This is a genomic window from Pseudoflavitalea sp. G-6-1-2, from assembly GCF_012927185.1.
Lineage (GTDB): Bacteria > Bacteroidota > Bacteroidia > Chitinophagales > Chitinophagaceae > Pseudobacter.
In genome coordinates, this window is record NZ_JABBGB010000003.1 from 1556168 (window position 1) to 1613838 (window position 57671).

The window sequence follows — 57671 nt, forward strand, 5'->3', positions numbered from 1 at the left end:
TTCTCCCAATGCCTGGTCATTTGTTCAATACGGAAAAGTGCCGATTTCTGGTTTTACAGGAATGCCATCGATCGCAATTCCATTGCATAATCTCAATTATAAAGATCAGGATGTTGGTACTTCATTAACCTATAATGCAGCTGGCTTCAGACCCGATATGCATGCCAGCTGGGTTGGAACCGGATGGAATCTCACTGCAGGTGGAGTGATCACCCGGCAAGTGAACGGATTGCCAGATGATTTTCAGTATACCCTGGAAAATATTTGTGATTGTAATCCACAGATCAGCAACGATGCATCCCAAACATTCAAACTCGGCTTCATAAGGGATTATCAAAGTACTGAATATTCACTTCAAAATTTGTTGGATGCAACTTCTTATTTCGTAAATACCAATTCGGGCGGTACACCCAGTTGGGCCAAATACCCCAATCCATTGCCTTATAGAGCGGAATACTGGGGACCCAGTTGTTATGCTGTACAACGAATCTACAAAGGCTCAACCACGGAAATGTACTATGGAACAAAAGACCTGCAATCCGATGAATATAGCTTTAACGTAATGGGGTATTCCGGTAAGTTTTATTTTACCGATCCATTTAATATTACTGTTGTTTCTGATAAGCATTTTAAGGTATCACGCCTCACTTTTCAGGATATTCCGGACGAATTATGGAAGCCAATCAGTGGACCCAATGCCGGAGCAACCTGCAATCACTGGATGATGGAGTATTCTCCCTGGAAGGCCTATAACAAATACCCACAGGCATTGAGAGGATTTATGCTTGTAGCTGAAGATAATACAACATTCACTTTCGGAAATGATGAATACTGGAAGGATGCTGTAGAGTATTCAATTTCTGAAGCAAGCGCGCCTGGTCAGGCTGTTACTGGGCGTCAGGCGGAACAAGATTACTGGGTTGCCAATTCATGGTATTTATCGTCGATCAGGTTTCCTGATGGGAGAGTGATCGATTACGAGTATCAGCGTGGAGAAAATATCCGTACACTTTTTACCAGTGAGTTTTATTTCGGGATAAAACAAAACAATCCGGGCTGTTTGGCTGCAGATGCCTCTTACACTGTGAATAGTAATACCACCTCCAGTAAAATCACTTCACCTGTTTACCTGAAACGGATCAGCGGAGAGTTGCTCGAAGCAAATTTCAGTTGGTCGAACACCGATGAAGAGAATGCTTTGAACCATGATGCAGGTGCTGCCTTTCGATGGAAGAAATTAGATGAGATCAGCGTAAAAGACTATCAGGGACAACAATACAAATGGCGGTTCTCCTATTATCCGTTAAGCAAATGGAGCCAGCGCCTTTTTCTGCAAAGTGCCGAGAAGCTTACCTGGAATAACATATCTGTTGGTGAGAAATACAGCATGCTCTACGATAGCGCCCTAACCTTGCCCAATTACAATGCTAATCAGAATGACCATTGGGGATTCTGGAATGGAGTACCATCAGGTACTGCGGTTGGTTATACCAATGAACAACTGGATGTAAAGCGAAGTGCTGTACTGGCTAACACCAGGGCTGGCATATTGAAACGGCTTACATTTCCAACAGGCGGATATAATGAGTTTATCTTTGAACAAAATACATACGGCAAACGCGTAAAACTTCAGCGGGATCAGGGCGTGGAGCTAACAGGCACAAATAAGAATGCAGGAGGGCTTCGCATAAGGAGCGTTTTAGCCTATGAGCCTACAGCTGATAAAAGCACGACTACAGAATATTTTTATGTAGACGGATATACGCCAACACTTACACCAGCTCAGATAGCTCAACTTCCATCCAGCGGTGTGCTGAATCAGTATTCATATATCTATCAGTGGGACCAGATAACCACTAATATGTATACTTACCCAACCTGCACGCAAAATGTAAAAATCAATATAACCTCCAATCAACCAATGAACCCTGCTATGGATGATGCTCATCTGGGGTATTCAACGGTTATAGAAAAATATGGTGATGGCTCATACAAAAAGATGGTGTTTACCAATCATGACAATGGCCATCCTGATGATCCTCCACTTGGTGGCATCAATACATTTCAATCGCCATATAATAAGTTTTCGAGTCGTTCTATTGAACGGGGCAAATTGCAAAGTGAAGAAATTTACTCCAATACCAATAAGTTGTTAAGCAGTACTGAAACTGAATATACTGCAATTCCGATGTACGGATCCACTGATCAGAAATCTTATATACCCCGTTTTACATTGAATTTGCTGGATGCTACTGCACAGGCAAGCGGAACTGTACCTTACACGGTAATTCCGGTGAGCTATATTTTATCCAATCAATTTAAAGAGTATACCTATTTCTATAAGCCTGCTAAAGTTGTAACCAAAATATTTGATCAGGCCACCAATAATTACCTGCTTAATACCCAAACCATTCAGTACTCACAATACTGGCCATCCGTAATTACGCAAACAAATAGTGAAGGGAAAGTGGTGAAGCAGATCAATAAATATTCCTGGGATATCGGAGGCAACACTTTTATGATGAGCCGGCTTAGCAATGATTATCCGGCTACTGTTGTGGAGAAGATCAATACAATAAAAGAAAATAGTACTGCGGAGGAAATGATTACTTCGGCTTTTTTGGACGAGTACTATAAGAATCCCAATAGTGATTATGCGAAGCCTTTGATAGAGCGAAAATACTCACTGGCATTAACCAATCCGGTTCCATTGGCAAGTCTCTCTCCGTCTGTTGCCAATGATCTTCCTTTCTGGACTCCAGGGCCCTGGCAAAAAGACAATCGGTACGTTAAAGAAATAGAACTGCCTAAATATGACAAATATTTCAATCCGGTTGTCACATATTCCCGTGATGGACTCATTAATAACATAATCAAAGGTTACAGGGATCTGCGTGTTATTGCCGGCATAAACATGAATGGTACGGCATCTGATCTGTTAGCTGTTACCAGTTTCGAACATCAGGATATAATCAATGTAACGGAGGGTATTGGAGAAACTCAACGTATTCCAGATGCTGATCAATGGATATTGGAGGGTTCTCTGATATCAACCGAAGCATTTACGGGAGCAGTATCATTCAGTGGAAGGGTACGCTGCAAAAATTCATTTAGAGATGGAACATTATATGTCACAGCCAGGAGCAATGGTGCGGCTCCTTCTTTAGAAAAGTATGATGCAGCAACTTTTAGCTACCTGCCATCCAATATTTCTCCAATAATTGTGTCGGAATATGCGGGATGGAAAAAATACCAGTTTGATATTTCTACAACTCAGTCCTTCATCTGGGCTGTGAATTCGAATGGAAATATCATGGATGATGTGATTGCAGGGCCAAGATACGTAGCCCCACATTATTATACGATGTACGGATATAAAGATGGACTTCTAACTCATATTACTGACGGAAAACTCAGAAGAACCTTCTATGAATACGATGCAATAGGTCGTCTGAAACTCATACGTGATAAAGACAGCAATGTAGTAAAGGTGTTTGATTATCAGTTTCAGGCCCCAGGCCATGGAAACGCAATCTGGAATAGCACCAATGTCAAACGTTGCAAACCATGCTCACTGAATCCAACCTATATCACCGCTATAGAACAGCGAAAGGATATTGACGTCAACCCTCAAAGTTCAACTTATCAACAGGTTCGTTGGGTGGATATAGGTGCAAATAGTAGTTGCGCGGATATTTCTGCCTGGCAGAATACGGCTACCCCCCTGCGTTGCAGAAGAATTTATGGCAACAAGAATACTGGCGAACAGGAACAGGAGCAAATTGATGTAAATCCCTGCAGTTCTACTTATAATCAATTACGTTGGATAGTAGTTGGAGTGAATCCTGCTGCCTGCCCTTGTAACTATTGCACCGGGCCGGATCAGAAATGCATAGATGGTGTGTGCAGTGAGGGAGTGAAAGTATATACTGGAACATTCGGTTATGATCCCAGAACCCATATGTATAATTGTTACTATGTCTACCAATTTGGTGATGGATCTGTATCAGCAGTTCAATCTGAATGGCAATATCAAATTTGCTCTATAGAATAAAAAGCAAGTTGAATTCAAAAATAGTCTGAGTATGAAAATATTATTAACCATCGGTATTGTTTTTTTAACACTGTCAGTTTGTGCACAATCTCCGGGAGAACAAGTGGCTGCAAAAATTGCAAAGAAGATGAAAGATTCACTCGCATTGACAGAAGAGCAAAGGGTAGCGATCTATGATATCAATATGCAGATGCATAATAAGAAAATGCCTTTGTTCATCAAGTATAAAGGCACAGACTCCCTTCGGATTCTTTTGCAGCGGATAGAAAACAGCAGAGATACTTTGTACAGCGCAGTGCTGCCCCCTGAAAAGTATTTATTGTATAAACAAAAGAAAACTGTGCTGGTATATGATAAATAGCCATTTGTTGTTTCCAATTTCAAACCTCTTGAATGTCCGCTAAAGTAAAACATATGAAAGGGAAAGTTCTGGTCTTGTGTCTCATGGTTCAATGCCTTGCTTCCACTGCACAGCAAAAAGCACCAGCTGCTTATGATACCGCCGGCAAGATCAATTATATACGTACATGGTCAGCAACAGCTCCTGAAAACGATCCTTCGGTATTGGTAATAAAACCTTTGAAAGATGTAAAGCAGACAACGCAATTTGTGGATGGATTGGGCCGTTCGCTGCAAACCGTTATTAAACAAGGTTCGCTGATATCAGGTTCAACTGCTGTTGATCTTGTTAACCCGGTAGTATATGATTCATATGGCAGAGAAGTGTATAAATACCTGCCTTTTGCTGCCAATAACACCGGTGGCAATACTGCTATCAATAATGGAGCATTTAAACTCAATCCCTTTCAGCAGGATTCTGTTTTCAATAAAGGACAATTCCCTGGCGAAACTTTCTACTACAGCAAAACCAATTATGAAGCTTCTCCGCTCAACAGGGTAACAGATGCTTATGCAACCGGCAACAGTTGGGCGGGGAGCGAAACCAATACAGACGCCAATACCCGTCGGAGCATCAGTCAGCAATACCTGATCAATGCTGTTGCGGATTCTGTAAGAATCTGGAAAACGGACGAAGCGACGGTTTCAACTTCTGCATCCTATGCAGCGAATACCCTGTATAAGAATGTAACCATCGATGAACAGAAACAAAAGGTCGTTGAATACAAAGACAGTGAAGGTAAAGTGATTCTAAAGAAAGTACAGATTGCTGCAACGCCCTCCACTGGCCATTCCGGGTGGTTATGCACTTATTATATTTATGACAACCTGAGCCGCCTCAGGCTGGTAGTTCAACCCAGCGGAGTAGAGCTATTGTTGAAAAACGCATGGACTTTAACAGCCGGGATATTGAACGAGTATTGCTTCCGTTATGAGTACGACGAGCGAGGGCGCATGATTGTGAAGAAAGTACCAGGTGCCGGTGAAGTGTGGATGGTATATGATCTGCGCGATCGAATGATACTGCTGCAGGATTCATTGAACAGAGGCAACAGTACAAAAAAATGGCTGTACACCCAATATGACAACCTGAACCGGCCTGTTATTACCGGATTGTGGAACAATGCCAATGACAAAGCTTATCACAAAGCACAGGCTGATAATCCTCCTTACAATGGCTATCCGGATTTATCAGGACAGACTTACGAAGAGTTAACAAATACTTACTATGATAATTACACCTGGGCTGCTACTCTTCCTGCGGCTCTCAAAGATTTTACTATCAGTGATGTTAATGTGTATTTGCTGTCCGCTTCCAACACTGTCTGGCCTTACCCTCAGGCGGTACAAAAAACTACCTCCACAACCGGACTGGTTACCGGAGGAAAAATGAAGGTGTTGGGCACTGGCAGTCAGTTGCTGGCCACTGTAAATTTTTATGATGATAAAGACCGACTGATCCAAACGCGGTCGCAGAATATCACCGGTGGTGTAGATGTAGTTACCACTCAATACAGTTGGAGTGGTCAACCATTGGTGGTGGTGCAAAAGCAGGAAAAGGCCGGAATCAATCCGCAAACGCATATCATCGTAACCAAAATGGAGTATGATGATCTCGGCCGTGTATTGAACATAAAGAAAACAATCAGCAGTACCATCAATGGCATCGTTTTAACCAAGCCTGAACAAGTAATTGTCAGCAACGAATACGACGCACTCGGTCAGCTGAGCAAAAAAATATTGGGGGGAGCAAATATCATAGACTCGTTGCGGTATGAATATAACATTCGGGGCTGGTTGTTAGGCACCAACAGGAGTTACGCGAAGGATGTTCACCCAAATAACTATTTTGGCTTTGACCTGGGTTATGATAAGGTCAACAATGGACTGATCGGCAATCAAACCTACACAGCAGCACAGTACAACGGCAATATTTCTGGTACAGTCTGGAAGAGCAGGGGTGATGGCGAAAAACGTAAATACGATTTTGGGTATGATGCTGCCAACAGACTGCTGAAAGCAAACTTCACCCAATACACCGGAACAACGTTCAATCTCACCGCTGGCCTTGACTTCACATCCAAAGACATGAGCTATGATGCCAATGGGAATGTTCTTTCGATGTCTCAACGTGGCTGGAAACTGGGTGGCAGCGCCACCATCGACAGCCTACTGTACACGTACAACAACAGCAACAAACTGCAGAACGTAATCGACCGCAGTAATGATGCGCAAACCAAACTGGGAGACTTCCGGAGTTCGTCCTTGTACATGACCGCCCTGAGCAACAACAAAACCACTGCTGCGATAGATTACGTGTATGATGGCAACGGCAACATGATCCGTGATCGTAACAAAGATATCGGCGATGCCGGTAATAACGGTATTGTGTTCAATCACCTGAACCTGCCTTCGGTGATCACCGTACGAACCACTGCGGGGGCTGTCAAAGGCACCATCACCTATACCTATGATGCGGCAGGCAACAAACTGAAGAAAACCGTTGCAGAAACAGGGCAGCCCACTAAAACAACCCTGTATCTCGGCGGAGCCGTGTATGAGAATGATACCTTACAGTTTTTGTCCCACGAAGAAGGCAGGCTGCGTTATTCTAAACAATACTATCAGAATGGCAGTAGTGCCTACAAATACTTCTACGATTACTTCCCGAAAGACCACCTCGGCAACGTAAGGATGGTATTAACGGAGCAGAAAGATACCGCCAACTATTTAGCCACAATGGAAGCTGCGTACCGGGCTAAAGAAACTGCTCTATTCTATAACATACCGGAGACGGCTTATCCGAAGGCTGCTGTACCGGGTGGTTATCCAGCCGATGCCACCACCAACCCCAATGACTCGCTGATCCGCGTTAATGGCAGTGGTCGCAAAGTAGGGCCTTCACTGGTACTGAAGGTGATGAGTGGCGATAAGATCGATCTTGGGGTAAAGTCCTTTTACCGGGGTAATGGAACTGCCGGTTCTACCAGTGATCCGCTGAATGATATCCTGAGCGTACTGGCAAGTGGCATTACCGGAGCAGCAGGAGAAACCAAAGGTGCTCTTGCACAACTTAATAACCTATCTACGAGCCCGCTGGTAGGAGCATTGAATAGTTTCCGAACCGGCAACAACAGTACACTTCCTTCCAAACCCAAAGCTTACCTGAACTGGATGTTGTTGGATGAACAACTCAAATACGTGAGCACCGGCAGTGGCGCGTTGCCGGTCGGCAATGCGGATGTGTTGACGGCTTTAGCTCCCCCTACTGTAACCATCCCTAAGAATGGATTTTTGTACATTTATGTAAGCAATGAAACGCAGAACTGGGATGTGTTCTTTGATAACCTGAGTGTGAGGCATTACACAGGGCCAATGACGGAGGAAACGCACTATTATCCGTTTGGATTGACGATGGCGGGGATTAGCTCCAAGGCGGCAGGCAGACTGGATAATAAGTATGAATACAATGGGAAGGAAAAACAGGAAAAAGAGTTCAGTGATGGCAGTGGCCTTGACTGGTATGACTTTGGAGCTAGAATCTATGATGCGCAGATTGGCAGGTGGCATCTTGTGGATCCTAAAGCAAGTGAGATGAGTTGGATATCTCCTTTTAACTTTGGATATAATAATCCATTTAGGTTCATTGATAAAGATGGAAGAGCACCAGAGGATATCGTGTACTTCAACACAAAAGGACAAGAAATTAGTAGAATAAAATCTGAAACAGAGTTTAGAGCAGTTGTTGTGTTTTCTGCAGGATTAATGCAGCCTCCAATGTATGTCGATGCTCCTTTGCCTAATGTAATCCAAAGAAGAGAAAATGAATCAGGTGGCTTTGAAGATGTGACAGGAGCACAATTTCAGCAAAATGATTACCAAATAGCAGCAAGTACTTTTTTAACTAATCTGGAATTGAAGTCTGGAAACATGGTAGTTGGGGATAAAGGAGGAGATATTATTCCTCAGGGAGAATTGGCTAAAGTTCCTGAAATATCTGTAAATACTGTCAAAGCGTGGAGTATGCAGGAGTCACATGCTGGAACAACCGGAGCTATATTGCAGGTTAATAAGAATGGAGATTTTACTCCAGACAAAACCTCAATCGGAATTAAAAAAGGTGAAAAATACTCAACTCATCAGGAAATAAATTTTGCAATCAGATACTTAATTGGAAAGGGGTTTAAGGCAACGGATGTAAAGTATACAAACGGTGGAAAAACTAAAGAAAAAAAATATGAGTGGCAAGGGTATGATACTGCCCTTGAAAATTATAATGGAGGGGGCGTAGACAACTATAAGGATAGGGTTAATACAATGAGAGATGAAAGTAAAAAACCGAATCCTAAAAATTATTAATCATGAAATCACTAATACTGCTTTTACAATTAAGCGTTTCTGTTAATTGTTTTTCACAGAGTCAAAGGCAATTCGAAGTAATAAGAACAAAGCTAAACTTGGAATTAATAAACAAAAAAATTACAAACAAAGACTCGTCAATTCTATTGGATAAGAATAGTAAACTTGTGTCAAATTATTTAGGTAATATAATCACAAGTAATAAGATCAAGTATCATGTTATAAAGACGTATTATGTTTATAATATGAAAGTTAGTCCTACAATCGAAAGCAAAATACTTCTCTATAATATAAAGAATAAAATAATTGGATACTATCCAGTTCCAACCCGTAATTATCTGCCTGAATCAATAATTCATAATTGTATGGTATTCAATTTAGTTGAAAAGGACTGTGACAAAAAAGTTCGTATAAGTTTTAAAGGAGGAATACCGAAAGCAATTAACTTAGGGTGTATTGCAAATAACTACATTGAATTCATACCCCAAAAATGATTCTCCGAATTCAATCTTTGAGATTGAAACTGAAAAAGTAAGAGAAAACTGAAACTTCTCTTGTTAGTACGCTCATTTTTAATCCAACAGTTTATTTTCCTTCAGGAAGTAGACCTTGTATTATAGATAAGCATCATTTGTCCAGATACTTCTATTATTACTTCCTCAAAGATCATCTCGGCAACGTAAGAGGGTATTAACGGAGCAGAAAGATACCGCCAACTATTTAGCCACGATGGAAGCAGCTTACCAGGCGCTAAAGAACCTGCACTATTCTACAACATACCTGAGACGGCTTATCCAAAGGTTGCTGTACCGGGTGGTTATCCGGCCGATGCTACCAAACCACATTCATGAAAAAAACAGATGCTTACATCAGAGCTACAGGAGCACCTCGATATTAAAAGTGAATTATGAAGAAAATAATCAATTTTATATTTCTATTACTTATCTGCTGGATTTGTCAATCTTGTAATTCGCAAGAAACAAGTAGTAATGAGAAGAATACAGCAATAAAAGTCGTAGCGACAGATAGTATTGATATCGATAACATTTATTTGAAATTATCAGATAATAGACCTCTTGGTTTTATTAAAATATCGGGGGAGTTTGTTTATGCAGAAAATGGTACAGATAGTACAAAATATGTTGCAAGATTTGTTTCAGATTCAATTATGAAAAATATTACCTATACAGGATATTCAAATAATAAAAATGATGTTCTGGAACTAGGAACAATTCCAATTAATTTGAGAAGAAAAATAAATCCCTTAGCAATTGAAATAAGCAGACTCCAGTTTGCAGGAAAAAAATACCTGGTTTTTGCAGGCAAAGCTCAATCCGCCTCAGGTTCAGGGACACAGATTACATACTTTGTTTTAGTGGAATTAAAGAGTAATGATAAATTAGTAAAGTTTTGGGAGTTTGAAAGCAGATTTGGTGACATTCATAGCATTATTGACTTCAATAAGGATGGAGAATTGGATTACATTAAGATTGTCAATGGGAAAAAGGCCGATGAATATAGTTTAACAGTTAATAATATTAAAAGTGGCAAACAGATTAACAATGGATTTATCTTGTTGAAACATACAGGAAATGATAGATTTGGAGTGCTGCAAGATTCACTTCTTAAAAAATACTAAGACAAATTTTGAGTTAGCTTATTAAGTGAAAATTTTTAGAATAGGTGGATAGTATCAACTGGGGTTGGAGAACCTGCTCTGGACTGAATTTTATGGAGCATTATATTGCTCCACTTTAGAAGATCGCCAGCTTTTAAATCCCCGCAAACATCAGATTAATAAACATATCCGCCAGCAAAAAAATATAGTTGAGCATTCTGCAAAAGGCATAATTAGAACTCCGGACCACTCACTACAACAGGCCAAAGAATGAGTTTTGAGGATTACATGAATTGGGCTCATCCTACTTATGTTCAAAATACGCCTTGAAATAATGAAATTGAAAAAGCTGCCCCTGAATGGGGCAGCTTCATTATAACGGGTCACATGAGAACTAATTTCGATGCTTATTGGTTCTTAGCATTCATACGACCCGGACAACGCGTCATCACTGCACGCATCCGCGCTATCTGATCGATAGTAATCGAGTTTCCTGCAGTCGGATACCGCGTATCATCCATGATATTATCCGCATAATATTTTTCATTATCGAGACCTACTCTCACAGGTGTGTTCAGTCCACTGTTGCGCGGATCGCGCACATCATAATCTCGGGTATCATAACAGAAATCATTGTACTGTCTGGTGGCATTGAAAGAAGGTGAGTACAGTCCATAGAACGGTCCGATGGCACTGAAGATCTCAATCTTTCTTTCAAAACCGGGGAAGAAAATGGTACGTGCGATACCGATTGTTGCATTTGCATAGTCGGTTACAAAATCATTCTCATCTGCTGCTGTTCCTGCAACACCGGGTATCGGTGTTTGTCCTGGTTGCGGCGCCAGCTGCTTCGTAGGGGCTGTATTGCCCATGGAGTTGTTCGATCCGAATGGCATCACATGCACATTCAGGAAGTTCTTAGGATTCCAGATGAGGCTTGCTTTGTTGTTATTGATAAACGTGATAAAATCATTCTGACTGAATATGGTCGCTGATGGATTTACTTTGATGTTATCGCTGTAGATCTGTCTGTCGAAACCAGGCTGGGTGAGCGTTGCACCGTTTTGATTCTTTGTCGCCAGTCTGAATACCACACCGGCTTCCGCGCCATTGGGAGACCTGCTCAGTTTGTTGCTGAGTATTTCGTTCAGGTAACGCACTGCCTCCTGCAACTGAGGATAAGTGATGGCCTGATAAGAACTGGGATCGTAAGTAGGGTGGGTGGTGTTGAGCTCCCACACATGGAACACTACATCGATATAAAGCACATCAGGTTTGGCTGGTTTCGCGCGAAGCGCTACCGGTTTAGTCGCTGATCTTTTGTTTCCGATCTCAGCATGGAATTTCACGGTATCAGTATTCATCACATTGGTAGAGTAGGTGGGGCCAACCTGTTGCCCTGATTTTTCTTCGATGATCTTCAACGAACCTGCGGGCAGTTGTTTGATGTCGATGATCATCATGGAGTCGCGGCCGGAGCTGAGATGTACTTTTCTGTATCCTTCCACAATAAATTGCAGGGTGGCTTGTCCATCAGCTACCATCATCTTATCGGTAGCTGAAAGATAGATGGAGTCTATGTCTCCGATGGTGGGTTTGTAGAGCTGATAATCGAACCCTGATTTCTTACAGCTGCTCATCAGCAGTAGGAGTAGTACAGCGCTGAATAATATCCTTTGCATAATTGCTGTTTCTGTATGTTGAACAATTGGGTTAGTATTCGATAGTGATCCATCCTTCGTTGGGGATCATGTTTTTGTTCTGCTGCAATTCTGCCAGCGGTATTGGCAATGCATAATGATAATCGTTGCTGCTTGCAGTGAGATCGTAATTCTTATTGAAGAAGCGCAGCTTTCGGTTGATATCTACTCCTCCGAATCGTTTCAGGTCGATCCAGCGTTTGTCGGAGTCGCCGAAGAATTCTTTTCTGCGTTCGTTGATGATCTCCTGCAACAGCGCATTGCCGCTCAATCCATCGGCTGTGCCTGCATTGCGGAACGATTTGAATTTGTTGAGTGTACTGATCGCTTCGCCTGTTGCACTGGTGCGGAACTGTGCTTCTGCGAGCATCAGATACGCTTCTTCGGGTTTGAACAGGCAGGTATTGCCGCGTTTCAGATTGCCATCATTGCTGTTGTCTGCAGGCCATCCCTGTGCAATGATCCTTCCTGTCGGACCAACCTTGCCGCCCGCACGCGAAGGATCCTGATTGAAGTAGATCTGGCTGCGGATATCGTCTGTAGAAAAGAGTGCGCAGAAATCTGCCTTCAATGGAACGTCGGCAGGGTTGATGCCGAGATACGCAAAACAACTTCCGTAGATAGCGCTGTTGGCACCCTGACTCAGTGTTTCCATATTCACGGCAGGATAGTTGGCGTTTCGTCCGGAATAAGCTTCCTTCATCGCCACTCCTGTGCGTGGCATGTTTGCTTCTACTCCATCAATTGCAATGGATGCATGTTTCTTCACCTGTTCGTAATCGCCGGATTCTTTCGCCGGTGATTCTGCCTTGAACCAATACACCTGTGCCATCAGGTGATGCAAAAAGCGCTGATTGTAGAGCACATTGAATCCGGTGAGCGGCTGTGTTCTGTTGAGCATGGTCTCTGCTTTGCCGAGATCGTCGAGAATGGTTTTGTATACTTCTGCATGCGGCCTGCGGCTCATGTCTACTCCAATAACAGCCTTTCCGGAATGCAGGTATACGGGAATGCCCAGCTCTGCTTTCTGATAGGGCGCAAAGTATTGGAGCAGCTTGAAGAAGTAGTAAGCTCTGTTGGTGTAGAGTTCGCCAAGCAGCTGATCGCGCTGTTCGTTGGTGGCATCTTTGATCTCTTCGTTCATCTGATCGATCAGTGCATTGAAGAATCCGATGAGTTCATAATGCTGCGTCCAGATGGCAGTGGGTGTAGCCACTTCATTCCACAGCAGCAGGTCTGCATAGCGCTTCTCCTGCGACATATGAATATTGTTGGGCTTCAGGTAACAGGCCGTGAGCGCGGTTTCCATATCAATATTGTCTGAATATGCTTCAAACATCAGGGTGGCTTCTATCGGAGCCAGCGGCATCAGACGGTCGTACTGATTTCTTACGCGCAGTTCGGCAATGGACCGGAGATAACCTGCCATCAGCGATTTCATATCGGTGGTGGTGGTTACCGTCCGCTGATTCTTTGGTGGAAGATCGAGGTATTGTTTGCAACCGGATGCAGCACCGATAGCCAATGCCAGCAATCCTATGATGAGCTTGTTCTTTTTCATTGCAGTCAGTTTTAGAATCCTACGGTTAATGATAATGCGAAGCTTCTGGTATTGGGATAACCAAATGGCAGTCGGCTCTCAGGATCTGTGCCGCTGTATTTGCTGATCACAAAGAGATTGTTCGCTACCAGTGTGGCTTTGAGTGTTTTCACGGCCGACTTTCCCAGTACTGTTTTAGGTGCTCTCCAGGATACCGACATCTCATTGCATTTGAGGTAATCGCCACTTTCGATATCGGTAGAGATCAGGTATTTCGTGTAGCTCGACACGCTGTTCCTGAATGCAGGGATATTTGTTACATCACCTGCCTGACGCCAGCGATAGAGATTCTCTTTGAGACGGTTGGTGCGGCTTGCATTGATATCGTCTGTAAATCCGCTGGGGCCCTGAGATCTGTCTCTGAAACTCTGGATCATATTGCCTCCCGCGTAAACGAAGCTGGCAGTGAATTCCATGGCTTTGTAAGTGAAACGTGTATTGAAACCGCCATACCAGCTGGCATCGTATCTGCCGAGATAGTAGGGGCGATAGCCTTTCAGATCGAGCTCACTGATCTTGCTCAGATTTATTTGCGCGTCTTCGAGAGTGGTTTTCACACTGCCGCCTTCTACTTTCGAATTCACTTTCTGTGCATATACGATCAGGTCGCCAGTTTCGGGATCAACGTGCGAATACTTATAGCCGAACCATCCGTTCACCGGATAATCCTGTATGTTGAGTGTTGTGGTATCAGGCACTTCCGGCATTTCTTTGCGGAATACGTTGGAGAGATTGTTGTTGATCTTAGTGAAGTTTCCGCCTACTTCCCAGAGCATGTCTTTGTTCTTAAGCACTTCCACACGTACATTGATCTCATATCCTTTGTTGGTGAGATTGCCTACGTTCACAGTGGCAGAAGAGCGGCCAACGGATGGTGGCACTTTTGTCTGATCGAGCAGATCGGATACTTCTTCATCGAAGTAGCGAAGCTCCGTATTCACTCTGCCTTTGTAAAGCGAGAGTTCCAGTCCGAGGTTGGTTTCGCGTTTCTGCTCCCATTTGATCACGGGATTGCCGTATTTGAAATTGGTTCCTACAGGCACTCCTCCGTACACATTGGTACCAACTTCGTACGTATGAAATGGCAATACCGAACGGTTGATGCTGCCGCGATATCCATAGCCGAAACTCAGTACCAGTCTGCTTAATACGCTTTCGTAATCTTTGAGGAAAGCTTCGTTGTGCGCATTCCATTTAACACCGGCAGACCAGAGCGGAGAGAACTGATTGTCCGATCCGATGATGTCTACACCATCATAACGCACGTTGGCATTCAGCACGTACCTGTTGTCGTATGCATAAGCTGCCGACCCGATAAAGCTGGCGCTTCTGTTTTCACGGGTAGATGTTCCGCCGAGACGCTGCAGATTGATATTCATGTAGCGCGTGTCTGGAACCAGGTCCCAGTTTGGATATCCGGCGATCGCATACTTCTGCAGATAGATCGGATTGAAATGCCTGAACTGATCGTTCTTCACTGCTCCGAATTCATTGGCGAAGAAGCCCTGTACAAAGTGTTTGCCTGCAAAGGTATTATTGTATTCGATGGTGTTGCGAACAGTGTAATCGAACGATCTTCCGCTGCTCTCTCCAAGAAAACCTCTGTTGTATTCCGGAAGGATATTGAAGTTGGTTGCACTGGTGTTGAGCCAGTTATTGGCCCATGAACGATAAGTGCCTGCATAGCTCTCATCTTTATCCTGCACGGATGTGTAAGACGCAGCCACATTGCCGGTGTACTTGAAGTTGCGGAGGAAACTGTATTCCAATGCAATTTGTCCACGTACATTTCCATACGTATTGGTGAGCTTGTTCTCTTTCAGCTCACGTATCATATTGAAGTTGGAATAAATGAGTGAAGAAGCAGTACCTACGGTATAGGGAATGGCGCGGTATGTATTGTCCGAAGCATAGGATCCGTCTGCATTATACGGCTTCTCGTATGGATTTGCAAATACAGCATATCTGAATGGGTCCATGCCCGGCTGTCCTTCAACATTCCGTTTGATGGTAGAGTAGAGGTTCACTTTGAACAACAGGTCCTGTGTAATGAAACGGGAAAGTTTCATGTTCAATCCTCCCGTCTGAAACCTGTTCTGGATAAGGCTTCCCTGCGCATCCTGAAAGTTCAGTGCGGCGTAGTATGTGGTTTTTGTATTGCCGCCGCTGAAACTGATATTGTGGCTCTGGCTTTGTGCAACACGATAAAGCTCGTTGATCCAGTTGGTATTGGTGTTTTCGAGTTCAGCGATGCGGCGCTCAGCTTCTTCGTAAGTGATGGCGCCTTTATCGGCGAGATTGAGCAGCTGATTCACACGTCCGCCACGTTCGTAGGATGGAAAGAAATCGTTGCGGATGCCACGCTCGAAAGCCACTTTCTCTTTCGAATCCATGAAATTGAAATTATGTTCCGGACGAAGTGTTACACCATACTTGCCGGTGTAGTTCACGTAGTCGTTGCCGATCTTTCCGTTTTTGGTGGTGATCACAATTACGCCGTTGGCGGCTCTCGATCCGTAGATCGATGCAGCAGTCGCATCCTTCAGAATGGTGATGCTTTCGATGTTTTCAGGAGGAATATTGCCGATGCCGTTGGTGATGAGACTATTCATGCCTCCCGATACTTCACCGGCCTGCAATGGCATTCCGTCCAGAACATAGAGTGGTTCTACGTTTCCGGTGAGTGTATTGATTCCCCGGATTATAATTGAACCGGTTTCTCCCGGTCTGCCGGATACACTGCGAACGTATACGCCGGGCATCTTTCCGGAGAGGGCTTTATCGAATGTGGTGATACCTGCATTCTCCAGGTCTTTTGCTGTAGCGGTAGCTACGGAGCCTACGGTGATGGATTTGCGCCTGTCCTGAAACCCGCTCACGATCACTTCCGTGAACTCGGTTGGCATTTTAGACAGCGAAACATTCGGCATCAGTTCTTTTACAACTGTTACGCTTTTGGTTTTGAAACCGATCATGGAGAAAACGAGTACATCACCGGGAGAAGCAGGCAGGTTGTAATGTCCTTCTGCATTGGTGATGGTTCCGCGTGTAGTGCCTTTCACCTGCACATTCACGCCGGCGAGAGGTTTGCCCTGATCGTCGGTGACCATCCCATTGGCAAATGCTGTTTCCGCGGTGTAGAGCGGAAATGCCGGAACAGCCGGAATAGCCGGAATACGATTCATGCGAATGAAGATCGTCTGGTTCTCGATGGTGAATCCGATCGGCTGATCCTGCAAAGCCTGTTTCAGAAACTGATTCAATGGCATGTTGTCTGCCTGAATGGTAACAGGTTTGCTCAGTTTTAGCAGATTGGTTTTCCAGACCACAAAGTATCCGGTCTGCTTTTCGATGGCAGTGAACACTTTGTCCAGCGACACATCTCTCCCCGAAAAGGAGATGGTTTGGGAGTGGGTCTTTGCACTCACATGGAGGCAAAGGGAAATCATCAGCAAAGCAGTGAGTCTCATAACTCGCAAAGTTTGGTGGAGGCTCTTGCGTGGAGACCTTGTAAACACACTGGCAACGGGCGTTTCGGAGGCCAGGGGTGCAGCAGTTTGATTACAAAGGAATCCCGCAGTAACCTGGGATTTCGCAATAGTTAATTGCATACTTTTGTAACAGTTTTGGGTTAAACAATAAATGCAAGTCTTGCCGGACTTATTTATGAATCAACTCAGAGCATCCAACTGTTCCGGTCACTACCCGGAGCAGTTTTTTATTTCTGAGGCAGTCATTCGCTTATGGTGATACAATCAGCTTCTTCCCATCTATTCTGAATTTCACTTCCTGATCCTGCAAACCTTTCAGCAGCTGGGTGAGGCTGAGATTGCGTTGCATCTTTCCCTGAAAAGTAAGTTCAGGAACATTCTTCTCGTACACGATCTCTACATCGTACCATCTTGCGATCTGGCGCATTACTGTGTGCAGACTGCAATCCTGCAGATTGAAAACACCATTCTTCCACGCAATAGCCTGATCGGTATTTACAGGTGTAATGCCGATAGGCGCTGCCTGCTTCGCTTTAGCCTGCATACCCGGATTCAGTGCTGCAGCTTCTTTATTGTTGCGTACCTGCACTTTCCCTTCGATCAGTGTAATGCGCACCGCGTCTTCATCTTCATAAGCATTCACATTGAAATGCGTGCCGAGCACTTCAGTGGAAATGCCATTGCTGTGCACCACAAATTTTTTGCGCGGGTCTTTAGCCACTTCGAGATAGGCTTCGCCTGTGATGTTCACTTCGCGTGTATCGGCAAATGCCACCGGAAAACGGATAGAGCTCAGTGCATTGAGCCATACGCGCGTACCATCCGGAAGCGTCAGCTGAAACTGGCGCCCATGCGGTGTTTGCATGGTGTTGTAGAGCACAGCAGCGCTGGTGCCCGTTTTTTGCCCATGCAGGTAATCGAGCTGACCATCTTTCAGTATGATCTGGTTATTGCCTTCATGTGCAATGGCGCCGGGTTGCAGACTGTCCAGAACAATGGTGCGTCCATCAGCCAGTGTGAGAATGGCGCCCTCCTTGCCGGGAGGAATATCATTCGGTGATCGACCAGATGGTGTTTGTTCTTTTTCCGCAAGTGGTTGTCGCTGATCGTTGCGCAACAACCAGAAAGTACCTGCGCATCCAATTAAGACAATGGCAGCGGCGTACCTGAACAACTTACTGCCGAACAGGCGGCGAACCGGTGTTTGCTGTTGCTGTGCCTCGATATTGTGCAATATGCTTTGCAGCAATTGCTGATTATGGGGTGCGAATGTCGTTTGGGCTGTGAGTGCATTTTCATATGCAGCCAGTACTTCACGGAATGCATCAGGAGTGAGGGTGCAAAGCCAATCGTTGAATGCTTCTCGTTCCTCCTCCGTAGCTGTACCGGCAGCAAATTTTGGTAGCAGATCGGAATAGTTCATAGTCGTTGATTACTATTAAGACGACACTGCTTAAAATTCATGGACGCCGATTCCTGAAATAATTTTTATGGGAGGATGGAAAGCATGGAGTAAAACAATTGTCCGAATTTTTTCACTTCGCCGCGCACGAACTTGTTGGCCAGATAGAGCTGTTTGATCACCACCGATTTGGAGAGACCGAGCTGTTCGGCAATTTCATCGAGCGAATGATCCTGAAATACATTCAGTTCATAAATGATGCGCTGCCGTTCGGGCAGTTGCGCAATGGCGCGGAGTGCGAATTCGTAGAATTCTTTGTGTTCGAGTTTGTTGAAGTTAAATGCTGTTGCGGCTTCAGATGTAGGATGGGACTCGGTTTCGCGTTGCAGGCGGGCACGGTTGCTCTTATGAAGATCGAGCAGGCGATTGCGGGCCATGCGGAAAAGATACTGATCGAAACGGCGGATGCTGGTGAGGGATTTGCGTTTGAGCCAGAGTTTCAGAAAGATATCCTGCACTATTTCATCTGCATCCTGCACCATTCTGAAGGGCTGGAGATAACGATGCAATACAGGTTGATATCGCTGATACAAACACTTGAAAGCAGTGATACTGCCTTGCGAAAGTTGTTGCAGCAGCTGATCGTCCTCCGGCATGGGATGGGGATTGCCCGTATGTAAACGTTCAGATTGCAATGTTGCATTATCAGTTTAAAGCCCAAAGAAATCACATGGTTTAATGGAAGGACAAGATCGTTGATGTAGAGATTGTAAACTTAAAAAATTCCTGCCGGAATTACGAAACTTTCTTCAGCTATGCTTTTAACCTGTTCAGCATTTTGAAGAAGTTTTCAGAGTAAGTACTGCCAATGGGTATGATGGTACTGCCGATATGGATCTCCTGTCTTTCTACAGCATTTATTTTATCGAGCGCCACCAGATAAGATTTGTGCACCCTGATGAAACGATTCGGCGGCAATGCCTCTTCCATTTGTTTCATCGACTGCAGGGTGATGATGCGTTGCGTTCGGGTATGAATGGAGAGGTAGTTCTTCAATCCTTCCACATACAAAATATCATCGAGTTCTACGCGAACCATTCTGGTTTCCACCTTTACGAAAATATATCCGCCTGTGGCAGGATACAGATCTGGCGCGGCCGGCAGCCTGGCAGCGGGGTTAGCTGTCTTCATGGCTTTTTCCACCGCACGGTAAAATCTTTCAAACGAAATGGGCTTCAGCAGATAGTCCACCACATTGTGTTCGAAGCCATCGAATGCATATTCCTGATATGCGGATGTGATGATCACCTGCGCACGGTTCTGCAACAGCTGCATAAACTGTACGCCGTTCAGCTGCGGCATTTGAATATCGAGAAAGATGAGATCAGCAGGCTGCTGATTGAATTGTATCAATGCCTCGAGCGGATTGGTGTTCACACCCACCAGCCTCAGAAAATCCACCTTGCTGATATGATCTTCAATCAGCTTGATAGCAAGTGGCTCATCATCTATCACCAGACAGTTCAGCATATTCGGTTCGTTTGATGCACTCATAAAGGTAATTGTAATTGTACATGGAATTCCTTTCTGCTGTTGTCGATGCTCAGAACGGGCTGATGATGATACAGCAGGGAAAGTCTGCGCTGTACATTTACGAGGCCGATACCGCCGGTCTGATCTTTCAGAAAATCATTCTTGAAATTATGGATGGAGAAAGTCAGTTCTTTGTTGTTTACCGCCAGATGAATGCTCACGGGCCGGTCTTTATCCTGCACAATGCCATGCTTGCAGGCATTCTCTATCAGCGGGAAAAGCAGCAGGGGTGGCACTTTCTTGCCAATGATCTCTCCTTCGATGGTGAAGTTCATATAGATATCGCCTTCGTATCGCAGCTTCTGCAGATCGATGTAATTGTTGATATGCGCAATCTCCTTATCGAGCGGAACGCGGTTCTGATCGTCTTCCTTTTCGTAGAGCATGTAGCGGATCATTTCAGAGAGTTTCATGATGCCATTGCCTGTTTTGCCGGCTCTTTCCAGCACCGCCATGCTGTAAATATTATTGAGTGCATTGAAAAGGAAATGCGGATTGATCTGCATCTTCAGAAAACTCAGCTCGGCTTTCAGTCGTTGATTCTCGAGGTCTTTACGCACTTTTTCCTGACTGTACCATACCAGCAGCAGGCGGTAGGAGAATGCAATGAGTATGATCGGAAAACTGAACCAGATATAGATCATCAGGTAACTGCCCATCGATGCCGGGCGCAGGGGAATGGCAGGCATCGCCATTTTAACGCCGGGTTTCACAGGAGTGGCGGCAGCAATGGCCTTTGCATTCTCAAGCTTCATGTCGTAGCTCCACATTTCAACCTTGAATTTGAGCAGGGTAAAGAGCAAAGCCAGTGCAATGCAACTGATCACCAGCAAAACGATCCTGCGTTTCTTAACGAAGACGGCAGGGATGAGGTAGAATGCACAAAAGTAGAAGAGCAGGAAATTCATGCTGCCCAGCACGCCATAATTGAAGAAATAGGTATCCCAGTTCCTGTACTGAGAAGCCAGTACCATGGGCAATCCCATCAGAAAGTACAGTCCTTCCCATACAATCCAGTGGACAATAATCGAGAGCAGCGGTCTTTTGATCAGTTCTACGTACATCTTTAATACCTGGTTTCAAACAATATGAAGTTTATAAAAATATGCTTCTTTTTGGTTATGGAATGACCAGTTTGGGTAAAGGATGGATGAAAAGGGGTAAACGATGTATGTAAATAAACCGGGCTGATTTCGAGTTGGTCAACCGGAAACCGCAATTGGTGTAATGGCGGCAAACCGTGAAGTGAATGCAGGGTATCTTCCCACTCAATTTAAATGCATTCGCAATAATGAAAAAGATTTTTGTATTCGCTTTAGCCCTTACTGCTGCGGCAACAGCAGGGGCCCAGACCAAAGCAAAGAAAAAGAATATCGTTATCAGCGGTCAGGTTAAATTCCTGAACCCTGAGAAATATGCCGCGAACAACAAAGTCTGGATTGGCTTCAGGGATGGAAGAGAGTACAAAGCCATCGATTCCGTAGTAGTGAAGGAAGATGGCAAATGGCAGTTCACCGTAGATGCCAGCCGTCCGAAATTCTATGATCTGGAGATCCTGAGATGGGACCGCATCACGGTTTGGGGCGATGCCGATATGAATATTCAAAGCCGTGGTTACGATACCGCCAAAATGAAGATCAAGAACAACCCTTATATTTTTATCGAGGGTTCTGATGATAACCAGTTCCTGAATCTGCTGAATCATACTATTTACAGAGATTATCAGACAATGATCGCTGTGAGCAAGGAAATGTATTATGCAGGTAAAGTGGCAGATACAAGCTGGAGCAGCTACCTGAAGGGGCTCGATCCATATCGTACTCTCGGCGATGATTTCCGCGACAGAATAAAAGTGCTGGTAAGCGCTTACAAAAAACGCCCGGTGGTACTGGCAGGTATCAAAATGATGAACTGGGAAAAGAACCAGGATTTCATTCTTCCCATATTGGCGGACCTGAAAAAGAACTATCCCTGGTTTACAGAGATTGCCGAATACAAGAAGAAAGTGGAAGACAATATCGCACAGGCGAAACTGCTGCAGCCCGGAAAACCCGCGCCCATTGTGGCTTATCCCGACCTGGATGGCAAACAGATCTCACTGGCAGATTACAAAGGCAAGTATGTGCTGATCGATTTCTGGGCCAGCTGGTGCGGACCCTGCCGTCAGGCCATTCCGAAAGTACGTGCATTGTACGATCAATACAAAGCAAAAGGCTTCGATGTGCTCAGCATCTCCATCGATACCGATCGCAAAGCATGGATCAAGGCGATGAATGAAGAAGGCATGCCATGGGCACAGACACTGAGCCCGGATAAAAATAAAACGATGGATACTTACCTGTTCAGCGGAATCCCTACACTCTACCTGATTGACAAAGAAGGAAAGATAGTGAAGAGTTATACCGGATACTCAGCAGATCTGGAAGCAAAGCTGAAAGAGATCTTCGTAAACTAAGCTTCGATTGCTTGTTGTTTTAGTGCAAAAAGGGCTGCCGTTTTCGGTAGCCCTTTTGCATGTATCAGTAATCTACTGCATAGTCTTTTGGAAATGGTTGTCCACTCCACGCTTTGCGTTGCGTCCAGTCTGCAAACGGAGCTGTCCAGAATGCAGCGGTGGCGGGCAATCCAAGCGGCATGAAAACCAGGCTGGTGATATACATGCTGCCCGTGTTGGAATAATAATCGGCAATATTGTTCTGATGATCACCAATCAGTCCGAGTGTGAGATAACCGTTCTTGGTAAAAGTGCCGGGGACGAACATCCTGCGCATCACGGCTGTGAGCGCGCATCTTACCTGTGCCGCACTGATGCCTTCGGGCAACGCATTATCGAGGGATAGTTTCGCCAGCGGCCAGAATGCGCCCATTCTGTAGGTGGATGACCGGCCGAATACCGGATAGGTTCCTTCGGGAGAAATATATCTTTCCTGAAACGATGCATAACGTTGCATGCGTTTGTAAGCAATATCAAATTCTGCTTGTTTTCTTCTTCCGTGTTTGCTGTTTATGCGGAGCACTTCCGTCATCATGGGATGCATCACATAACCGTTGTAATGATCGAAGTGGAATTTGTCGCCATCGCTGTACCAGCCATCACCCACGTACCATTGCGTGAGTTTTTCAATGGCGTTATCGATGCGTGCGGCCTCGATATCTTCACCAATGTTCAGCAGAAAACTTTCGATGATGGCTGCAAACAGCAACCAGTTGCTGTTGAAAGGTTTGATCTTCCGAAGGTTCTTGAACTGCTGTATGTATCGAGCTTTGGTAGTATTGCTGAGTGGCTGCCACAATGCATCCGGAGCATACAAAAATGCCTGAGCAATGTAGGCTGCATCCACCAATGGTTGGGCTGTTTTACCATCACCCCATAATAAGAAATCTGCGCTTTGCGGATCAACTGCATGCGCGAAACTGCTGAGTGCGTCTGCGCGGAGCCGCTTTCTGATCAGTGCTTCTTCTGTGTTATCGTCGGGGAGTGCGAGAAATGGAGCGATGCCGGCGATCAGTCTGCCGAATGCTTCCATATAACCCACTTCTTTAGGCCTGCCATCCCATGTGGGACTGAGTTGCATCTCCATATTCTTTTGCAGCAATCCTTTGCTCATATTGGACAGGACAGGACTGGCAATCTGATCGAGCAGTTTTATCCAGTATGCACGATCAGATAGTTTTGTGTTGTCGGGTGAATTTGGCTCATTGGCCATCAGTTGCGCAGCTGGCAATAAACCTGTAAAGCCCAGTAAAGAGGACCATCGCAGGAAGTTTCTTCTTCTCATGCACATCGGAATTTATAGAAATGAAATGGGTGTGATGATTATTTCAGGAACCAGTCTTTGTATCGTTTGAGTGCTTCCAGAAAATAGTAATCGGCATAGACGAGTGGAACATCTATCTCAGAATTGTAGGGCAAAGCACCAACGGAATGCTTCAGCAAAAAGCCGCCGTTCTCATATGCTTTGGCACGATACACATCGCTGGAGAGTGAACGGAGCATGGTTTCAGCGGATTCAATGTATTCGTTTCTTTCGTTATCATTGGTATACTGCGCAAGTTCAAGCAGGGCAGATGCGGTGATAGCACCTGCAGATGCATCGCGTTTGGCATCGGGAATATTGGGCGCATTGAAATCCCAGTAAGGTATTTTGTCTGACGGAAGATTGGGATGGTTCAGAATAAATGCAGCGATCTTCCGTGCGTGATTGAGATAAATTTTGTTCTTCGAGAAACGATACATCAGTGTGTAGCCGTATAATCCCCAGGCTTGTCCCCGCGACCAGGCCGAGTTATCGGAATAACCTTGTGCGGTGAGTTTGTTGCGTACATTACCGGTAAGCGTATCGTAGTCGATTACATGCCAGGAGCTGTAGTCTGGTCTGAAATGATTTTTCAGGGTAGTATTGGAGTGTGTGATGGCGATGCTCCTGAATTTCTGATCGCCTCCCGTGTCGCTTACCCAGTAGAGCAGTTCAAGGTTCATCATGTTGTCGATGATTACGGGACATGCAAATTTCTTACTGCTGTTCCACGATTGAATGGCTTTGATAGTTGGCCGGTATCGGGTGGAAAGAGATTGAGCGGCGTTGAAAAGGAGAGGCTTGTATTTGGGGTCTTTCGTAATGCGGTAGGCATTGCCGAAGCTGCAATACATCATGAAACCCAGATCGTGATTGCCTGTGTAGTATTGATTGGGCTCAATTACTTTGAGGGCACGTTCTGCTTCTGCTCTGATTGTTGTATCATGGTTTTGCTCATAGATGTACCAGAGTGTACCGGGATAGAAACCACTGCACCACCAGGTGATATCGCGGGCATCGAATTTTTTTGTGCTGTCGTTCCAGGATTGCGGCATCTTATCGGCTGGGGTAAGCGTCATCATAAACTTGTACTGGGTATCGGCCAGTGCAAAGTTCTGTTTGATCAATGATGCCATGGAAGGCTTTTTTGCGGTACGCTGAATGCGGGACTTTTGGGCATGCAGCAGGGTGGTGGTCAATAAGAGTGCACAGACAGCAGCAATTATTTTCATTGGTGTTCTTTTGCTTTTTTCAGGATGTGCTTCAAGATAATCAAATCATTTGTACTATAGTCCCACAATCGTTTGTGCAAATTTGAAAGACTTACCTTTTACTTATGACAAACTTGTATTGTCCCTGTTGTTGCAGTTTGCGGGCTTTGAGAACAATCCGGTAGAGGTATTGTCCCCAGATGCTTTTCAACCGCTGATCGGTTTGTTCGATAGGTTCGATAGTTGCATCGAAGGCATCTCCGCTGTATGTCAGCTGTACCATTGCTGGCCCATTGGGAATTTCGATAATGCCCTTGCCTGCGATCACCGGTTGTTTCCAGGTGATGAAGTGGATGGTATTGGGTGCGACGGTTTTGTTCAGTTCAAATTTATCTGTGATCAGCAATCCTTTGTCGGAAAGCGTGTATGCGCGTTTCCAGACTTTTGCTTCAGCTTCTTTAACGAAGGCAGGAGCCATATCGAGTGAGAAGCTGCGTTTCTGTGCATCGAATTGCACATCGGTGGCTTTGTATTCGGCGCCGAAATGTTCTGCTTCACCATTGATCATGGGGAGATTGTGGTAATTGCTCTGCATGCTCCAGATGCTGTATCGGTCGCTGCTGAATGTGCGTTTGGTGTAAGTGCCCACGCCAACGTCGATGAATACCGGCAGTGTATCGATGTAGAGCGAGAAAGTGCCTACATCGTTGTGGTTATGGCTTTCGTTGTTGAAACCTGCTTTGGCAGCCAGGAAATAGCCGCTGTTGTTTCTCATGTAACAGAACTGGGTTTGAGGGTACCAGGTGAATGGGGCGGAAACCAGTGCAGGCTGAGTTGCTTTCAATGCAGCATCGATGGAAATGTTTTCCATGGTGCGGTAGAAATTACGGCTGACGGAGAGATCGTTGTTGCCGTTTCTTTCTGCGAGCAGTGTTGCGGCGAAGCCGGTCATATCGAAGCTTTGAACTGCTTTGCCGTAGCGGTAGATGAGGCCGGGCTCGCCGTTCCCACGGGCGGGGGCATCGGCAAAGTTCACCATCCATCCATTGCCGACGTAACTGTATGCAATGTATTCTCCCATTCTTTTGATCATGGGATTATCGAGCAGGTTTATTTTCCCGCCGGTGGCCCTGTTGATCATTTCGAGGTAATCGAAGAGTTTGCCTGCGGCGTGCGTCCAGTAACCCGGACCTTCTTCACAGGCTCCATCGGATTTTACGTAGTTCATAAACTGATCGATGCTGCGCATGGTTTTGTACACACCTGCATGGAGTTTGGCAGTATCATTTTCCATCAGCAGAAAGCAGGCAAGTACATTGGAATTGCACCATGCATTCCAGTTGTTGACGATACCGTTCTGGTTGTTGAGGGCCTGCCACCAGTAATCGTTTCTTTCGAGATATGGGTTGAGGATGCGTGTTTCTACATTCGATCTGATCTTAGCTGCAATCACAGGATCGATTTTGTCGAATGTGTCTTTGAAGAAGTAATGAATCCAGGAGAGCAGCGATCCGATATCGCCGGAGGCGAGGTCGATGAGTTGTTCGCGATGATCGGGCAATGCTCGTTTGGTGCTTTGCGCAATCAGGTGAGCGGAGTTGGCCCAGCCGGTCATTTCGCAGGTCTGCCATACGCCGTTGATGATCTGATCGAGAAAGCGGCCCTTTCCTTCGGCGAGTTCTGCCAGCGTGAGTTGCAGCAGTGCATGGATGTTGGCGTTGCGGGGCGTTTCCTGAATCATGCGGTTGCCGTCTCGTTCGAATGCGAGGTATTCGGTAGCGAGTACGGGCTGCCATTTGTATTTCAGATTGGCTTCTCCGTCGCTGATAAGTTTATTGCGAACTGAACCGGTGAGCTGATCCCAGCCAGCGCGGTCGGCGTATGCGGGGTAGGTGATCCATTTGTTGCGGGGAAGCAGCCATGCGTCGAGTTGTGCATGGGTGGCTTTTTGTTGCAGCAGATTTCTGGGCTCCTGTGTAAAGCATGTGATGGTCAGCAGGAGTAAGGTAAGGGTAGTGATGGCTTTTTGCATACCACAATTTACCTAAATGCCTTGAGTGGAGGAGGAGGAACTATTACCCTGATTCAGCAAAAAAAGCAGTGGTAAAAGCATAATGCTGCCAATAGAGATGAATGCAGGTGTTGGGTGTAAAAAATAAAGCGGGACTGTTGAGCCCCGCTTTATCGCTTATGGTTTTTTCGGTTGAAGTTCTGGTGGCCAGTTAACTACTTTGCTGAGCATTTCTTCTACTCTTGCATGCTCTTCAGGAAATAGCGGCCCTTTTACTCGTTTTTGCGAGGCTGGATATACCATTACGTGTTTACGGAATTCTTCCGTGAGTTGAGCAAGTGTTTTTCTTTCCATACAATAAATTTACAGTTTTTTCTGAATTAAGAAGCCATCATAATTTACGCCCGCACTGAATATTTTTATGAACTTATAGTCGCGATAGTTTGTGAGGCCACGTAAATCAAAATCTTCTCTCAGCGATTCCAGGTTTGCAGTGATAGCCATTCTGTATAACCTTGTTCTTGCTTTGGTGCTTCCGCTGAAAGTCAATGCAATTTCGGGATACTTGGAAAGAAAATCAATAGCCGCCATGGCTACGGTTGCCAGCACTTTGTTCCTGTCCTGGTTTTTATTTTTTACCATATCATCTACATCTCCGTTTGCCAGCAAGTTTCCAAACGAAAGATTGAACACTTTAGGGTTACGTGTTTCTGTAAACTGAACTATCAGGTCTATTTCTCCATTGGGTCCATTGCTTTTGAAAATATATTCAAGGCCATCGTCAGCCATATAGGTGAAGTCATAGCGTTCGTATTGCATTCTTTCACGTTCTTTCCTTAGAAACAAAAAACGGTGTTTTTTGTACTAGTCACCTTTCACATTTCCTGGGAAAAATTATCGATTAACCACCACTGTTTTATTTGAAGTGGAATTATCAGTGCAGGTTTTAAAATAAACTTTAAAGCGATACCTAAAAGCAATCAGCCATCAAAAGAAAACAGCGCCAACCCATCGGGCGACGCTGTTCCTTTTCATGGCTATATTGATATTCTTATGCTGGTTTCTTAACGCGGCTGTAGGTTTCCCATCCTTCAGCACCGAGTGAACGAAGCACTACCGTGTAAGTGCTGCTTTCGAGTGTGATGTAATAAGCTGTGTTCCCATTGCTGCTCATTTCAAACAGATCGGAGATCCACTGATTCTGCTGCGTATTCTTCAGTTCGGCCTGAAGGGTTACAGGCAGTTGAGAAGTGGTGATGTTCCTGGTTACCGCCAGCAATTCTGCATCTGCTGTGTAATAAGCAAACATTACCTGATTGTTGAGTTTGAAAGTTGCTCTTACGAAGTTCTTTCCATTGTCCCAGCGGATATCCTGTGCACCGGTGAATTCTTTCATAAAGGCTTCGGAAATTTTCTGATCAACTGGTTCAACGGGAGCAGCAAAAGTTGCAACGGTTCCGGTGATGATCATTATTACGAGGATCAGTATACGCTTTTTCATAAAAGTATTTTTATAAGGGTGTTCTAATTGTTTTGTTGGTTTTCTTAAAGCATTTGCGCGTTTGCTTTCTACAGTTAATAAGACGCAGGTTTTTCAACGATGTTACAGTTTGGTTGCATCAATTTTTTACTTTAACAATTGCCCCCTTTCATACTAACCCATTGCCGTTCAAAGGCAATGTGTACGGTTCCGATACACTATTTTGGGGGCGGTTCTCCCATTCTTGCCCGATTTTTTAATAACTTGCGGGCGATGAGAACCTACGAAGATTCATACAGGCATAAAGGACTAAGAAAGCAGTTAGTAGATCTGCTGAAGCAGAAAGGCATTACAGACGAACGTGTGCTGGCGGCCATTAATAATATCCCCCGCCATTTTTTCCTCGATTCAGCGTTTGATAAGGTTGCGTATGAAGACAGGGCATTTCCCATTGAAGCAGACCAGACCATTTCACAACCTTACACAGTAGCGTATCAGTCGCAGCTGCTCGATGTGCGCTCCTTTGAAAAAGTACTGGAGATCGGAACTGGAAGCAGTTACCAGAGCATGGTACTCGCTGAAATGCAGGCGCAGGTTTTTACCATCGAGCGCCAGAAGAAATTATTCGATGTAGGTAAGAAGTTCGAACTGAGAAAGAAATACCTCAACATCAAATACTTTTATGGAGATGGCTTTGAAGGATTGCCCACTTACGGGCCATTCGATAAGATCATCATTACAGCCGCCGCTCCATTTATCCCTCCCAAACTGATAGAACAACTGAAACCCGGTGGCAAGATGGTGATTCCCGTAGGGGCAGGCGACGTGCAGCAGATGCTGAGACTCACTAAAATGCCTGATGGCACTATTCAGCGCGAGCAGTTCGAGAATTTCTCTTTCGTGCCTATGCTGGATGGAAAGAACGCTTAACAGCACCCAATTATACAATGAGACTGGTAATTATCGGAACAGGTAATGTAGCCACGGTACTGAGCCATGCTGCGCAGCAGGCCGGTCATGATATTGTACAGGTTTACGGTCGTGATGCAGCAAAAGCTGCATCGCTGGCCGCCAGCCGGAATGCGTTGCCCGTGCACAATATAGCAGAGATCAGCAGTGATGCAGATCTGTATCTGATCGCAGTATCCGATGGGGCAGTGGCTGCCGTAGCCGCTGAGCTTAATCTGGGTAATAAACTGGTAGTGCATACCGCCGGATCTGTATCGAAAGATGTACTGAAAGTTTGCTCCACTAATTACGGTGTGCTGTATCCTTTACAGAGCCTGCGTGCCGAGATGCCCGGAGTACCTGATATTCCATTGCTTATCGATGCCAATACGGGCGATGATCTGGCGCTGTTGCAACAAATTGCAGGTAGCATCTCTTCGCAGGTGCAGATAGCAGGCGACGAACAAAGATTGCAACTGCATGTGGCCGCAGTGATCGTGAGCAATTTCACCAATCATCTGTATGCACTGGCCGAACAATACTGCCAGCAAAGCGGACTGGATTTTCGCATGCTGCAACCGCTCATCAGCGAAGTGGCTGATCGCATCAAACACGGATCTCCCAAAGACTTGCAAACAGGCCCTGCCATCCGGAATGATCACACTACTATCAGCAGACATTTGCAGCTACTAAGAGATTTTCCGCAACTCAACTATCTCTATGAAGAATTGAGCAACAGTATTTGGCTCATGTATAATAAATAATTCTGGCTCAGAACTGCCTGTAATGCTGACTGAGAAAGCTGTTGAACGCATCCTTGTACGATTCGCCGATCGGGATATCCTTACCGGCTATCTGCACCCAGCTCTTCTCGATGCTGTCGATATGCCCCAATGCAATAATGTAAGATTTGTGTATCCTGAAGAAAGCATAAGGTTGCAGCTGATCTTCAAACTTCTTCAGATTCTGCAACACCATCATTTTCCCTTTCAGTGTATGAAGTGTAACATAATTGCCCGATCCTTCGATGTACTGAATTTCGGAGATCTTTACGCGTAGCGTTTTGTAATCCGTTCTCACAAATATGAAATCGTCGCTGTGTGGCGATAGCCGTTTTGTTTCTTCTCCCGAAATGTCCGGTGCCGATCCGTGCAGAATGCTTCTCGCTTTTACTATCGCCCGCTCGAAACGCGCAAAGGAGAACGGTTTCAGCAGATAGTCGATCACATCCAGCTCATATCCCTGCAATGCAAAATCGGGATAGGCCGTTGTGAGAATGATCTTTGTACTCTCCGGTAAATGCTGCGCCAGCGCCAGGCCATTCATCCTCGTCATCTGAATATCGAGGAATACCAGATGTATGGCCGATCTGGATGCCTTGATATACTGCAATGCCTTCGTAGGATCAGTAAAGGATTGCAGCAATTCCAGATCTGCAATGCGGTTTACGAATTCTTTGATGATGCCGAGTGCATTGGGCTCGTCGTCAATTGCTATGCATTTTACCATGGTTCAGGTTGAGTTGAAGCGTTGCTGTAAATCGATCGTTCTCTGTTGTGAATGCTAACCGGTATGCATCAGGATATAACAACGACAATCGTCTTTCCAGATTGGTGATGCCTATGCCACTGCTGCTGTCCTTTGAAATATTGACGGGGATATGATTGGTTACCTGATAATGCAATTGCCCTTTCTGCAGATCCAGCTGAATGGATACCGGCGTTTCTTCCGTTCCCGGCTCTCCATGTTTGAAGGCATTCTCCACAAAAGTGATCAGCAGCAGGGGAGGTATCTGCAACTTGCTGATCTGTTCATCGATATTGCGCTGCTGCAGCACCACTTCATCGGGAAACCTGAATTTATGCAGCTGAATAAACTGTTGCAGGTGCTCCAACTCTTTATCCAATCCCACCCATTCTTCTTTTTCGTTCAGCACATAGCGCAGCAGATTCGACAATTGCAGCAATGCATCCGGTGTTGTATCGCTTTTGATCAGCGCCAGGTAGTAAATATCATTGATGGTATTGAACAGAAAATGCGGGTTGAGCTGATAACGAAGCAAAGCCAGTTCACTTTGCAGTTTCTCTTTTTCGAGGATCCTTGCACGCCTGTCTTTTACGAACCAGTCTTTTGCATAGGCATACCCAATGCCGAATAGAAAGAAAACGAAAATGTTGAACATGGCCCGCACATCTGAGCCCTCAGCCTGACTTATTATTGCAGCGGGTTGCGCCACATTTGCGCCAGGTTGTTGGGGTGCATCCGCTTTTTTACGGAAACCGAATATGCTGCTGTTATCCATCTGCCAATCCTGCAAGCGGAACTGCAATTGTCCCATCGTTACCGATAACACAAGCAACACACCTGCCAGCCACCAGTATCTCTGTTTGCTGATAAAATAAGGGAAGAGCCAGAAGGCGCCCAGATAAAAAGCAACAAAACCAGTGGTATTCACAAAGAGCTGCTTGTAGTAGGCGAACCTGTATTCCTTCATCACAAATCCACTATTCGAAAGATAGTAGAAGATGAACCAGAGTACATGGAACACCAACAGAAAGAACAGGAAGTGCAAAACCCTCCGCAGCAGTGGTTTCAGTATTGATAGCATCGTACTAAGATATAGATTCAGCCTGTATTTTAAGCGCTATTTCCAGTGCTTTTGTAATGTGTATCGAATCCCGGTTTTCACCATTTTATTTCGCCGGTTCATGTAGAGTTTCCGATGCAGGTCCCCTTTTTTTCTAATTCTGTGAAGTTCGCAATTCCACCAAACTAACCAACTAACTAAATTATGAGAACAACCATGGTCTTATTGTGCTGTGCACTGCTGCCTGCAGTGGGGCAGGCGCAAACACCCATCAGAACCCAACCTGCCAGAACCGAACCTCAGCCCGATACACTGTTGGCTGCAAAAATTACGAAGCTGAGCGAAGTAGTGGTGGTAGGATATGGAACTACTGACCGAAAAAAATTAACAGGATCTGTGTCTACACTCAAACCAAATCCAACCGGAGCACCGCCACTCACGGTTGAACAAATGATGATCGGCCGCATGGCCGGTGTACAGATCACTCCTTCATCAGGTGTGCCCGGAAGCGCTGTAGCCATCACCATCCGCGGTCTCAGCACGCTGAGCAACAACGGCAATGCGCCGCTGGTGGTGGTAGACGGCATTCCTATCTATGGCATCGGACAGGAATCCAACAACGTAAATTACAATCCCGGTTCTACTCCCGGATTCGCTTTCGGCGGCACTTCCGTGGTATCAGGCTACACACAGGGAAGCAATTTTGAGAAGAATCCGCTGGCAAGCATCAATCCAGACGACATTGAATCCATTGAAGTATTGAAAGATGCCTATGCCACCGCTATCTACGGATCACGCGGAGCCGCAGGTGTAATTCTCATCACCACCAAAAAAGGGAAGGTTGGCAAAACGCAGATCAATGCACAGGTATCCACTTCCATCAGCAAACCCTTTGCTGTGCACGATGTAATGACTGGTGATGAATACGCCGATTTCTACAATGCATATTACAAAGCTGTAAATCCCAATGCACCGAAAGTGTTCCCCAAAGGCATCAATACGAATTGGGTGGATGCCATTACCAGAAAGGCTACCGGCGTATCCGCCAATGTGAATATGAGCGGAGGTACTGACAAGAACAGCTATTACCTCAGTGCGGGCTACGATAAAATGCCTTCCTGCATCATCAACAACAATTATGAAAGATACCAGGGAAAAGTAAGTGCAGATCAGCAACTGGGAAGCTACCTCAAAGTAGGTGCAAACATTGCCGTGTCTCATGCAAAGAACAGCGGGGCCGGGGCACAGGCCTTGTATCGCGAAGCCGTTCTGCGCGCACCCAATCTCCCGATTTACAATGCCGACGGTACTTATGCCTGGGGTAATGGCGCCAATCCTACCGGCCCAACTGAAGACCTGAACCCCGTTGCCAAAGCACGCAAAAACCAGAATTACTCCACCGACAGCAGAGTGCTCGGACTGGCATTTGCAGAACTCAAACTCTTTCCATGGCTCGTGGCCCGTTCCGAGATCGGTACCGATATGGTCAACAGCCGCAGCTACAGCAGAGAAGCAAGCCGCCCGCATCAGCTTACCGGCCTAGCTTCCGAAACCAGTACGCAAAACAGAAAATGGGTGACCAACAATACGCTCACTGTAAATAAAACGTTGGGTGGCGTGCATACAATAAATGCTGTACTGGGACAAAGTTTTGAATCGTCCGTAGAAAATACTTCCAGTGTAACCGGACAAGGATTTCTGAGCGACGATATCCTCAGCATCTCCGCTGCATCAGACCGCAGAGTTATCACAGCCTTTGAGAAAAAAACAGCGCTGGTCTCTTATTTCGGAAGACTGAACTATCAGTACATGAATAAATATCTCGCAGGTGTTACCTATCGTCAGGATGGGTCTTCGAGGTTTTCAAAGAACCGACGGTATGTTGGCTTTCCATCCTTCTCACTCGGATGGGTGCCGAGCGAAGAGAAATTCATGAAGAACCTCACTTTCATCGATCAGCTGAAATTCAGGGGCAGCGTGGGTTTCACCGGAACCGACGGTGGGGCAGGATACTACGGCAATCAGGGGCAATACAAACTGGCCACCTACAGCGCCACCTATGGCAATATGCAAACCATCAGTGTGAGCCAGCCAGCCAATCCAAACCTCAAATGGGAGCGCACCAATACGTTTGATGTAGGGATGGATCTTTCGCTCTTCAACAATCGCCTGAGCATCACTGCCGATTATTACAATCGTAAAACAACCGATGCGATTCTTACTTCTGCGGTTCCTTCATTCATGGGCTTCACCATTCAGCAACAGAATCTGGCAGACCTGAACAATCGGGGATGGGAGATTAGCATCACCAGCACCAATATCGAACACAGAGATTTCAAATGGAGCAGCACCGTGAACATCTCCCGCAACAAGAACATCATCAAAAAGCTGCATAAGATCGATCCTAACAGTCTTGCTGCAACTATCGAAAGCAATGGAGGCAATTTCTGGTTGCCTGGTTATTCCGCTTCTGAGTTCTTCATGTACCAGTGGGCTGGTGTAGACCCCAAAACCGGCCAACCACAGTGGACCGACAATACCGGAAAGCAGCTGGACAAACCAATCCGGGAAGTATATCCCAACGAACCCGATGAGCACCGCAAAGCCATGGGAGATGCTATGCCCAGTGTATACGGGGGCTTCGGCAACAATATCATTTATAAGAATTTTGAACTGGATGTGTTCTTCAGTTTTGCTGCAGGTCACAAAATGTACAACGGTGCAAATGCAGCGCTGTACAGCTATACAAGCGGATCGTTCTCCGGAGATGATGTGAACAATCTTTCAAGGGATCTGCTGAATTACTGGAAACAAACAGGAGACAATACCGGAGTTCCGATGCTGGTGAACAACAGCAATTCCGCCGGATCATTTTTCAGTAAATACGATTACACGGTAGGCCGCAATATCAGCCGCTTTCTTGAAGATGCTTCTTTCATCAAGCTGCGCAATATCACATTGGCTTACAATCTCAGCAAAGGATGGATGCAAAGAATGGGACTCGGCAGCATCACGCATGCGCGACTGTTTGTGCAGGCTGAAAATGTTTTCGTGATCACGGGATACAGTGGCATCGATCCTGAAGTGAGTGCATACGGATCATCGGGACTCAAAGCCGGATTCGACGAACTCACTTTGCCTAACCCCAGAATTTTCAGGTTCGGATTGAAACTAGGTCTCTAACCCTAAAAACAGCTATTATGTTCGCAAAATATATTCCTCTTGCATTGATCACAGCAGCGTTGTTCTCCATCACAGCCTGCGATAAAAAACTCGATCTCGCTCCCGAAGATACCATGACGGAACGCGCAGCCCTCACTAATCAGACAACGGCAGAAGCCGCGCTGGGCGATGCTTACATCAAACTCTACGAAGCCTGCAAAGCAGATGCATACGTAATGGGAGATTTCTCCACGGGTCTGTTGTCTAACTTCGCGGGAGAGAACAATCCGTATTACACAGGAGCCATCGATCCGCGTGATCCGAACTATAATCCTTTCTGGGAGAAGAATTACATCGCCATCAATCTGGCGAATGTGCTGATAGAAAAATTAGGCAGCATCGGCACATTCGATGCACAGCTGAAGAAGCAATACATCGCAGAAGCGAAATTCATCAGGGCTTACTGTTACAGCAATCTCATCAGACTGTATGGAGATGGCGCACTCGAAGCACAGCCTTCCAACATGGGCGTACCACTTCGTTTGCAGGGCTATGATGGCTATGATGGTTCTCAGAACATACCCCGCAGTACCAATGCAGAAGTGTTCGAGCAGATCTTCAAAGACATCGATGCTGCCATTCCCGATCTCAAAGCAAAGTTCGACGACCCAGTATCTACACGTTCCAGAGCAACCAAAGGAACTGCAAACGCGCTGGGAGCGAGGGTTTCGATGTATGCAAGGAATAATGATAAAGCCATCGCCTACAGCACGCAGGTGCTTACCAACACGCAATATGCGCTGGCTGGAAGCATACTCGATGTGTTTCCGAATAACACCTCTGCTCCGGCGAAAATAAATATCACCATACCGGAACTGATCATGTCGTTTCCTGTGAGCTGGAACAACAATCCCTACGATAATCATGGCATTTATTTTTATGATGGTTTCACATTCCTGTCTGATGCTTTCATTGCATCATATGCTTCGAAGGATATACGTGCCACGGAATTGCTCACAACCGGCGCGCCATGGTCTGTGCATCTCACGCCGATGAAATTCAGCCATCCTCAAAACCGCGATAACCTCACCGCCATCAGACTGGCAGAAATACTGCTCACGAAAGCCGAAGCGCTCACCAATAAAAATGGCGTGAATCAGGAAGCCATCGATGCATTGAACGCTATACATCAGCGCGCATTTGCACCCGCCGACAAACCTGCATTGTATACTGCGGCTGATTTCGCAGACAAACAACAACTGCTGAATGCCATCCTGCGCGAACGCAGATGGGAGCTGGCGGGCGAAGGATTCGACCGCTTCGATTTTATCCGTACCGGCAGAAAACCCAATGCTGTTTTACCAGCCAACAGGTATGTATTGCCCGTGCCTTACAACGAAACAGCCATTACAGGTGGAGTGATCAAACAAAACCCCGGATACAACTAAATGGATGTCATATACCCATCATATCAACAATTGAAATACAATGAAAATTCAGAAGTTAAGTTTTAGTGCAAAGCCCTGGCTCTTATCACTGGCAGTGATGGCCGCGCTGCCGGCAGCAGCACAGAAAAAAGCAGCAGGTCCCAAAAAATGGGTAACACTGAGTGGAAAGATCCAGTTCCAATGGCCCGAAGAAGAATGCAAACGCTTAGGCTATGATCTCAACAAAGTGTACATCGGGAAAGGATACGGATACGAATACAAAGCATTCGACTCCGTAAAAGTGAAGCCCGACGGAACTTACAGCATTAAGATCGATGCCACCGTGCCTACGATCTACCGTGTAGACCTTCTTAAATATGAGAACCAGGTAGAATTCTTTACCGATGCAGATGCCGAGATCAACGACAGAGGCTATGATACAGCGGCCATCAAGATCAAGAATCCTCCTTATGTCTTCATCAAGAGCAACTCTCTGAACAATCGCATCATCAATATGGTGAACCATATCACCTGGTGCGGCTATCAGGAAAGCATCTTCGTGTACAACGAGGACTATTTTGCAAAACGCCACAAGGCTATCGATTCCACCTGGTCGAATTATCTGAATGAGCAGGATCGCCTCAATAAGTTCAATGATATCGAGCGCAAGCGCATGCAGCTGATCATCGACAACTATGCCGATCAGCCTGCGGTAATCGCCGCGCTGCAACGTACCAACTGGTCGAAGGATGCAGACAAAACCCTCGCGATACTCGATAAGCTTTCTGCGAAATATCCCTGGTTCAAAGATGCACGTCAGATGAAAGACGACGTGAAAACCTATATCGTTCGCACAAAGATGCTGGAGAACGGCAAACCCGCGCCCGGATTCACTTATCCCGATCACAACGGCAACAACGTTTCACTGGCATCCTACAAGGGCAAGTATGTGCTGATCGATTTCTGGGCCAGCTGGTGCGGTCCGTGCAGACAAGCCATTCCGAAAGTGAAGGAACTCTATGCCCAATACAAAAACAAGGGATTTGAAGTGCTGGGTGTATCCATCGATCACGATAAAAAAGCATGGCTGAAAGCGGTGGACGAAGAAGCAGTAGCCTGGAAGCAGGTGCTCACACCCGATATCCGTAAAACACAGACTGAGTATATGTTCAGTGGCGTTCCTACATTGTATCTGATCGACGGAGAAGGAAAGATCGTAGACAAATTCCTTGGATATACAGATGAGGCAGAGGCCAGCATCAAAGCCATCCTCAACAGATTATAACATTTGAAAAACAACAGATCCATGAAAAAAATAATAATGGCCGGGATGATGATGGGCGCCTGCATCACAGCAACAGCACAGGGCTTCGTCACCATCAAAGGCAGTGTTACCGGTGATCTCAAAGGATACAATAAGATCTACCTGTACGGCAACGATGTGGCCAACGATTCTGCCGAAGTACGCAACGGACAATTTACATTTAAGCTGCCCTACAAAAAACCATTGATGGCGCTGATGTACGCAGAGTACACTATCAAGAACGGCAGCATGTATACGCCTTTCGGGCTGCTGATCGACAGAGCCGGTGAGGTAACCGTTTCAAATATCGATCTCACCAAAGGCATGGAAAGCGGCACTATCGGCGGCATGCAGTCTGCTGTAATGTATCAGCAATTCAATCAGCAATCCTACAAAGCCTACGAACAGGTGAATAAAGGACTGGAGGATAAATTCGGAACCGGCTGGATGCAGGAGTCTGATCCGAAATTCAAGGCATTTGAAGAAGAAAGAGAGAAACTGTCTTCAAAATATATCGGCGAGTTTGTACAGCAGTTCGTTACCAAACATCCTGATTCCTATGCCAGCGTGATGGCGCTTTCCGGGACAGGCAGATCTGTGCTATCTTTGGATGAGCAGGAAAAACTGTATGCCAAACTTTCTTCTGCAATGAAGAAGACAGAAGCTGCTAAGGATATTCCTGATTTCATCGAAGGTGCCAGAAACTCTGCTATCGGCAGCACAGTGAAAAACTTCACGCTGAACACACCTGAAGACAAGCCGCTTGCGTTGAGCGCCTTCAAAGGCAAGTATCTGCTGATCGATTTCTGGGCCAGCTGGTGTATGCCCTGCAAGCAGTCTTTTCCGCATATGAAGGAAGTGTACAAGGCTTACAAAAGCGATCAGTTCGAGATCTACAGCATTTCGATCGACAAGAATAAGGCTGCCTGGCTGAAGGCTGTAAAAGAAGAGGCTTTCCCGTGGCCGCAGTCGCTGGATAACATCAACATTGCGCACAAAGCATTTGCTGTAACCGGCGTGCCGTCTACATTTCTGATCGATCCCAGCGGTAAGATAATCGCGAAGGATGTAGGCTTCGATCCTGAAACACCCGGCGACATCGAGAAGAAACTGATTGAGCTCTTCGGAGAAAAACTCAGCAAAAAGCCAACAGAAAAGAAAAAGGAAGGGGAAGTTATTCCTGCTGCCAGATTGCAATAGGACATCAACGAATATTAACTATGAAAAAAATAAAACTCATTGCAGGTTTGCTGATGGCGGCTTGCGGTACAGCTACTGCCCAGATGGGCGAAGCACAGAAAATAACCTTCGATAAAGATACCACGGTGAACTTCAATGTGAGTGTGGATGCAGTTTGGAAGCTGGTGAAAGACCCTGCCAAATGGAACGAGCTCAGCAATGGCCATATCAGCAGCATCAGCACCAAAGGCAGTCTGGAAACAGCTTTGCTGCGTACCATCAGTTTTGCAGATGGTACAACGCGTACGGATGAAGTATCGCAGTTTATGCCCGAATACAAATTCATTGTGAACCGCGTCGTTGCTCCGTTACCCAAAGGCGTAACCGAGAATATCTATATGTTCTCACTGGTAAACGAAGAAGGAAAAGGTACACAGATGAAATACTCCATCAAGGTAGATGGCTCCGAACCAGGCAAACAGCAGCTGCTGGCAGCATTGATCAAGGAGATGGATGCATTTCTGCGCGGAGTGCAACAGGCGTTGAACAAATAAGGGACACCGAAAACCTGTTACATTGCATAGCTATGAAAAAGCGGAGTTCATGTGAACTCCGCTTTTTTTCTGAAGCTTTATGAGTTTGGCCAATAAGCCTGTCTGTTTATTTTCTTTTAGCAGCCTTCTTTCTTACAGGAGCGCCACCTTTAGGTGTAGCGAATCCTACATCTTTTTTCAGATCGCCTGTTTCAGTGGTTTTGCGTGGAGCCGATTTCTTCTTCGGTGTGTTCACCTTTTTCTTACCCGGCGCTTCCTTCTTTTTTACTTCGGCTTTTTTCTTTGCTGCATTTTTCTTTGCCGCGTTCTTTTTTACAGGCGCTGCCTGGCTTTTTTCCTTTGCAGGATATGGCTTCAGGTAGCGTTTTTCAATTACACCGATATGGTGGCGGAGGTGACCTGCAATTGCCAGCGCCAGTGCAGCCACACTCACGGTGTTATTGTTGGCGGTACCGGTTTGCAGCAACTGCTGTTCGTTGAGGCTCACGAAAAATAGTTCATTGGCTTTGCGAAGGAAGAAGAATTCTTCGATCAGGTCTTTCCATTTGCGTTCTTTACCACGTGATGCATCGGCCCAGTCGTTTTCTTCGAAACCCGGAAGGGCGGCGGCATCTTTACGGGCCATGTGCAGTGAACGGTAAACAAACACTCTTTCTGAATCGATGATATGCTGCAGCAGTTCCTTGAGCGTCCATTTGCCTGGAGCGTAGGCGTAGTCTGCTTTCTGCTTAGGTATGCTATTGATGAGTTTACGGAATTGTTTGGTGCTTTTCAGCAGACCGTCAACAGGGTTGATCTCTGTTACCAGGTCGGTATACCCTTTATAAGATTCGGGAATCACCATCTTCTCTCTCCTGATCATGTGATGTTTTATTTTAAAGCTACAGCAAAAAGCGCAAAACACAAAGGGCATATCCCTTCCGGAATATGCCCTTTGCTATAAAAAGAAGTGAAAGATTATCCTTTCTTATTCTTCATGGTTGGTTTCACCGTAGTTTTCTTTTTCTCCGGAACTGCACCACCCTGAAGGGTTGCCGCGATCTTTGCTGCTTCGTACACATTGATCACACCGCCATTTTTTGCGAGATCAGACATCGGGACCATTTCGTCGGTACCGGGTTTTCTAACCTGACCGGTTGGCGCCTGTACTGATTTCTCGATGCAATATTTCAGTTGCTTTGGTGAAAGTTTAGGGAAGTAGCTTTTCAGGAAAGCTGCTGCACCGGCCACTACAGGAGAAGCCATGCTGGTACCCTGTGCATCGCCGTAAGTGTTGCCACCGGGGATGGTAGAGTAGATCTTTACACCAGGTGCAAATACATCCACTTCTTTCTTTCCGTAGTTGGAGAAAGAAGCGGTGAGGCCACCTGCTGCTTCGTCGCCGCTGGCGCCTACTGTGATCCAGTTGTCTGCTTTTCCGCTACCACTCTGATAAACGGGGCTTGGGAAATTGTCCTGCACATCAACATCTTTGGAGTCGTTGCCTGCAGCATGTACAAGCAATACGCCTTTGCTGTTGGCATACTGAACGGCTTCGTCTACCCATTTTTTGTTGGGAGAATAATCTTTACCGAAGCTCATGTTGATTATCTGAGCGCCGTTGTCCACTGCATAGCGGATAGCCAGTGCAATATCCTTATCGTGCTCATCGCCATCGGGTACTGCACGAACGGCCATGATGCGAACGTTGTCTGCAACTCCGTCCATACCCTTTCCATTGCCGCGAACCGCGCCAATGATGCCTGCAACGTGTGTTCCGTGGAATGGTGTGCTGGCCATTACATCGGAGTTGCCGTAATATTTGTCGTTGATGTCTTTTTCGTTGTCGCCGGTAACTGCGCCACGGAGATCTTCAGGAGCATGATCTTTTGCTTCTGCTTTCTTCGATTCGCCATTAACGTATTCAGAGAAACCTTCGATGAATTCCTTGTTGGTGGTCTCCATCATTTTGTTGGCTCTGAAGAGATAGAGGAAACCGCCTTTGGCAGCTTTCTCCGCTTGTGTAGTGGCAGTGAATGTGTCGAGCTCATTGCCGGTGTAAACATCTTTCTTCATGCCTGCGCGGATAACGCTATCACTTTTCTCTGCATTTTTCAGCGCTGTTTTCAGCATAAAGAGATCGGCGCCGCTGTTGCCGTCGCCTTCTACTTTCGCTTTGGCTTTCGCCCACATTTTGTAGGTGATGGCTTCGTCTCCTGAGAGGGTAGTGGGATCAACCTTTTCGAATTTCGCTTTGTATGCATGATACACACGGGCGCCTTCGTAGCTGTCTTGTTTCAGGTTGCGACCATCTTTGTTGCCGAGGAAGTTCCATCCGTACACATCATCCACATAGCCATTGCCATCATCGTCGATGCCGTTGCCGGGGATTTCTTTCGGATTCTTCCAGAGCACTTCTTTCAGATCTTCGTGGAGTGTGTCGATGCCGGAATCGATCACTGCAACTATAACTGGTTTACCTTTTAAATTCTTTGACTTTACAAATTCATAGGCTTTACCAAGACTGATACCGCTGTAGCCATCTTTGGATTTATCAAGCAGGTGCCAACCTTTGGGCACGGTGCCCTGCTTTTCGCCTTCCACTTGTTGACCAATGGCAAGCATACCGGTGATCATAAGGGCGGATGTTATTCCAATTGTTTTTCCCAAGTTACTCATGTAGTAATTGTTTTATTTACTTTAACTAACAGATGAAAATCAGCAACGATCCGTTTGCTGTAAGGGACAAATATCCCTTTTTTTCGCGCTCAAATAACGTTAATTTTCAATAGATGAGGTAGCCAGAAAATAAATGTAGGCATTTTGTACCGTTGATGCCTGCAAACTACATGAGTGGCAACGGTTTCCGATACGTTAATGAAATGTTTTTAACTGTTTCTACCGGTTGTGGTTACCGGTTTCTGTGTAGAAATTTGTGCTGGCTAGTATGCTTTTATCTTTAGTTGTGCAAGGCAATTGCCTCTGGTGGCTTTACCAAAATAATGCGGGTTTTTATTGATGCCGGTTGCATCGGGTGCGGTGCAGAAAATCTTCCCCACCGGCAGCAGCGGCACTGCATGGTAATGGATATGTTCTCCTTTCTTGATATCGGCTGCCCATTGAAAATAATTGGTGTACACCATAATGCAGGATAGATTGCCGCTGGATTCTCCGCCTTGCAGGCCAATCTTCGAGGTAAACAGGGTATCCTGTTTGTAGGGGAGTGGTTTATCGCCTTCCGATCCGAAAGCTACCACTTTTACTTTCCCCGTGTAATTGATTGGTCTCGCCGCATCACTGCCGGCATCGCCATGATGATATACATTCAGGCCATGCGCCAGCTCATGCGCAACAGTGCTGCTGATCTCCTCCTGTAAGGTGTAAGGCATCTGGTCTTTTGCTTTTTTCACCACTGCTTCCTGTTCGGCATAAGATCTGGTTATTTCTGCCACGTCCACAATTGTTTTTTCGGACTCTCTGATGGTTTTGCCGTATTTGGGTTTGGGAAGATTGATGCCTGTTGTGCCATAGTTTTGCTTTTCCGATGCAGAACCGATGGGTTGATTCAGCAACAGCAGCGCGTACTGATCGCCGTTTTTCCCGCTGTTGCTGTTGATATTGAGCAGGCGGTTTTTGCTGAGTTCTTTTTCCGTCAATGGCAATGCTTCAATGCCCGCAGCGCTGGCAAGCAGGCTGAGTCCGGGTTTGAAATGCACGAGATCTTTGTCTGCAATCTGCACCAGCAATTCCTTTTTCTTATTGCTGAGCCTGATATGTTTACCCCCACTGAAAACTCCTCTGTATTCTTCATATGCAGAGAGCCCGTCCCCGTTGTTTTGATTGCCTTTGCTCGTTTCGTTGTCTTCTGTATCCGAGCTGCTCGGATCTTTGGTTGTCCAGGCGGATGCAATAAGGCGTTGTCCATTTCTTTTGGGAATCAGCACTTCGGTTGTTCCTGATGGCTTGAGCAGTTTCCCTTTTATCACACGGCCGTCCGTGAGTACAGCTTCGGCTGTTAAAGTGGTGTATCCGCCGCCGTCGTAGGAGGCGAGGGTGGCTTCGGCCGATTCGCCATCGTTTGCAGGCAGCGTTATTTGTTGACCGTTGTTCACTGGAGTGGATTGGCCTGCTGCGAGTATTCTGATATCCGGCAGATTCTTATCGGGCTTAACTGCAGGATAATTGATTGCGATGCCCGGCTCTTCGGAAGTATTGTTCAATATCACTTTAAAGGATGCCGCTTTTGCCTTGAGTGTTTGTCCTTCTTTGGGTTTCAGGTTCAATCTAACGTTCATGGTTGCTCCATGATCCTGTTCCGAGCTTCCTGGCTGCGGCAGCCATTTGTCGTAATTCTCCGGGGTGATGATCAGCTCCACATCATCGGGCAGTTTGGTGAAAGTCCATTTGAGAATGGTTTCAGAATAGCCACCAGCCTGCATCACAGGCGTGAGCTCCTGCCAGTAAACAAGTTTGTCAGAAGAAATGGTTCCACCATTTACCGTAGGCGGATTGTCGATTCTTTCAATGATCTCTCCGGACAAAATATTGGGATCTTTGAGAGGCTGAAATTCCACCTGAATCATGCCTTCATCCTGACCTATTTTTCCTGTGCCGGATTGGCTGGCGCCTGTGCAATTTTCCTGAATGGTGGTGGTGCCGGAAACAGGAGGGATGTAGATCCAGAAAGAATAGGCATCATCGTAAAAACTCACAGACATTTCTGTGGCTGCGCTTGCTTCAGCATATCCTTCTTCTGTTTTTACGCAGTTGGAGGGACTGCCATCGAACCACTCGGAGCTTTTATCAACTTTCTTCAGTTTGATACGGGCTGTGCCGGTTCCTTTTCCTTTTACAATCGTTGCTTCCATGGTGTATTCGGAAAAGAGGTCGTAGCCTCCAGAATTGTATTTTTCTTTCCAGCTATTGGTTCCAACACTGCGCGAAATAAAACTGGCGGTGCCTGTCCATTCACTTTCTTCTTCCTGCGCGTATAGTGATTGTACAGAAATGCAAACGAACAGCGATAATAAAATGCGGAATGATGCTGTAACGGAGATGATTGTTTTCATAATGTTTCAAAAACGGAAGCTACCAACGATTGCGTAAGCATGCGTCTGCGCACCGACGAACTGCAACTGGTGCAGAGTAATTCCATACTGAGCCGATGAATAAACAAGTTGAGGCGGCAAAACATTTACTAAATGCAGAAAGCGTCTCTGGAAAGAGACGCCTTCTGGTATTTTCAAATCAATCTATGAAGTGTATGCTGCAATTAGCGCGATGCTGCACTTGCTTTCCATGCTGCTGAAGGTCTGATATAACCCCAGTCGCTGGCGAGACGCAATTCAACACGACGGTTCTTTGCACGGCCTGCTTCTGTATTGTTGTCTGCAATTGGTTTGGACTGACCAAATCCGCTTGCATCGAGGCGCAGGTGTGAGATGCCTTTCTGAACCAGGTACTGCTTCACAGCATTGGCGCGCTTGGCACTCAGGTTCAGGTTCTTTTGTGCATTACCGGTATTATCACTGTGACCATCGATGGCCATTACCAGATGCGGGTTGTTGTTCATGATGTTTACTACTTCTTCCAGTGCGCGCATGGATGGAGCAGTGAGCCTGTCGCTCGCTTTGTCGAAGAAGATCTGTTTGGCTACATAGTTCACTTTATCTATGAGCTCTTTCTTCAGTTCGGGGCAACCTTTGTTGCTCTTTGGACCAGCTGCGGTGGGGCATTTATCTTCGTTGTCTGGAATGCCATCACCATCACTATCCGGGAGCGGACAACCATTGTTTAATTTGCTTCCTGCGAGAGTAGGGCATTTGTCTTCTTCATCGTTCACACCATCCTTATCGGTATCCGGGATGGGGCAACCTTTGTATTTGATAGTTCCAGGAACATCCGGACATTTATCTTCTTCATCGATGATGCCATCGCCGTCACGATCTGGTGGAGGACAGCCTCCGTATTTTCTGAGGCCCGCAACATCGGGGCATTTGTCAACTTTGTCTGCAACGCCATCACCATCTTTATCCGGACAACCGCCTGCGGCGAAGGTTCCGGGTTCGAGCGGACAGGCATCGTCTTTATCTATCACGCCATCATTGTCTTTGTCTTTCGGCTTGCGCTCGAAGAGCGGAGCCTTGTTGAGCCAGAACCCAACGGATGCACCCATAACCTGATTGTTGAATTTGGCATCGTAAGGAGCGGTGTAGAAATTATTCAGCCCCTGACTCATGAAACCGGAGATCAGCAGGCTTCCGAATTCGAAGCCGGCTCTGGCATTCACACCATAATCGATGGTCTTAACTTTCCAGGTTTCATTGCCCGTCTCGATGGGCATTTCATTCTTTTTGATACGAACCGAGTTGTTGTCGAACAGCTTGGTTTCGGTGGTCTGTTTACCCGTGTAGAAAAATCCGATATAAGGTCCGGCGCTGATGAAGAACGAGTTCTTCTTACCCAGCGGCAACTTATACGTGATGTTCACGGGGATGTCGATGTAGTTAGGAAAAAATTCCGACTTGAGCGAAAGGCTGTCTGTTCGGATAGCCGCCGTGTCGTAGGTCCGGGAGAATTTTCTTCCCTTGGTCATGTAAAAAATGCCGGGCTGGATATACCATCTTTTGTTTTCACTGATGGGGATCTCCGCCAACACTCCTACGTTGAACCCACCTCTTCCTGAATAACCTGGTTTCATCAGATCATCCCATCCGGGAAGGCTGTTGCTTTCCTGGATTTTAGATTGGTGAGGACCGCCCGCAATAGCCAGGCGCAATTGACCATAACCTACAGAAACAATAACAGTAAAACACAGGAGTGTAAACAGTTTTTTCATCTGTATATTATTTGTCTTTTATAAGATAGGATCGACAAAAAACTTCCAGACTGATAACCGTTATCCCTACGCGCTTTTGTGGCACGCAGTTTGCCTTACTTGGGAGGGAGGGCAGGGGGATCAGGATTAACAGAATGGCCGTTTCAACCGATATTAGATTTCCAATGCATATTAACGCATTGGAGGCCAGTAATATTTTGCCCTTCGTAAGGTTATTGAAATAATGTGAGATATATCAAGAAAACGAACCGTGCTGCATAAACGATAAAGCGTGTTTATCGATTGTGCAGCACGGTCCGTTTAAGCATATTTAATTAAACATCAAACTTAATGCCCTGTGCCAGTGGCAGTTGGGTAGAGTAGTTGATGGTGTTTGTTTGTCTGCGCATATAGGCTTTCCATGCATCGCTTCCGCTTTCACGTCCGCCGCCGGTTTCTTTTTCTCCACCGAATGCACCGCCGATCTCAGCACCGGAAGTTCCGATGTTTACGTTGGCGATACCACAATCGCTGCCTGCAGCAGAAAGGAATTGTTCTGCTTCGCGGAGATTGAGGGTCATGATACTCGAACTCAATCCCTGAGGAACGCCATTCTGCAATGCGATGGCTTCTTCGATGGTAGAGAATTTCATCAGATAAAGAATAGGAGCAAAGGTTTCGTGCTGAACAATCGCATATTCATTCTTTGCTTCTGCGATGGCTGGTTTTACGTAACATCCGCTTTCGTAACCTGCTCCTTCGAGTACGCCACCTTCAACGATGAAGTTGCCGCCTTCTTTTTTGCAGGCTTCGATAGACTGGAGGTACAGTTTCACAGCATCTTTATCGATGAGCGGTCCTACGTGGTTCTTTTCGTTCAGCGGATCTCCGATCGACAGTTGCTTGTAAGCCGCTACCAGTTTGGATTTCACTGCATCGTATACGCTTTCGTGTACAATCAGGCGGCGGGTGGTAGTGCAACGTTGTCCGGCAGTACCTACCGCTCCGAATACAGAACCAAGGATAGCGATATCGAGGTCAGCATCTTTAGAAATGATGATAGCGTTGTTGCCACCCAGTTCGAGCAGGGCTCTTCCGAGACGGGCACCTACAGCAGCGCCAACTGCTTTACCCATGCGGGTAGAACCAGTAGCAGATACGAGCGGAATACGGCCGTCGTTGCTCATCAGCTCGCCGATTTCACGGTCGCCGATAACGAGTCCGCATACACCTTCCGGTACATTGTTCTTCGTAAATACTTCTGCGATGATATTTTGACAAGCCACTGCACACAAAGGAGTTTTCTCAGATGGCTTCCAGATACAAACGTTTCCGCAAACCCATGCCAGCATGGTGTTCCAGCTCCATACAGCTACCGGGAAGTTGAAGGCAGAAATGATACCAACCAGACCAAGCGGGTGGTATTGCTCATACATTCTGTGACCGGGGCGTTCGCTGTGCATCGTGAGGCCATGCAGCTGACGGGAGAGGCCAACCGCAAAGTCGCAGATATCGATCATCTCCTGAACTTCACCGTATCCTTCCTGCAGGCTTTTACCCATTTCGTAGCTCACCAGTTTGCCTAAAGCTTCTTTTTTGGCGCGGAGCGCTTCGCCGATCTGACGAACAACTTCACCACGTTTTGGAGCAGGCCATTGGCGCCATTCAGCGAAAGCTGCCTGAGCTTTGGTGATCACTGCTTCATAATCTTTCTTGTCTGCTGCACGTACAGAACCGATCAGCTTTCCGTCTACAGGAGAGTAAGATTCGATTGTTGCGCCACCAGTATTGAGCCATTGGCTTCCGGTAGAAGCGCCGGCGTTGGTGGGCTGTATTTTCAGGGATGCGAGAAAATCCATTAATAATAGTTTTAGGAAGGGCAAATTTAAGGCAAAAATCAGAGAGGGGGTGTTTAGTATTGCTGTATGTATGTGAAGTGGTGGTAATCATGGGAATGGGATTAATAAGTTTTGGTGAATGATGGGATGCTGGGGTGGGTGGTGTTGTTTTGAGGGCCGTGCCGGGATATGCAGAACCAGTCCGACAACCAGGCCGGACAGGGGTTGACTCCGATGGGGCTTGGGGGAAGGAGGATTGGGCGGTGGTGCAGGGCCGGGCTGTGGCGCAACCTGGTCGAAGGTCCTGGTCAGCATATCCCGCTCCCGGCCCCGGAACCCGCTGAGTGGGCATCTGGCGGAATCCCTGTTTTTAGATTTTTGCATCAATTTGAGGGGGAGGGAGGAGGGGGCTTCTGTGCAACGAGCGGAGTAAAGGCGGTTTTGCTGCTGCAAATACTTCGCGGGTGCCCAGTCTCTCGGTCTCGCGATTGACTTATATTTCTTCGCCTCTGGCGAAGTTTTTACGATTTGATTTGGGCTGATATTGGAATCCAATTATCCTGCAAGCTTGTTGGCGATCGGTATAATTTTACAGGCTGCTTCTGATGCTTCCGGTTCTGGCGTTTTATCCGGGCATATAATCAGTAAGTCTTTGAGGGCAATCATTCGAAAATGCCCGTTGGCGGAGAAACCGCGCTCCATCAGCCATTTCCCTCTGAATCGGATATAAGGAATCTGCGTATCGCGGCCCGGCAGATAAACGCGGCTGGTGCTGAACCTGCGGGAGTACGGAACACCAATAAAATCATGCTGAATAAATACGGATAGAACCGAGCGGAGTTGCTGAACAGCCTCCAGCATTGTTTGAAATTGCGCTTCATTGGCTGCTTTCTTACTGACACTGATATTCTGAATAGCTTCTTGTTGTGCATTCTTTAGCATAATAAAAGAGTTTCATTAGGTTAAGAATAACTACGGTTTAGGGCGGGGTTGAGGCCGGTAAGGCCATTTTTGTAGGTGGCTTTTTAGCACGCAGCTCAGGCTGCGGCAATATGTTTTTCATTTTGGTAATGGAGGCGGTTTATGGCTTGCATGCAGAGGAATGTTGCAGTGCAATAAATAATGGAGGGGCACCGCCGCATAGGAATGGATCATCAATCTCGATGAATTCAGTACAACAGGAGACAAAAAACTGAAGAAGGTAAGAAGGGAACCCTAAGCTGGGGGAATGAATACAACTATAGGGTTGGACCTACTTACTCTTTTGCAACACTGGCTTCTGACGGCCCCCACCTTGCGGCAGGCAAACACAACAAAGGAGTAAAAGTAGGCCCAACCCTATAGTCGTTAATATAGAGCAACCGGGCGCTACATTTAATCTTGCTGTGCTTAAATTGTCAGAATTGTGCTGCAAGACGTTTATGTATAAGCGCACTAAATCGTACAGCTAAAGTAGATAGAAAGGAGAGCATGGCAGCGGGAAAAATAACGCCAGTTTGCGTTTTTTTTCCCGCTGTTATTCGGAGATAATTTTGTATTGGACTTAACGGAGCTCTTCCGTAATAGCCCGCAATTCCAAATCCCGTAATGGAGGTATTCCCGGAAAGGGATAATTGCTGTTTTAAGTAACCGCATATGCAACACCGATACAGGTTTTAACATCTTCTGAATATTTATCGCTGCATCTCTTTATTAGATTCATATATCATTTCCTATCACATAAACCTTTAGTTATGGCTATTCAAACAGGAAAGACAAAGTTCAGCGGCAACCTCGGCGGTGACCTCATCGGCTACTATCGAAACGGCAAACATTGCCTGCGCAGCATGCCTGAGCATGTAGCACAAACAGAATCTACACGCAATGCAGCTAAAGCATTCGGAGATGCGAGCCATACCGGCAAGCTCATCCGGCAGGCATTAGCGCCATACCTGAAAGGAAAGAAAGATGGCAGCCATGTAAATCGCCTGAACAAAAAACTCATCGAAGAGGGTGTGGAAGGATTACGTGGGTTTCGTTTCAATCAGCAAACCCGCATAGCAAATTTTGTATCCTCCCATATTTTGGATACAGACAATATCCTCCGCATCAGATACATCCTACCTCCCAGGCTCCTGCGTGTTACACATATGGAGATCAAACTCATTGCCATGAGGATCGATCTGGCAACAGGCAAAGTCAATAACCTCAGGGAGCATGCGTTTACTCATGAATTTACAGCAAAGAACGAGGATAAGCCACTGGAAACTCCTTTGGTATGGAATGCGAATGTTCCCGGCAAAGGCACACTGATGGTAGTGTTGCAGGCCAATCCTTATCAGGGTAAATATCCTTTGTACGATAAAAGATTCCACTGTACGGAGATCATCAAGGTAGAAGTACCGCCTATAGATACGCTCAGCAAAAAACAGCGCAGACAACTTCGTTACAAACAACGTCAGCAACAGCAGCAAAAACAACAGGTAAAACAACCTGCCTCAAACGCAGTACTGGCACAATATTCGCGGCAATCTGATAGTGAAGAAAGCATGCAGCAGATACCTGATGCAATACGCAACGGATTATCTCACGATACTCGTCTGAAAGAACAAAGAGAATAGCACATTGCTTTCTCTCAGCACTTCGTTGAATAATTAAGCGAAGCATTTTAGGGCGAACCAATTCAATTTCTCACTCCGGAGCAAGCCTCCGCGAAACTGTATTATCTCAACCATCGTTTTTTGATCAATTCTACTCCAAATCTCTCCGAAATGTCATTGCACTCATCATCCATTTTACTCCAGCAGCTGCTGTATGCATCATGCAATAGCAAAGCTGTCCTTCCAAACACCTCTGCAAAGACGTTCACCTCAATTCCAGCTCGCTTCCAGATCAAGTCCACGTTATCTCCACGATGACCCGCACCTCACTCTGAGCTTACTCTCTCCTTACTTGATTAGTGCTTCGACTCCTATCTATGGTCTTTCCATGGTATGACCGTGGTCTGCAGGTGTAACCCTTCTTCAGAATGGCCATTGTCAAAACAAAACTGCCGGCTGAATCTGATTCAGCCGGCAGTTTTGTTGTTGGATAAATGCTTTAAGCAGTCTTCACTAATATTCTTTTCCTATGTTCCTTTCCCCAGCTTTCCAGTTCGAGGATTACTTTTTTTAACGACAGCCCATATTGAGTGATGGAGTATTCAATATAAAAAGTGGATTCGTCGTACACGGTACGATCGATCAGCTGGTTCATCTCCAGCTCACGCAAAACGCGGGCAAGCATCTTGGGGGTGATGCCGTGGATATGGTTTTGCAAATCTTTGAATCTTCGCTTTTCAAACATCAGCAGCATCAGAATCTGCAACTTCCACTTGCCGCCTAAAATATCCAGCACATCCCTGATGGGAAGCAGAGACCGTGTACATTCTTCTATTGATGCAGCTTTCATGTGTTTTACTTTGGTTTTATAGAGGCGCTATACTTTAGTAAAGCATCCGGTTTCAAGTGAGTATTGTAAATAATTTTGAGGCATCGATGATTCAGAGATCTCTTTTCAACGACGTTTTGAAGTATACAAACCTATCAAAAAATAATTGAAATAAAATGACACAAGTAGCGCCTATCGCAACAAGTCCGGATATGACAACGGAGGTATTCATTCATTACTTCAATCAGGGGAATGTCGATAACCTCATCGATGCCTATTACGAAAAAGGGGGAGTGATTGCCGCAGCTCCGGGAGTATCTGCGCAGGGAACAGACCTGAAAAATGCACTAATTCCATATTTTTCTATGAACGGAAAGATCTCAGGAAAAACAAGGCATACACTGATCAACGGAGATATTGCATTGCTGATTCTCGACTGGAGTGTTGAATATAAAGATGAAGCAGGGAATGATGCTACATACTCCGGCACTTCAACAGATGTGGTGAGGAAAGGAGCAGATGGAATCTGGCGTTGTATTATTGATAACCCACATAATATTAAATAACAGTTGGATGGAAAGGTGGGTGTGCGAACTGCTTTCAGGATGTTTTTGAGTTTGGTATGCCCCCTTATCTGTCCGCGTATCCTTACGCGTGCTTAGCAAATCATCGCTTTGATTGTAGCAAAACAGCCGGTCGAATCTGATTCAGCCGGCTGTTTTGTTTATGTGAATGAAAGATGCAGCTGACTACTCAATACTGCTCACTCTCATTCGGAAAATCATTCGACTTCACATCAGTAATATACTGCTTCACCGCACCTGTTACCTGCTCCGCAATATTAAGATACTGACGCAGAAAACGCGGCTTGAATTCCGTATTGATCCCAAGCATATCATGCATCACCAATACCTGCCCATCACAATGTTTGCCTGCACCGATACCAATAGTAGGAACAATAAGGCTTTCAGAAACTTCCTTCGCAAGCTGTGCCGGAATTTTTTCGAGCACCATCGCGAAAGCGCCTGCCTGCTCCAGCAGTTTGGCATCGTTGCGGAGTTTATTGGCTTCCGCTTCTTCGCGCGCACGTACCGTGTAAGTGCCGAATTTGTAAATGGATTGCGGCGTAAGACCCAGGTGACCCATCACCGGTATACCGGCTGCAATAATGCGGTTCACCGATTCTAAGATCTCTTCTCCGCCTTCGAGCTTCACGGCATGCGCGCCGGTCTCTTTCATAATGCGCACCGCAGAAGCGAGGGCTTCTTTGGAATTGGATTGATAATAACCAAATGGAAGATCCACCACTACCAGCGACCTGCTTACTCCGCGGATAACCGAAGAGGCATGATAGATCATCTGGTCGAGGGTAATAGGCAAGGTAGTTTCATGACCCGCCATTACGTTGGAGGCTGAGTCGCCTACCAGAATTACGTCGATGCCGGCCGCATCGAAAATGCGCGCAAAAGAATAATCATAGGCTGTGATCATACTCACTTTCTCGCCATTGGATTTCATCTTCTGAAGCGTGTTGGTAGTAATTCGCTTGATTTCTTTGCTGATTGACATAACTGGAGTTTTTAGCGTTGAGCGGGAGGGAATATGGCTCTGCATTAGAATAAAACACATTCATAATGCTCCTCGCAGTTTGTGAATAGACGGCGAAGGTAGGGGATTCAGCAATAAAATGATCCAATTGTGGAGCTGGGATATCAGAAACTCAGCTGGCGGCTTTTGGCCAGCTCGTCGTAGAGGTGTTGAATCAGTCCGTCCGCAAGGCCGATCTTGGGCACATAGATCTCCTTGATATTGGCCCAGCGCATGATGTTCACGTAGATCTGCAAAGCAGGTACGATCACGTCTGCACGGTCTTCGCGGAGTTTGTAAAGCCGCTGCCGGTCGGCTACGGAGAATGCGCTGAACTCTTTGTAATAGTCTTTCAGCATCTCGAAAGTAAGCGGCTTGCCTTCCTTTCTTTTGGAGAGGGAAAAGATCTTGTTGATGTTTCCGCCCGATCCGATACCGATGATATCGTCTGTGTGGCCGCGGGTTTCGCGGCGAACGGCATCTTTCATATCGTCCCACTGGCTTTCATCTACCTGGCGTTTGAGCAGGCGGATAGTACCAATATTGAAACTCTTGCGGTATTTCAGTTTGCCTTCGGCGAAGAAAGAGAGCTCGGTGCTGCCACCGCCTACATCGATGTAGAGGTAGGTATGCTCCTTATCCATTTTCTCGGCAATATGGTTCTCGTAGATGAGGGTAGCTTCGGTATCGCCGGTGATTATTTCGATATCGATGCCGGTTTCGTCTTTCACATGCTGCAGAATGGATTCGCCATTGTCTGCATCGCGCATGGCAGATGTGGCAGCGGCCTTGAGGTGCTGCAATCCCACGCCATAAGCATCCAGCAATAGCTTGTAAGCCTTGATGGTGCTGATGATCATCGACTCTTTTTCGGGAGAAATGGTCTTCTTTTCGAATACATCAAATCCGAGACGGAGGGGTACGCGCACAAGATTGATCTTCTGAAATTCTGGTTTCCCCTGCTCCGATTGAAATACATCGGAGATCAATAGCCGTGCTGCGTTGCTTCCAATATCTATTGCCGCCAGTCTCATCATTGTTGTTCACCGGGTGTTATGCAGTGAGCGCTTCAGCGTTGGCCGATTGCTCCGTGCCTGCATGAACAATTGTTTTTGAATGTAAATACTGATAGATCTCAAGCTGACTCCGCACTTTCTTCTGCTTTCTGTCGCGCACGTAGCGGTTGCTCAGTTCGTTGTCCAAAATTCTGGCTTTTACATTGTCCAGCAATTGAATTTCGATTATATTTTTCAACACACGTTTTATCTTGTCGTCCAATATCGGGCAAGTGGCTTCCACACGGTGATCCAGGTTGCGGACCATCCAGTCTGCCGATGAAATATATACCTTTTCATCACCGGCATTGTGGAAAATAAATACGCGTGCGTGCTCCAGATACTCGTCCACGATGCTGATAGCTTTAACCGGAACAATGAATTTATCGCTTTCGGAATACATGCAGAAGATGCCGCGGATCACCAGTTTTATCTGTACACCTGCGCGCGCTGCTTCGTAGAGTTTCAGAATCAGGGCCTCGTCCGACAGCGAATTCATCTTCAGTGTAATGCCGGCAGGTTTCTTGGCCCTTGCTGCTCTGATCTCCTTATTGATGAGTTTGTACAGTTCTCTGCGGAGACTGGTAGGGCAGGGTATCAGGGTTTTGCAGGCCTTGAGGAACTTGCCACCGTCTTTCGGATTTTCGAGATAGTTGAAAATGCGGTTCACGTCGGCCATGATAAAGCGGTCCGATGTAAGCAGGCAGTGGTCTCCGTATACATGCGATGTACGCTCGTTGAGGTTGCCGGTGCTTACGTATCCGTAGTGAACGGTATGGTTATTATGACGTTTTTTGATGAGGCAGATCTTCGCGTGAACCTTCATGTTAGGGATGCCGATCAGTACTTTCACGCCTTCTTCTTCCAGTCTTTCTTTCCATTCCAGATTGGCTTCTTCGTCGAAGCGGGCACGGAGTTCGAGCATCACGGTTACCTGCTTGCCGTTGCGGACGGCATTGATGAGGGCATTGATCACTTTGGAATTGGAAGCGAGACGGTAGGCGGTGATCTTGATGGCCGTTACCTCGGGATCGATGGCTGCTTCGCGCAGCAGGTCTATCACCGGGTTGAAGCTGTGGTAAGGGAAATTAAGCATGATGTCTTTTTCCAGAATCACATCTGTTACACGCATGGTATTCTTCAGCAGCTGATGCTGGAAGGGTTTCTTCCGTTGACCCTTTTTCTGGAATACATCGGGGAAGTCCATAAAGTGACGGAAGTTGTGGATGCGTCCGCCGGGGATCACGCTCTCTTTGCGGCTGAGATTGAGTTTGCGGATGAGGAAGTCGAGCAGGCCATCGTCCATTTCCTTATCATACACAAAGCGAACGGGCTTGCCTTTGCGGCGGTTGCGGAGCCCTTTCTCGATCTTCTGGATCATGGTGGTGCTCACGTCGTTGTCGATATCGATCTCGGCATCTTTGGTTACTTTGAAAACCCAGCTGCCGTAACGGTCGTATCCGAAATAGCTGAAGATGCTTTTGAGATTGAAGCGGATCACATCTTCGAGCAGAATGATGTGTTGCTCGCCATCGGGGGATGGAAGTTTGCAGAACCTTCCCACTGCTTTGGACGGTACTTCGATGAGAGAGTACTTGCGTTTGAGGGTGCCGTCGCGGCGCGACAATACCACACCCAGGTACAAAGATTTTTCGCGGAGATAGGGGAGCTGCGGCAGGTTCTCCACCATAATGGGAATGATATTGGAACGAACCTCTTCTTCGAAGTAGGTCTGTACAAATTTCTGCTGCTCTTTATTGAGTTGTTTCTCGTTGATGAGGAATATCTTTTCTTTCTCCAGTTCTTTGCGAACGTTTTCCCAGATGGTATTGAAAGAGATCTGTTGCTGAAGAACGATCTGTTGAATTTCGTCAAGGATTTTTCCGGGCGCCTGTTCGAGGTGCATATTCTTCACTTTCTTGCCTCCGATTTCGGTCATGCGTTTGAGGGTGGCTACGCGAACACGGAAGAATTCATCCATATTGTTGGAGAAGATCCCGAGGAATTTGATCCTTTCCCTAAGGGGCACACTGGGGTCGGCGGCCTCCTGCAGCACTCGTCCATTGAAGCTGAGCCAGCTGATATCCCTGGCTATCGTCTTGCGTTTCATTTGTTGCGTCATTTGGGGTCAGGCGTTTGATCAAAGTTAATCCGCCTGCCGGTAAGTCAATTTAACTCCAATGTTGTCAGATTCTTAAATATTTGTGTTCACTTATCTAAAACTACGCAATTATTGCGGCTTTTAATAATGTGATGAGCGGAAGAAGCAGGCTATTGCCGGAATAATTGCGATAAGTAATTTCCGCGTTTCGTGCGTCTTCTGTTATTCATCAGTAGGAATCTATTCACTAAAAACTCAGAACTGTGAGAAAAAGTATGCTTTCATTTCCGGCAACCTGTATGGCTTTGGTTATTTCATTGACGGCGGGTGCACAACAGAAAAAGGATATCATCTTCAAAGGCAAGGCCGATCCCAAATATAATGGCGAGAAGATGCAGCTGTACAATAACAAAACCGGAGAGACCGACTCTGCGGTGATCGTCAATGGTGGGTTTGAGCTCCATGCCTCTTATACAGAACCCACCAGGTATATGTTTGCGAGCAATTACGAAGCGAAGACAAAAGGAGGTTATGCGCCATTCGGCATTGTGGTGGAAGGACCGGGAACGGTGCGCATCGATGCTGATATTGCCAGTTTCAGCAAATCGAAAGTGAGCAATGCGCCTGCGCATGAAGCAGTGCAATGGTACAATCAGCAGACCGATTTACTGGATGGTAAATTCGAAGCAGCCCTCATCAAAAAATATGGCAAACCCGATCTGTTCACCAACCGTGCTTACGATAAAGAAGAATGGTATAAAGACGTAGAGCATGCCTATGATTCAGCCGGCGATGCGCATAGCAATCAGGTGATGGAAGTGATGGTGCGTAAATATCCGAACTCGATAGGGGCGGCGTATCTCATGTCTGTACGCAGTGGTTCCCTTCCGTTATCGTTGCAGGAAGAGTTGTATGGATTGTTCAAAGACAGGGTAAAACAGTCCTCCTATGGAAAATCAACACTCGAACTGATAGAGGCACGCAAGTACTCGGCCATTGGCCAGACAGCTT

41 protein-coding genes (1 of these 41 cut by a window edge) are annotated in these 57671 nt (G+C 46.1%); 16 read left to right on the forward strand and 25 right to left on the reverse strand.

Annotated elements, in window-relative coordinates; genetic code table 11:
- Window positions 1-229 precede the first annotated feature (229 nt).
- The 5 genes from HHL16_RS23585 (at window position 230) to HHL16_RS23605 (ending at window position 10451) form a co-directional block, all read left to right on the forward strand.
- Window positions 230-4054: a hypothetical protein gene (locus HHL16_RS23585; protein WP_169427792.1), complete on the forward strand. Its 3825-nt coding sequence runs from the start codon at window positions 230-232 to the stop codon at window positions 4052-4054.
- Between the two features lie 31 nt (window positions 4055-4085).
- Window positions 4086-4415 (forward strand): hypothetical protein, encoded by a 330-nt coding sequence (locus HHL16_RS23590; RefSeq protein WP_169427793.1) that lies wholly within the window; start codon window positions 4086-4088, stop codon window positions 4413-4415.
- A 53-nt stretch (window positions 4416-4468) separates the two neighbouring features.
- Entirely contained in the window at window positions 4469-8812 is a 4344-nt protein-coding gene (locus tag HHL16_RS23595) for a DUF6443 domain-containing protein (protein WP_206022552.1), read from the forward strand.
- A 2-nt stretch (window positions 8813-8814) separates the two neighbouring features.
- Window positions 8815-9306, forward strand: coding sequence for a hypothetical protein (locus tag HHL16_RS23600; RefSeq protein ID WP_169427794.1), 492 nt, complete (start codon window positions 8815-8817; stop codon window positions 9304-9306).
- A gap of 413 nt (window positions 9307-9719) precedes the next feature.
- Window positions 9720-10451, forward strand: coding sequence for a hypothetical protein (locus tag HHL16_RS23605; protein ID WP_169427795.1), 732 nt, complete (start codon window positions 9720-9722; stop codon window positions 10449-10451).
- A gap of 386 nt (window positions 10452-10837) precedes the next feature.
- On the opposite strand, the gene HHL16_RS23610 is transcribed toward HHL16_RS23605, so the two are convergent.
- The 7 genes from HHL16_RS23610 to HHL16_RS23640 all read right to left on the reverse strand — a co-directional run bounded on the left by HHL16_RS23610 (window position 10838) and on the right by HHL16_RS23640 (window position 21280).
- Window positions 10838-12112: a hypothetical protein gene (locus HHL16_RS23610; RefSeq protein WP_169427796.1), complete on the reverse strand. Its 1275-nt coding sequence runs from the start codon at window positions 12110-12112 to the stop codon at window positions 10838-10840.
- A 31-nt stretch (window positions 12113-12143) separates the two neighbouring features.
- Window positions 12144-13691 (reverse strand): RagB/SusD family nutrient uptake outer membrane protein, encoded by a 1548-nt coding sequence (locus HHL16_RS23615; protein WP_169427797.1) that lies wholly within the window; start codon window positions 13689-13691, stop codon window positions 12144-12146.
- A gap of 11 nt (window positions 13692-13702) precedes the next feature.
- On the reverse strand, window positions 13703-17200 hold the full coding sequence (locus tag HHL16_RS23620) for a SusC/RagA family TonB-linked outer membrane protein (RefSeq protein ID WP_169427798.1): 3498 nt from the start codon (window positions 17198-17200) through the stop codon (window positions 13703-13705).
- 271 nt (window positions 17201-17471) lie between these two features.
- Complete coding sequence (locus HHL16_RS23625) at window positions 17472-18644, reverse strand: FecR family protein (RefSeq protein ID WP_169427799.1); 1173 nt, start codon at window positions 18642-18644, stop codon at window positions 17472-17474.
- 65 nt (window positions 18645-18709) lie between these two features.
- Entirely contained in the window at window positions 18710-19279 is a 570-nt protein-coding gene (locus tag HHL16_RS23630; RefSeq protein ID WP_169427800.1) for a sigma-70 family RNA polymerase sigma factor, read from the reverse strand.
- Window positions 19280-19436: 157 nt separating this feature from the next.
- Complete coding sequence (locus HHL16_RS23635; RefSeq protein ID WP_240966298.1) at window positions 19437-20177, reverse strand: LytTR family DNA-binding domain-containing protein; 741 nt, start codon at window positions 20175-20177, stop codon at window positions 19437-19439.
- Window positions 20174-21280 carry a histidine kinase gene (locus HHL16_RS23640; protein ID WP_169427801.1) on the reverse strand — a complete coding sequence of 369 codons (1107 nt, stop codon included), beginning with the start codon at window positions 21278-21280 and terminating at the stop codon, window positions 20174-20176. Before HHL16_RS23640 ends, HHL16_RS23635 begins: the two co-directional genes overlap by 4 nt.
- Window positions 21281-21507: 227 nt before the next feature.
- On the opposite strand from HHL16_RS23640, the gene HHL16_RS23645 reads away from it, so the two are divergent.
- On the forward strand, window positions 21508-22671 hold the full coding sequence (locus HHL16_RS23645) for a TlpA disulfide reductase family protein (protein ID WP_169427802.1): 1164 nt from the start codon (window positions 21508-21510) through the stop codon (window positions 22669-22671).
- A gap of 64 nt (window positions 22672-22735) precedes the next feature.
- On the opposite strand, the gene HHL16_RS23650 is transcribed toward HHL16_RS23645, so the two are convergent.
- The 6 genes from HHL16_RS23650 to HHL16_RS23675 form a co-directional block, all read right to left on the reverse strand.
- A complete protein-coding gene (locus HHL16_RS23650; RefSeq protein ID WP_169427803.1) occupies window positions 22736-23995 on the reverse strand; it encodes a DUF2264 domain-containing protein in 1260 nt (419 codons plus the stop codon).
- A 38-nt stretch (window positions 23996-24033) separates the two neighbouring features.
- Window positions 24034-25245, reverse strand: coding sequence for a glycoside hydrolase family 88 protein (locus tag HHL16_RS23655; protein WP_169427804.1), 1212 nt, complete (start codon window positions 25243-25245; stop codon window positions 24034-24036).
- 91 nt (window positions 25246-25336) lie between these two features.
- Window positions 25337-27256 (reverse strand): heparinase II/III family protein, encoded by a 1920-nt coding sequence (locus HHL16_RS23660; RefSeq protein ID WP_169427805.1) that lies wholly within the window; start codon window positions 27254-27256, stop codon window positions 25337-25339.
- A 156-nt stretch (window positions 27257-27412) separates the two neighbouring features.
- The gene (locus tag HHL16_RS23665) at window positions 27413-27589 is read right to left on the reverse strand and encodes a hypothetical protein (protein WP_169427806.1); all 177 of its coding nucleotides are present in this window, start codon (window positions 27587-27589) and stop codon (window positions 27413-27415) included.
- Window positions 27590-27598: 9 nt separating this feature from the next.
- Window positions 27599-28081 carry a hypothetical protein gene (locus tag HHL16_RS23670; RefSeq protein ID WP_169427807.1) on the reverse strand — a complete coding sequence of 161 codons (483 nt, stop codon included), beginning with the start codon at window positions 28079-28081 and terminating at the stop codon, window positions 27599-27601.
- Between the two features lie 205 nt (window positions 28082-28286).
- Window positions 28287-28736, reverse strand: coding sequence for a hypothetical protein (locus HHL16_RS23675; protein WP_169427808.1), 450 nt, complete (start codon window positions 28734-28736; stop codon window positions 28287-28289).
- A gap of 252 nt (window positions 28737-28988) precedes the next feature.
- On the opposite strand from HHL16_RS23675, the gene HHL16_RS23680 reads away from it, so the two are divergent.
- Together HHL16_RS23680 and HHL16_RS23685 are read left to right on the forward strand one after the other, a co-directional pair.
- On the forward strand, window positions 28989-29645 hold the full coding sequence (locus HHL16_RS23680) for a protein-L-isoaspartate(D-aspartate) O-methyltransferase (protein ID WP_169427809.1): 657 nt from the start codon (window positions 28989-28991) through the stop codon (window positions 29643-29645).
- Between the two features lie 17 nt (window positions 29646-29662).
- A complete protein-coding gene (locus HHL16_RS23685) occupies window positions 29663-30427 on the forward strand; it encodes a Rossmann-like and DUF2520 domain-containing protein (protein ID WP_169427810.1) in 765 nt (254 codons plus the stop codon).
- A 7-nt stretch (window positions 30428-30434) separates the two neighbouring features.
- Here HHL16_RS23685 and HHL16_RS23690 read toward each other — a convergent pair whose 3' ends face one another.
- Both HHL16_RS23690 and HHL16_RS23695 read right to left on the reverse strand, forming a co-directional pair.
- Window positions 30435-31172: a LytTR family DNA-binding domain-containing protein gene (locus tag HHL16_RS23690; RefSeq protein WP_169427811.1), complete on the reverse strand. Its 738-nt coding sequence runs from the start codon at window positions 31170-31172 to the stop codon at window positions 30435-30437.
- Complete coding sequence (locus HHL16_RS23695) at window positions 31150-32271, reverse strand: histidine kinase (RefSeq protein WP_169427812.1); 1122 nt, start codon at window positions 32269-32271, stop codon at window positions 31150-31152. The genes HHL16_RS23690 and HHL16_RS23695 overlap by 23 nt, the downstream gene beginning before the upstream one ends.
- 183 nt (window positions 32272-32454) lie before the next feature.
- Here HHL16_RS23695 and HHL16_RS23700 point away from each other — a divergent pair, with 183 nt between their 5' ends.
- From HHL16_RS23700 to HHL16_RS23720, 5 genes are read left to right on the forward strand one after another with little or no spacing between them, the layout of a single operon-like run.
- Complete coding sequence (locus HHL16_RS23700; protein ID WP_169427813.1) at window positions 32455-35433, forward strand: SusC/RagA family TonB-linked outer membrane protein; 2979 nt, start codon at window positions 32455-32457, stop codon at window positions 35431-35433.
- A gap of 17 nt (window positions 35434-35450) precedes the next feature.
- Window positions 35451-36860, forward strand: coding sequence for a RagB/SusD family nutrient uptake outer membrane protein (locus HHL16_RS23705; protein WP_169427814.1), 1410 nt, complete (start codon window positions 35451-35453; stop codon window positions 36858-36860).
- 40 nt (window positions 36861-36900) lie between these two features.
- Window positions 36901-38124, forward strand: a complete 1224-nt coding sequence (locus HHL16_RS23710; RefSeq protein ID WP_169427815.1) for a TlpA disulfide reductase family protein — start codon at window positions 36901-36903, stop codon at window positions 38122-38124.
- Window positions 38125-38145: 21 nt separating this feature from the next.
- Complete coding sequence (locus tag HHL16_RS23715; RefSeq protein ID WP_169427816.1) at window positions 38146-39342, forward strand: TlpA disulfide reductase family protein; 1197 nt, start codon at window positions 38146-38148, stop codon at window positions 39340-39342.
- 20 nt (window positions 39343-39362) lie between these two features.
- Window positions 39363-39875 carry an SRPBCC family protein gene (locus HHL16_RS23720; RefSeq protein ID WP_169427817.1) on the forward strand — a complete coding sequence of 171 codons (513 nt, stop codon included), beginning with the start codon at window positions 39363-39365 and terminating at the stop codon, window positions 39873-39875.
- Between the two features lie 106 nt (window positions 39876-39981).
- Here HHL16_RS23720 and HHL16_RS23725 read toward each other — a convergent pair whose 3' ends face one another.
- From HHL16_RS23725 to HHL16_RS23750, 6 genes are all read right to left on the reverse strand, one after another.
- Window positions 39982-40737 carry a DinB family protein gene (locus tag HHL16_RS23725; protein WP_169427818.1) on the reverse strand — a complete coding sequence of 252 codons (756 nt, stop codon included), beginning with the start codon at window positions 40735-40737 and terminating at the stop codon, window positions 39982-39984.
- Window positions 40738-40832: 95 nt separating this feature from the next.
- The gene (locus tag HHL16_RS23730; protein ID WP_169427819.1) at window positions 40833-42533 is read right to left on the reverse strand and encodes a S8 family peptidase; all 1701 of its coding nucleotides are present in this window, start codon (window positions 42531-42533) and stop codon (window positions 40833-40835) included.
- A gap of 263 nt (window positions 42534-42796) precedes the next feature.
- Window positions 42797-44923 carry a hypothetical protein gene (locus HHL16_RS23735; protein WP_169427820.1) on the reverse strand — a complete coding sequence of 709 codons (2127 nt, stop codon included), beginning with the start codon at window positions 44921-44923 and terminating at the stop codon, window positions 42797-42799.
- A 203-nt stretch (window positions 44924-45126) separates the two neighbouring features.
- Window positions 45127-46692 (reverse strand): OmpA family protein, encoded by a 1566-nt coding sequence (locus tag HHL16_RS23740; RefSeq protein WP_169427821.1) that lies wholly within the window; start codon window positions 46690-46692, stop codon window positions 45127-45129.
- A gap of 314 nt (window positions 46693-47006) precedes the next feature.
- Entirely contained in the window at window positions 47007-48530 is a 1524-nt protein-coding gene (locus HHL16_RS23745; protein WP_169427822.1) for an aldehyde dehydrogenase family protein, read from the reverse strand.
- A 534-nt stretch (window positions 48531-49064) separates the two neighbouring features.
- Window positions 49065-49451: a hypothetical protein gene (locus HHL16_RS23750; protein WP_169427823.1), complete on the reverse strand. Its 387-nt coding sequence runs from the start codon at window positions 49449-49451 to the stop codon at window positions 49065-49067.
- 791 nt (window positions 49452-50242) lie between these two features.
- Here HHL16_RS23750 and HHL16_RS23755 point away from each other — a divergent pair.
- On the forward strand, window positions 50243-51109 hold the full coding sequence (locus HHL16_RS23755) for a hypothetical protein (protein WP_169427824.1): 867 nt from the start codon (window positions 50243-50245) through the stop codon (window positions 51107-51109).
- Between the two features lie 478 nt (window positions 51110-51587).
- Here HHL16_RS23755 and HHL16_RS23760 read toward each other — a convergent pair whose 3' ends face one another.
- A complete protein-coding gene (locus HHL16_RS23760) occupies window positions 51588-51938 on the reverse strand; it encodes a helix-turn-helix domain-containing protein (protein WP_169427825.1) in 351 nt (116 codons plus the stop codon).
- 155 nt (window positions 51939-52093) lie between these two features.
- On the opposite strand from HHL16_RS23760, the gene HHL16_RS23765 reads away from it, so the two are divergent.
- Window positions 52094-52483 (forward strand): hypothetical protein, encoded by a 390-nt coding sequence (locus tag HHL16_RS23765; RefSeq protein ID WP_169427826.1) that lies wholly within the window; start codon window positions 52094-52096, stop codon window positions 52481-52483.
- A gap of 187 nt (window positions 52484-52670) precedes the next feature.
- Here HHL16_RS23765 and panB read toward each other — a convergent pair whose 3' ends face one another.
- The 3 genes from panB to ppk1 form a co-directional block, all read right to left on the reverse strand.
- Entirely contained in the window at window positions 52671-53486 is an 816-nt protein-coding gene (gene panB / locus HHL16_RS23770) for a 3-methyl-2-oxobutanoate hydroxymethyltransferase (protein ID WP_169427827.1), read from the reverse strand.
- 143 nt (window positions 53487-53629) lie between these two features.
- Entirely contained in the window at window positions 53630-54541 is a 912-nt protein-coding gene (locus HHL16_RS23775; protein ID WP_240966299.1) for an exopolyphosphatase, read from the reverse strand.
- 16 nt (window positions 54542-54557) lie between these two features.
- On the reverse strand, window positions 54558-56669 hold the full coding sequence (gene ppk1 / locus HHL16_RS23780; protein ID WP_169427828.1) for a polyphosphate kinase 1: 2112 nt from the start codon (window positions 56667-56669) through the stop codon (window positions 54558-54560).
- Between the two features lie 254 nt (window positions 56670-56923).
- On the opposite strand from ppk1, the gene HHL16_RS25380 reads away from it, so the two are divergent.
- Window positions 56924-57671, forward strand: the 5' portion of a protein-coding gene (locus HHL16_RS25380; RefSeq protein WP_169427829.1) for a TlpA family protein disulfide reductase. 392 nt of this gene lie beyond the right edge of the window; the window shows 748 of its 1140 coding nt (coding positions 1-748); the start codon lies at window positions 56924-56926; the stop codon falls past the right edge of the window.

Coding starts and splice junctions, on each gene's coding strand:
- HHL16_RS23590 (WP_169427793.1), top strand. CDS start 4,086: ATGAAAATATTATTAACCATCGGTATTGTTTTTTTAACACTGTCAGTT.
- HHL16_RS23595 (WP_206022552.1), top strand. CDS start 4,469: ATGAAAGGGAAAGTTCTGGTCTTGTGTCTCATGGTTCAATGCCTTGCT.
- HHL16_RS23600 (WP_169427794.1), top strand. CDS start 8,815: ATGAAATCACTAATACTGCTTTTACAATTAAGCGTTTCTGTTAATTGT.
- HHL16_RS23605 (WP_169427795.1), top strand. CDS start 9,720: ATGAAGAAAATAATCAATTTTATATTTCTATTACTTATCTGCTGGATT.
- HHL16_RS23610 (WP_169427796.1), bottom strand. CDS start 12,112: ATGCAAAGGATATTATTCAGCGCTGTACTACTCCTACTGCTGATGAGC.
- HHL16_RS23615 (WP_169427797.1), bottom strand. CDS start 13,691: ATGAAAAAGAACAAGCTCATCATAGGATTGCTGGCATTGGCTATCGGT.
- HHL16_RS23620 (WP_169427798.1), bottom strand. CDS start 17,200: ATGAGACTCACTGCTTTGCTGATGATTTCCCTTTGCCTCCATGTGAGT.
- HHL16_RS23625 (WP_169427799.1), bottom strand. CDS start 18,644: ATGAACTATTCCGATCTGCTACCAAAATTTGCTGCCGGTACAGCTACG.
- HHL16_RS23630 (WP_169427800.1), bottom strand. CDS start 19,279: ATGCCGGAGGACGATCAGCTGCTGCAACAACTTTCGCAAGGCAGTATC.
- HHL16_RS23635 (WP_240966298.1), bottom strand. CDS start 20,177: ATGAGTGCATCAAACGAACCGAATATGCTGAACTGTCTGGTGATAGAT.
- HHL16_RS23640 (WP_169427801.1), bottom strand. CDS start 21,280: ATGTACGTAGAACTGATCAAAAGACCGCTGCTCTCGATTATTGTCCAC.
- HHL16_RS23645 (WP_169427802.1), top strand. CDS start 21,508: ATGAAAAAGATTTTTGTATTCGCTTTAGCCCTTACTGCTGCGGCAACA.
- HHL16_RS23650 (WP_169427803.1), bottom strand. CDS start 23,995: ATGAGAAGAAGAAACTTCCTGCGATGGTCCTCTTTACTGGGCTTTACA.
- HHL16_RS23655 (WP_169427804.1), bottom strand. CDS start 25,245: ATGAAAATAATTGCTGCTGTCTGTGCACTCTTATTGACCACCACCCTG.
- HHL16_RS23660 (WP_169427805.1), bottom strand. CDS start 27,256: ATGCAAAAAGCCATCACTACCCTTACCTTACTCCTGCTGACCATCACA.
- HHL16_RS23665 (WP_169427806.1), bottom strand. CDS start 27,589: ATGGAAAGAAAAACACTTGCTCAACTCACGGAAGAATTCCGTAAACAC.
- HHL16_RS23675 (WP_169427808.1), bottom strand. CDS start 28,736: ATGAAAAAGCGTATACTGATCCTCGTAATAATGATCATCACCGGAACC.
- HHL16_RS23680 (WP_169427809.1), top strand. CDS start 28,989: ATGAGAACCTACGAAGATTCATACAGGCATAAAGGACTAAGAAAGCAG.
- HHL16_RS23685 (WP_169427810.1), top strand. CDS start 29,663: ATGAGACTGGTAATTATCGGAACAGGTAATGTAGCCACGGTACTGAGC.
- HHL16_RS23690 (WP_169427811.1), bottom strand. CDS start 31,172: ATGGTAAAATGCATAGCAATTGACGACGAGCCCAATGCACTCGGCATC.
- HHL16_RS23695 (WP_169427812.1), bottom strand. CDS start 32,271: ATGCTATCAATACTGAAACCACTGCTGCGGAGGGTTTTGCACTTCCTG.
- HHL16_RS23700 (WP_169427813.1), top strand. CDS start 32,455: ATGAGAACAACCATGGTCTTATTGTGCTGTGCACTGCTGCCTGCAGTG.
- HHL16_RS23705 (WP_169427814.1), top strand. CDS start 35,451: ATGTTCGCAAAATATATTCCTCTTGCATTGATCACAGCAGCGTTGTTC.
- HHL16_RS23710 (WP_169427815.1), top strand. CDS start 36,901: ATGAAAATTCAGAAGTTAAGTTTTAGTGCAAAGCCCTGGCTCTTATCA.
- HHL16_RS23715 (WP_169427816.1), top strand. CDS start 38,146: ATGAAAAAAATAATAATGGCCGGGATGATGATGGGCGCCTGCATCACA.
- HHL16_RS23720 (WP_169427817.1), top strand. CDS start 39,363: ATGAAAAAAATAAAACTCATTGCAGGTTTGCTGATGGCGGCTTGCGGT.
- HHL16_RS23725 (WP_169427818.1), bottom strand. CDS start 40,737: ATGATCAGGAGAGAGAAGATGGTGATTCCCGAATCTTATAAAGGGTAT.
- HHL16_RS23730 (WP_169427819.1), bottom strand. CDS start 42,533: ATGAGTAACTTGGGAAAAACAATTGGAATAACATCCGCCCTTATGATC.
- HHL16_RS23735 (WP_169427820.1), bottom strand. CDS start 44,923: ATGAAAACAATCATCTCCGTTACAGCATCATTCCGCATTTTATTATCG.
- HHL16_RS23740 (WP_169427821.1), bottom strand. CDS start 46,692: ATGAAAAAACTGTTTACACTCCTGTGTTTTACTGTTATTGTTTCTGTA.
- HHL16_RS23745 (WP_169427822.1), bottom strand. CDS start 48,530: ATGGATTTTCTCGCATCCCTGAAAATACAGCCCACCAACGCCGGCGCT.
- HHL16_RS23750 (WP_169427823.1), bottom strand. CDS start 49,451: ATGCTAAAGAATGCACAACAAGAAGCTATTCAGAATATCAGTGTCAGT.
- HHL16_RS23755 (WP_169427824.1), top strand. CDS start 50,243: ATGGCTATTCAAACAGGAAAGACAAAGTTCAGCGGCAACCTCGGCGGT.
- HHL16_RS23760 (WP_169427825.1), bottom strand. CDS start 51,938: ATGAAAGCTGCATCAATAGAAGAATGTACACGGTCTCTGCTTCCCATC.
- HHL16_RS23765 (WP_169427826.1), top strand. CDS start 52,094: ATGACACAAGTAGCGCCTATCGCAACAAGTCCGGATATGACAACGGAG.
- panB (WP_169427827.1), bottom strand. CDS start 53,486: ATGTCAATCAGCAAAGAAATCAAGCGAATTACTACCAACACGCTTCAG.
- HHL16_RS23775 (WP_240966299.1), bottom strand. CDS start 54,541: ATGATGAGACTGGCGGCAATAGATATTGGAAGCAACGCAGCACGGCTA.
- ppk1 (WP_169427828.1), bottom strand. CDS start 56,669: ATGAAACGCAAGACGATAGCCAGGGATATCAGCTGGCTCAGCTTCAAT.